Raw genomic sequence first — 42,544 nt, 5'->3', positions numbered from 1 at the left:
CTTCCCTCTGTATTAAGGACATCCTTGAACCCCAACTCCTGCATTGGGAGGATATCCACGAACATGTCAACGATCCGTGCCCAGGAATCCGGGCTCAGGCAGGATTCGAAATCCATCATTACCAATTGGTCCCTATTAAAACCTGTTATAAAATCCATATCATTAAGATAATCAATATCAGAACGTTATGGACTCCATGGGTTAAAGGTAATCAACAAAGTTATTAAGAAAAGTAAGGTTGTTGCGCAGTCTGACGGTTAGCATGATATATATGGTAAGGTTCAAGTGAGTATATAACAAGACTATTTTATGTCTTTGTAAATCCGTTCACGACTCCAGTCAATATTGCTTTTTACAATTTTTGCGGGAATTCCTGCAGCAATTGAATGGTCCGGGATGTCTCTGGTTACTAGAGAATTTGTTCCTATAATGCAGTTATTTCCTAATACCACACCTTTTAGTATAATGGAATGAGCTCCAATCCAAACATGATTACCAACCTTGATGTTTTGAGCATAATTAATGCGTTCTCTAGTGCTGTTATCCAATATACTGTGTGAATCTCCCGTTCTAAATTCAATGTAGCTAGAAAACATACAATCTTCCCCAATAACAATACTTTTATTAGGTTCAGTGATTGCAATATGAGCAGATTCTATAGTCGTGTTCTTTCCAATTTTAAGCGTTCCATGATGATCTTCAAACCAAATGGATCCACCATTGAACTGACAATTTTTGCCAATTTTTAGCTGGTGATTATCTCCTCTCATAAAAATAGTTATGCCAGACAATATAGCGCCATGTTCAATAAGTATACTATTATGATTTCCAATAATGTCAAATTTCACATTTAACAGGACCCCATTATTATCAATTTTGTTCCCTTTTCCTGAAACTGCTCTTTTGAATTTACTTGTAAATCTTTGAAATCTCAAGGCAAGATTTAATAAAATCATATTGTCTTTAACTAAAGATTTTATCTTGTTCCTCATAAATTTATAGGGGTTTGTTTGTGTTTATAAAATCTATAATTCTATTGGCTTGGATGTAATTGTTTTTATTGGAAAGGACGAATGTTTTTGCTTCTTGACCAAAGCGGTGTAATTCATCTTCTGATTTACTAAGAACCTCTTTTAATGTGTTTTTCATTCCAATTACACTTTCCGTTTCAAATAAATAAACGTAAGGATGATATTCTTTAGGCATTCCCGGTAGTAGTGTTGTAATCATAGGGGTCCCAGAAGCCATATATTCCATGTTTTTTGATGGAAAAGAAAACTTAGTAAATTCTTCGTTTGTTGGGCGAGGATTTAGTAAAAGGGTGGCAGTAAGTTGATCTTGAACTACTATTTTGTTGGGAACCATACCTTTAAATATAATTCTATGGTCTTTGTTGGTGTAGGTGTGCATTTCAGAAGTCAATTCTCCCGCACCGTATAAATGTAATTCTATCTCCTCATTATCTAATAACATAAACGCCTCTATTAAGCTTTTCACACCATATTTAGCATATAATCCACCAGCATAAATTAAGGTTTTATATCTGTTTTTATGAGTAAGTTTATTTTCCGTCTTTTCCATCTCAACATTTACTAGGCCTTCCATTATTATATAAGGTTTACCTTTTGGGTTAACTATGGGGTTCATTTGTTCTGTTAACAATATATACCTATCAAAACCCTGTATCATTCTTGTGAGGATTGTAGTGTAAACAGACTTTTTACTATTATCATTGGTCTTTTCTGTAACCATTAAGCCAGGAAGATCGGTTACTACAGCAATTGCAGTCACTCCAGTAATCTTAGATGCTAATAAAGAGGAAAATGAGACTGTAAAGTTTAATACATCACATATAATTGTTTTTTTTCCTTTGTTAAAGAATGATGTTAAATACAGTACTCTAAAAAAGGTATATATAAAAACACCTATATTTTTAATAAACGGAAGATTTATAAACGGAACGTAATTGTATTTTAAGGTATTAATTGTTTCATTAGGTAATCGCCAAAGTTTTCTGTTATGGTTGTTTGGGACTACAGGAGGAGAGCTTAATGTTTCAACTTCGCATTTTCTTCCGTGCATAGATAGACCTTGCGCTAATAACCTATGAAATTTTTGCGCAGCCTGTTCGGGTTTATTTATGGAGGTGTCATAAATATATTGGAGCGTATTCTCTGAACAAAGGGAGCTTATATAAAGTATTTTTAACATTGGCTAATAGAGCTATAGTGTTTATTAATGATCCCTTTATAAATGCAAAAAACAACGAATAAAGAAAATAGACCTTCAAATATTGGTTCCATCATAAAAAGTAGGAACATCGCTATGGCATAGATTATAATCTGAGTATTTAAATAGGTACTTTCTTTATTTATTAAAACTGTTCTTTTGATTTGAATAAATGACCTAATTGAGTACACAATTAAAATAATAAATGGAATAATTCCTGAAACTCGTAGGACATCAAGCCACAAATTATGAGAGTAACCAAATTCTTTTTGCTCCCATCCCAAGGGATAGGATACCATATATTCTAAAGATTTTATCCATCTTTCTGTTCTTCCACCTCCACTTGCCAATTCACCAGTTCCTCTACTCAATCTTCCCGCAAATGTAGTTAGCCAATCTGCATTTAAATCAAATGATACGTTGCGTATTAAAAAGACAATAACTACTGCGAGTAGTCCAAATAACCATACATTTTTTTTGATGGATTGTCTAGGTAACATGTATAGTATAGCAAAGACAGTGGTAATAAGAAAAATACCCAATTGTGTTCTGCTACCAAGTCTAAGCACGCAGATTAGTGACAAAATAAACAAAATTAATGTTCCAACATTAAAGACAATTCCTTTTTTTCCTTGTGTGCTTATTAAGAGAGCAGGTATACACATATTAAAGGTTAAAAACCCGCCCATTATGGTTGCAGAAACAGGACTTCCGTCCCAAAACATGGGAATAGATCTATCCAATTGAGCGAATCCTCCTTCTTGAAAGTTTAAGAAAACGGAGATTACCGCAGAGATAGAGAATATTGCAGTAATAAAAAATAAGATATAGAATATAGTATTTGTAGGTGGTTTTGTTCTAACTAAATATTTTCCTATTAAATAAAATGTAGGAGGGGATAAGGAGTAGATTAAAATAAACTGTTTGCCTTCTGCAGGATCGGCACTAAACGAGTAAAATAAAGCATAAAAAATAGAGAAGAGGAATAGTAATACAAAATCTAGATCTAAATTTTCCTTTATAAAATTACTTTTTAAAAATACAACAGGTATTAATAGGTACCCAAATAAAAACCCCATGTTAAAGGGATTTAAAAGATATAAAACCAATAGTATAATTATTAAAATACCTGTATCTACTATGTATTTAACAATTGAATTCATGCTCTTTCCTTATCTTATTTACACTAATTCTAGGTTTAAAAGCCATCAAAAAGTAGCATTATAATTCCCTAGTCTTAGCACTAATTATTTTCTATTTATAGCATTAAATAATTTCTTTTTGGTCATGCTTACAAAAAGGTAAAACGCATCCCTATAAGAGAGGTATTTAATATTATAGAAGATGTCTTGTGTCTTATCTAAAGATCTGTTATTTGTCATCACTTTGCTAGAATCATATAGGAAAATTTCCTTTCCTGGGATATTCGATATAATATTAGCTTCAATTGGCTTTAGGGACTTCCCATAAGTTCTAATAACTTCATAATTCAGTATTTGGGAGGTAAGAATATAGCGTTTATTAAATTCTGTTCTGTATCCATTTAAATCTACACATAGCTGGTGTTTATTTATTTCTAGGAACTTATGTAGTTTTAAATTTTCGAAGAAGGCATCATATGTACTATATGATTCTTCCAATTCACTAAAGTTAAACCTCCTAGATGCGTGTTGCAATAACGGCACCTGATAGGTATTGCTATCTTGAACAGCATGAGTACCTTGATCACTAAAGTTCGTAGATAATGAAACCTTTGGGTATAGAAAAAACTTATTCTTTTCAATTAGGTATACAATGTAGTACTTCAGCCATGATTTTTCTGACCAAGCGGTAACATTATTAGGAGTTTCTGTGTTGGCAGTTAGAACATCTTTGTTTTTATACCAGTTATAAAAATCTTCCCAATGAGTTCTAGACCATGCTTGTCCCCAGGAAGATGCAAACTGAAAATACCAATTATCAAAACCGTCCTCAATAGCAGTAAAAGGGACTACTTTATGTACATTAAATTGATGGTTGTATAAAGAAATTCCTCCAATATAAGATTTCTCTTCAGAAAATTCTAAAGCCTGCAAAGTATACTCATAGAAACAGGGGGAAACATATAGATCGTCTTCAAGTAGAATAACATTTCCATATTTAATAGCGTAATTTCCACATTGCAAAACATGTTGTCTTAAGCCAAGGTTAACCTCTGAGTAAACAACAGTTTTTGTTCCAAATTGCCAGTCAAATTCGTTGGCTATTTTTAGAACATCTTGATTGGTGTCTGAATGATCTATACTTATTATCAATGGCACCTTAGAATTGGGGTAATAAGCTTTTGAGAGCGAGTCTAATAAGCGCAATAAGGACCTTGGTCTGTTATAAGCTATAACCACTATGGGTAATGACTTACTTTTCATTTTTATATTTTTTATAAAATTTTGTAATATCTATAAATTGGGCTGCATTTGCTTTAATCCAACTTATATCTTTATCCCACCATTTAAATTCTAGTAAAAAGGCGATTTCATCGTTAGAAAATCGTTTTTTTATTGGTTTAGCAGGTACTCCTCCTACGATGGTGTATGGAGGTACATCTTTAACGACTAAGGCATTGGCTGCAACTATTGCACCATCACCAATACAAACTCCATCCAAGATTGAAACACCTTCCCCAATCCATACATCATTGCCTATAGAAATTGAATATTTACCATCTTCATCCACTGGCTTTTCAAACTCTTCAAATAATTGTTGGTTAACATAAGTAAAGCCAGCTTGCTTACTAGTAGAAAAGAAGGCGGGATGCGTACTCACAAAGGTATTTGATGGATGCTTGCCAAAAATGCAGCTTACTTTTGGTCCAATTGAAGTGAATCTTCCAATTTTAGTTTTGGTAATATTACAATTTGAACCTATGTAAGAACCATACCCAATCTTGGAACCTGACAGTAAACAATTATCATTTAGCTTATTGTTACCCTCATATTTGTTTGAAAGAGTAATGAATACATTTTTACCAAAACTAATATTCTTATTTCTTTTTAACTTACGTTGTATATAGAATTGGGAAATTCTAATAACAAATGTAGATTTTAGTAAGATTGATTTTAAGGCGGTCATTCTATATTGATTAGTCTTTAACGAACTAATGAGATTTTAGGTTTGCATTGTAATAGTGCTAGAGCGAGTTCATTAAGCTAGATTATCCTATATAGAAGTAATAAAATAGACTTCCATTCTATTAAATATTTTGAAGCACGGCAAGATGCTTCCCTATTTTGGATTTAGGTATATCGTCCACATAATGGAACTCCACTATAAATTTCTTGAATAATTCTACTGTATTTAATATTTCCAGCTCATCATCTTTAGAAAATTGTGTATCAGGGATAATTAAAATCTCTATTTTCCCTGGTACATTTTGTTTTATTTGCCATCTTTTTATTCTTTTAAATGCATCAATTTTATATCTATAAATAGTTGCAATTAAATTAATCTTTTCATTATTCTTATCAATTAAGTAATCTTGGGAGCGGCCCATTATTTCACTTAGGGTTACGACACCTCCATTCCTAGAGGACACTCTTCCCAAGTCGGCAGTGTCGTAACGTATGAAAGGCATGCCATAATTACAGAATCCAGTTGTAACTATTCTTCCTACTTGCCCAATAGGGGTTTCGGTACCATCGTCGTTTAAAACCTCTAAATAACAATAAAGAGGAGCAGAGAAGTATTTGTAACTCGTTGCTGTTGAGTGACAGAAAACACTAATTTCTTTATGTCCATACTCTAAGTATACTTTACATCCGAATGCTTGTTCTATGTTTTCTCGTTGAATATCGGAGCAAAGCTCAGCCGTAAGTACAACTCCCTTAATATTTAAAACTAACCTAATATTGTTAGATAGGATATATGTAGCCAACGAATTTAGAAATGAAGGGTATCCACGCAAAATAGTTGGCCTAAGTGCTATTATTTTTTCTACGTAGTATGGTGCTGTTTGATCGTTTAGATAAAATAAAGAAAAAACGTAATCGCCAAAGACATTATCACCTATGGTTTTGTTCCAATATATATTTTTGTCCGTGTATTTTTCAGAAACCTGACGGCCATAGAATCCAAGTATAATTTCACCTGGTTTATAACCAATTAAATGATATAGATACCAATGATGCGCATTATCCCTTAAACCTCCTCTTTTTTCTGTGTAAAACTCCATCGGTTGGCCGGTACTTCCCCCTGTAAATCTTTTACCTAAGAACTTTATGTCGTAATTGGAGCTGATAAGGTCTTTTCCGTGATCTTTTATTATTGATTTGTTAAGTACTGGAATTTCACGGTAATTACTCCAGTTAGTAGTATCTATATTGTACTTGTCAAATAAAGTTTTGTAATATGGTGTTGTTGTATAGGCGTGTCTTAGAATTTTTTTAAATTCTTTTTCATTAAGACTTTTTACCTGCTCTGTAGAAAGTTGCTCTAAAGCTAATATTTCCGATTTAATATTATCAGTTATTTTATTGTCCCTATTAGCTAATAGAAAGTTATGAAGTTTTAAAAATATAGGGTTTTCAGAAAAACCTTTTAATATTAATTGTTTTATATGGGGAATCATGACTTTATTTTTTTAAAAAGGGAAACAAAAAACAATGATTTTAGCATCATATAAGTACATATTCTTGTTTGTTTAAAGAAAAATGGGGCAAATAATACAGAAATAGATTGGGATGCCAAAGTAGCAATAGCAGCACCTATAACTCCATTAATAGGAATCAATATGTAATTTAATACTACATTGGCTATCATTCCTATACCTAAATATAAGCTAGAAAAACGCTGTAAGTTTTCATTAATAATCCATCCTCCTCGTGAGACCCCTAGAAACACAAATACTCCTGCCCAAATATGGATACTTAATACTGTTCCCGCTTGATAATATTCACTTCCATAAAGTAGATTTACAATCCAATTACTTAAAAAAGTCATAGGCAATGCAATGGCGACAGATAACCATACCATTAAATCATATAGGTTTTGAATTCTATCATAATAGAGGTCTTCATTAATTTTCTTGGCATTGACAATTGCTGGAAATAGCGAGCTTGAGATTATGGATGGGATAAAATACCAAGATTCACTTAACCTTGCAGCGGCAGCATATTGTCCAACGGCTTGGTTGTTTATCATTTCCTTAAGCATAACCTGATCTATCTTCATATAAATTGACACTATAATCGTGCTTAAAATCAATGGCCAACTATCACGTAATAATTGCTTTGCCTTAGATAGGGAGAAGCTCCATTTTAGAATTGACTCCTTATTTTTTTTGTAAAAATAAATTTGCCCTATAGCAAGTGTAATTGAATCTATTGCGGTAACATATACAAAATGGATTAGGGGGGCCTCTAATAGGATAAGAATTACTTTCAACAAAGAGGAAATTATTAGGGAAATTACCCCTACTAACACCATTGATTTACTTTTTACAATACTTTGAAAATAAACATCAATTACGCTGAAACTTTGAACAAACGTGACCGATCCTAGGATAATGATAATCTTATTTAAAAACTTATCGTCGCTTGTTAAAAAGAGAGTAGTCAATAATAAGGCCATTAGGATAATAGAGCCAATGGTCTGTAATATAAAACTTGTCCCCAACAATACATATTTATCATTTGGATCTTTAACGAGATCTCTAGCTAAAATACGTGTTAGTCCTAATGTGGAAAATGCAAGAAAAAGAGCGGTAAAGCTTTGAGCATAACTAAGAATCCCTAAGTTTTCAGGCCCTAAATATCTGGCTACCCAAACACCTACAAATAACGAAGCGAAGATGTTTACTAAATTTCCCCCGAAAAGCCATGATGTGTTTTTTAAATACTTTTTAAAACCTGCATTCTTCCTTAAGGTATCAAGTTTATCAATGATTTTCGTCATAAGGTTACGTACTATGATGCTAAGCCTTTTTTGATATTATGTTTTGTAATAAATCAAATATATACGAATAAATAGGAGGCAATAAATTATTACTTCTAAATAATGAAAACATCGACCAAGGGTCGATGTTTTGTCATTTTAGGAATAATAATTCAAAAATTATTGCTTACAATTTTAAAATATTGTCTTTGATAAAAAAGGTGAGCTGAAGCGTATTACCCTAATTGGAAATCTTTTTATTTTGTTCTACAAAGTGGCCTTTACTCCAATAGCATGCATGATAGTATCGAATAAACAACAACTTAATGCATTTAAATCAATGAATGCTGGTATCTTTTTATTTTGTGGGGTCAGGGAAATTAACATTTTTGAATGTTGGTGATTCAAAATTTGCAGTAAATATTCCGCCTTTATAACTGACTATTAATGATGTATTAGGTATATTTTCGAATATGCAGTCAGTAAAAGTTGTATTAGTCATATTCATATAGCTGAATATAGGAGAACCGGTAATATTTCTAAAAGTACAATCAACAAAAGTATTGTTCTTAGAAGTTGCTTTTGTTCCTACTACTGGTGAAGTAGCACCAATTATGTTTTGACCTTTGTTAACCTCTATATTAATGAACTTATTATTATGTCCACCAGCTAATTCATCCCTATCTCCGTCAGGCCCCACATAACCATCGTTAAAATCATGAAAGTTAAAGGCATAACGTGTATCCTCAATATAGATATCCTTAAACACATTATCATGAGCACCATTGATTATTCTGATACATGATGAAAATTGAAGTTTGTTGGTAGAGAAATTTCCATAAATATTAATGTTTTCAAAAGTATTTGAATGTACTCCCGAAAAATTAACTTCAATACCTGTATTATACGCTTTTGAGTTTCTTATGATATTGTTGGTTGCCATGTCTTTTAATACGTAACCATGTCCTTGATGTAGGTTAGCATCCTTATCTCGATATACAGTACAATTATCAATAATATTATTGCTTCCTCCATGAGTTATAGCAATATAATACCCACCAGGGTTGGCTATATTAACTGAATAAACTTGCGTGTGAGAAATTATACAATGGTTGGCACCTTTAATATTAATGCCTTCTCCATTAGAATTTAAAGAAAAACTATTCTTTATAGTGGTGTAATCTCCGTAAATGTGAAACCCTCTACCACCTTGAACAGAGTTATTTCTTTGTTCACCATTATTAGCTACAATTACGTTTTTTAAAACCGTATGTTTTCCTCTGGTATTAACACCTATTAGATAATCTGAGATTTGAAGGTTTTCGATTACTATATGACTTTGTCTAAGATCTAGCCCTGTACCCGATAAAAAGGATTTTCCTTTAATGAGTGGCATTTTACTAGAATCTATTTTATCACCATATTTAAACGATGATCCTTCATTGCTTACAAGATCCTTGGGCTTTGTAGTATATCCTATAAATTTTATAGGTTTATCGGCTGTTCCTGAATTAGATGCTGATAGGGTTAAGGCTCCGTAATTACCAGCTTTTATATAAATTATATCACCGGCTTGTGCTGTGGAAAAAGCATGTTGAATACTCCATCCATCTTCTTCTGTGGTTCCGGAATTAGAGTTTTTACCTTCGGTGGTAACATAATAAATATTAGCCTCAGTATCAGTTTCAGTAGGAGTGGGGGTTTTGTCTGCTTCAGCAACGTTCACTGTAATATTACCGGTTTCAGTTGAGACGGTCTTATCTGGTTTTGTAACGGTAGCTGAGTAATCAAAAGCGTCTGTACCGCTTTTGTTTTCATCCGGTGTATAGGTTATAGTGTTGTCGCTATTAACTATAGCGGTACCCATTTTTGGTGGGGTGACATGGGTTATAAGTATACTTTTAGGATCTTTAATAGATGCCTTGCTTAGAGGGTTTATTACTATAGGGCTGTTTAGTAATGTTACTACAACATCATTAGGAACTAGAGAATCTGTGTCATTCACGACATATTCTGCTAAGAGATCGGAATCCTTGTTACAGGAATAACCTAAGAGTATAACAAAACTAAATAGGACTAGTTTTGTAAGTAGGTGGGGGTGACGGGTCATAAGTAATTAAGATTTTGGGAAATTCTATAACGTTTAAATCGGTGCAATATTATCTGTTTTTTATAAATTATCTGATGAAATGCCAATTTTTTCGACGAAATGCACAAATTGACACTTAGAATGGTATATGGAGTTATATTGCTTCAACATTTAAGAGAATTGACAAAATAGATGATAAGAATTATTATAAAGATAGAATTAAACATTGCCTTTAACATACATAAGATTTGCAGATAGGTTTCCATAGCTTTTACATAATACCTAAGTGCGTTAGAGGATTCGTATAAATTAAAAGGTAGAAATACAATTTTTGATCCTTATATAATTAAGGTAGAGGTAATACACATTTTATTGCTAGGTTTTAGGAGTCACTTTATCCTTAACAAGCCTAGGAGTATAATATATAAGATATATGTCGTATACTTATTCTAAATATAAACTCTAAATTTCATGGCCTTTTTGGACAATTATAATAGTCTTCAATAACCAATGACACTACCACTTGTAAAGGCATCCTATTAAGCAGAAAATAGAATAATGTAATAATTAATAAATAGGTTGAAAAAGCTAGAAGGTGAAGAGTAAGACATCACCTTAATTAGGATTGGTAAAAATCAAAATTATAAGTCTGTAAACCTAAAAATAAAGGGCCAGATGCTTTTATTATGAAGTTTAATAGGGCAGAAGCTTTATTGATAAAATATTTAATAAGATTTCGGAATGTTCTAACAAGACTTGGCTTACAGGTAATTTTCCGCTATCAAAATCCCTATTAAAAAATAAAAATTTTCATATGCATATTTCAGTCGTGATATTGATACAAACTGAGTTTTTCGGTATTCCGCCTACTTATTTACCGGTAAAATTGGGCATGTATAAGGCAGAAATACCGAAAATCAGTACAATTTAATTAAATCTTAAACTTATTTGGGAGAGAATCCCACATTTAAATAAGTGGAGGAAAGAAATGATGATGAATTAAACCTACCTCCTTTATAAGTAACAATTAAATTCCTATTAGGAATATTTTGAAAAACACAGTTGCTAAATTTTGTGTTATTCATAGTCATATAGGTAAATATGGGAGAGCCCGTAATATTCTTAAACGTACAGTTAGTAAACGAGTTGTTATTAACAGTTGCTTTTGCTCCAACTACAGTTGACGTAGCACCTATAATGTTTTGAGCCTTATCAACTGTCAAATTTATGAATTTATTATTATGACCTCCAGCTTGTTGATCTCTATCTCCACCTGGTCCTACATAACCATCATTATAGTCTATAAAGTTTATGGCATACCTAGAATCGGTAATTTTGATATTCCTAAAGGTGTTATCATGTGCACCATTTGCAATTCTTATACATGAAGTATATTGATTCCTTTTAGTTGAAAAATTACCATAGATACTCATGTTTTCGAAAGTATTAGAATGAACACCTGAAAAGTTAACTTCTATACCAGTATTGTGAGCAACAGAATTTCGGATAATATTATTGGTAGCCAGATCTTTTAAAACATATCCATGTCCTTGATGTAAATCTGCGTTTATGTCTCTGTATACAACACAGTTTTCTATGATGTTCTCAGTGCCTCCGTGAGTTACTGCTATGTAATATCCGGTAGGGTTAAGTTGGTTTAATGAATATACACTGGTATATAGTACCTTAGAATTTTTACTTCCTTTAAGATTAATACCTTCTCCATTAGAATTTAGTGAAACACAATCTTCAATTACGTTATAGTCGCCATAAATTTGGAAACCTCTCCCACCTTGGATTCTATTATGATTTTGTTCTCCGTTGTTAGCTACAATAACATTTTTAAACAAAGCATTATGGCCTGTAGATAATACACCAATTTTATAATCGGTAATCTGAAAGTTAATGATATGAATATAGTTTCTCGCTCTTGTATCTAAGCCAATGCCTGAGGTTGTAGAGTAGCCTTTTATCATTGGCATTTCAAAAGGGTTTAACTTATCACCCTTTTTAAAAGTAGATCCTTGGTTGCTTGTTAGGTCTCCTGGGGTTCTAGTATAACCAATAAACTTAATAGGGTTACTCGCGGTTCCATTTCCATTCACTCTTAAATTTAGAGAACCATAATTCCCTGCCTTAACGTAAACAACATCTCCAGCTTTCGCTACTTTAAATGCATGCTCTAAGCTCCAGGCGTTGCTTTCGGATAATCCGTTGTTAGTAGCTTTTCCATTTACGGTTACATAGTACCCTTTGACAACAGGCGCAGCTGGTTTACTTGCTTCAGGTGCAGTAGTTGATGAGCTGCTATAAGTAACGGTTAATTTTGGAGATGAAGATGTAGTTCTAGAGGATAATGCTAAGTCGTTCCCATTTTTATGTTTAAGAATAAGGGATGTTTTTTTAGTGTCAATCGACTCTACTTTTAGAGAGATCTTTTCTTTGCTTCCTAAAGGATAGGATTTATTAATGCTCCCTAAAAAAACATCAGGATTAGGCTTATTTTGACTGGTAAGATTAGATTCTGTCCAATCTGTTGTATTACCCAGATAGACTTCGATAGTACCATAACCTGGGTCCGAACTAATAGTAAATTCCAAGTTGGCCGAGGTGATTTCTCCTTCAATTTTACTAAGATCGAACATTAGGTAGCCAGTGCGGTTATTTTCTTCTAGACGAATTATAGAAGAGTTATACCTACTACTGCCTTGCAAATAAACGTCTTGTATTGGAGTTAATGTGGTGGTTTGGGAGGTCTTTGCTTGATATTGTATAGCTTGTAGACTGTCCGTTTCATCTAGTAAGTCATTGCTACAAGAAAAAAATAGGAAAAGGAAAATACAGCTTAATGCAGCTCTTAAGGGGTGATTTTGAAATTTCATAGTAAGGCAATTTGAAGTAAAAAATAGTTAACGAATATATTATGAATTTGAATTGTTCTGTTTTAGTTATAACTAGGATCTACATAAGTGGATCGTTTTAAGGACTTAAAACCATAGAAGTCACTCTGGAAAATATATTTCCGCATACAAGTTTAATGTTGGTAGGGGATTATTATAATTTGGGTTGCAATGATATTTTAAAATCCAGTTACATCGATTAAATATGGTTTTGTTTCGATGAAATACCCTAAACTTTAGGTTTTGTTGTTTTTATTTAATAATTCAATAACAAGAAAAATCTTATACAGTAATATTTATCTTGTTTATATGTAGGTTTTTACTTAATTTTTTGTTATCCCTGGAACTTAAAAATAGTAGAAGCTTCATCAATAGTGAGCTTTATTACCATTTAGCAAAGGGTTAAGAAAGTTCTTCAGGAATCAATAAGAAGAAGACGCAGAAATGTTGTTGTATAGAATAGATGAGGAGAAGTCTGATTATTTTTTGATAAGATTAAGGAAAACAATTTTAAGATTACATGGCTATTAGTTTTGCCTTTTTTAAGAATAGAAACGCAAGGTAAATCCCCCGTAATTAATTGGATTTGCATTATTAGGGTTTAATATTAGCTAGGGAGGTTCTTTAAATTTGATTTTAGTTTGGGGTATTATCCTCTGCAACTGTTTTTAACAAGTCGTTGTATAGATCAAAGTACTCTTTATATTTTAAATTTTTATCAAACACTTTTTGTGCCCTTTGAATACAAGCATCGCTATAGTGTTCTTTGGTTAAATCCTTAATATGCCTTATTGCATTTAATAAGCCCTTAATATTTCCTTGCTCAACAACAATACCAGTTTCATCAGATATTGTTTCTGGACTTCCTCCTGTTTGGTAAGTTATAACTGGCGTTCCGCAAGAAAGGGATTCAATATTGACCAAGCCAAAACTATCCTGATAAGTGGGGTTGACAAAAACATCTGCTGCACAATAAAAATCACAAAGCTCACTCACACTTTCTGTTTGTTTGATTCCCAAAATATTATCAGGCAAACTTTTTATTTGATTATTATTTAAGCCTATTAAAACAATTATTTCGTCCTTATTGGTGTAATTGCTGAGTTTAATAAAATCATTTAATCCTTTCCCATTACCCCATATATTAGCTACCCCAAGAATAATAAATTTATCTTGAAGGTTATAGAGGTCAATAACTGATTTACTTTTAATATTATTAAATATCTTGGTGTCGACTCCGTTGTGTATGGTTTTTATGTTCTTTTTATTCAGAAATGATTTTTCCACTAAATTTTGTAGCCAATATGAGACAGGAACTATAGTTAAATTTTTCACCGAATTAAATAATTCCTTTTTCATTAGATAATTTATATTAGAATTATCATATAACAAGGATTTAGGATACGATTTTTTTTGTGGACATTTAGTACATAATACCTGCCATTTAAGACATTGAATATTTTCGAAATGAACACAGTGCCCTGTAAAAGACCAGCAGTCATGTAATGTCCAAATTACAGGGGTGGTTTTTGTAGACAGATAGTTAAATAGAACCTGTAAATTTATGTAGTAGCCATGAAGGTTATGAAGGTGGATGATGTCAGGATTTATAGTCTCAATTTTTTGAATTAAGTTTTGAGTTGCAGATTTAGAGCCAAAGCCATGTTTATCAAAAAGCCTTGTTAGCAATACATGATTATAATTACTACATTTTGAGCCAAATCTAATTAGTTTAGAATTACTTTTATTACCATATCTACCATATGCTATATAGCTTTCCCAACCCATGGACATAACATATTCACCAATATCTTCAGCTATTCTCCCTGTAGATCCTGTATTTACCACCGAATTAATTTGTAGTAATTTTATCATTTATGTTGGCTTTATAAAAATGGCTGTTTATCCTCTATTATATTTTCAATTACTTTTACTTGATAATTAGGATTGTAATAATTATCAATAATATTATAGCAGTTACTTCTTATTTCATCTCTAGTCAGTTTGTTATAGAATAACCAATTTATAAGTTGTGAAACCATGGAGGATATATCATTTTCTGAAAAGAAACACCCATTTTTCCCTTCTATTATTGCTTCCACTTCAGGCATTTGATTTATAAAATTGTTATGAGTTAAAACAGGGGTGCCATAGCTCATACTATGAATACCCGTTAGACCTACATTTCCGGGACTAACACATAAATCAGCTGTAGATATTAAACTTGATAAAATTTTCTCAGAATAACAGGGACCGTAAAAATGACATTGATTATCAATGCCGTACTCTTTCGCTAATCCTATTAATTTTTTCCGTTGACCACCTTCCCCAATTATTAATAAATTTACCAAGTATTTTTGAATATTTAATTGGTTAACGGCCTCTATCAAATAATTTAATTTTTTAACTTCTGTTAGTCTTCCAATAAAAATTATTGTTGGTAGTTCTGGGGTAGGAAAAAATGGGTAAATTTCAGTTTTTGAAAACTTCTCGGCTGCCTTTCGATACATTAGATTTGCCTCATAATTAAGGGAGTTGAAGATGACGTGTAACTTACATTCTTTAAATCCATTTATTACCATTTGTCGTTTACCTCTTCTCTCATACAGCAAATGTTCATGTGCTAGTTTGTAAAACAATATTCTAATCCATTTTTTTATTTTAGGTTCATTACCATATATACCATGACTCCAAAATATCACTTTCACTCCTTTTAATCTTAAGATTATGGCAATAATCCAATTTGAAATAATCCATGAATCTCCAAGAATTATAGCAGTATCTACTTGTGATGTTAAACACTTTTTTATTATGCCTTTTTGCCAAATAATTATTTTATCTTTAAAATAAACGTTTGTTAATTTATGGATTTGGCTCTGACGAAATTTGATGTTTTTATCATTAAAATTTATTTCTTTAATTCCAAACACCAAGTCTTTTCCGAAAAAAAAATTAAAATTATATTTTCTATTGTTCAATAACTTTTCCCATAATGAAGACCTATAATGTGAAGCTATATTTGTAATAATATAAATATTTTTCATTAATGAGATTTAAGGTTAAAGCTTAATAAGGTTATTGATTACTATATGAGCTATATGCCATACCTAAAGGTAAGAATACTAAAGTGGCTGTGGCGAAGCTACCTGAAAAAAAATGTTGTGTGAATCCCTGAATTAGAATTAGAACTAAAAACATATTTTCCTTATTTTCTTTTACTCTTCTGAATCCAATTATAAATCCTTTGAATATTATAGGGAGTATAATTAGAGATCCAATTATTCCAGTGGCCATAAGGATTTCTATTATTAAATTGTGTGGATAGATACCTCCAATCTCAATTCTACCCCCAAAAATGGGAGATTCTAAAAAATGTGATAAGGCATTTGTCCACAAGTAGTCTCTACCACCGCCACCATCTTTCGAGGTATTGGATACTCTGTCAAATATGTTACTACCACTTGCAGTGATTGCCCATATTATAAATGGAGTTAAAATAACCGAGATTAAAATTAATTTTAATTTAGTAGCACTTGGAGAATGAGCTATAAATAAAGGTAAGGTAAAGGCTAATGCTACTATCGAACCTCTTGACGAACCTAATAAAAATAGAGCAAAAGACAAACCAATTGTTATTATTAAAAATATTTTTTCAGCCTTCTTTAGATTCCCTACTATGACTAATTTATAAATGCATAATACAATGGTTAGTGCACCAGAATAGGATAAAGAAAGAGGATTAAGTACAGCTTCCCCAGTTTGATAAGTTATAAGGTTAATTCGTCCAATTCCTGAAGTTAGTAAAGAACCATATAAATAAACTCCTATTACTCCTAGAACAAATCCAGAAATGATAAACCCATTAACAATTGCTTTCCGAAACTTATCCAAAGATAAAAATGTGAATGTTATAAAAGGAAATATTACAAAAGACAATGAGTAGAAAATATATTCTGGCCAAGTCCTTCCAAGAGTAAAGTCTAAATCTATATTTTCAGTGTAGAGAATTTTTATAAAATAATAGCACCAAAATATAATAAATAGTGGGATAATCTTAGAGTATTTGTTAAATTTAATATTGTCAATATTATTTTTAATCAAATAGATCATCGCAAATAAAAGAAATAGTCTTAATGGTATAGAATAAAACCTCGACATTCCACCTAAACCTAGGGAGAACAATATTGCTAGTCCAGCATAATAACCGCTATAGGAGAAAAAGGAAATTATGAAAACAAGCTTCTTCATGATATTTTGGTTTTATTTTTAAGTTTTAATTCATAAACAAGCCCCATTAATAGTAAGAACAGAATATTAGCCCATAGCGCACTTTTAGCCAAGGATAATGCGCCGTTAACTCCATTGTTTTCTTTTAATAAAGTATATGTAATTATGAATATTAAACCGTCCCTAATAATTCTGAAAAATAACATAAGCCAGTTTTTGTTTTCTGACATATAAGCTTGAGCGTAAACATTACTCATACTCGTAAAAATAGTTGTGAAAACGGCTATATTAATAACATCTCTTAAACCAGAAAAGTTATTTCCATAAGTAGCAGCAATATAATCGGAGAGAAAGAATATTGTTAATGAGAGAAGTAAAGTTACGCCAAAATTAAACAATAGTATTAATCTTAATATTCTCAGACGAGCCTTATTATTATTTAAATTTGCCGAGAGATGGGATAAAATTACGTTTCTTAAGATTCCGGGTATATATAATATTAAAGCACTCCAATAAACAGCAGCAGAACTTAACCCTACTTCTCCATACGTAGATAATTGGACTAATAATAATCCGGTTGCATAGGTGATAATAGAGTAAAATGCTTCCTGTAATGCAATTGGGGTGGAAAATTGTAGAATTTCCTTTAAAGGTATTTTATTAGTTGGATGCGTTGGCACGGATGGAGTGGATCTAGATATATAGTATCTTAGAAGGGCAAAATATAGTGCTTTTATTAAAATTAATGCAATTAGGGCTCCATTAAGCTTGTAAAAATATGTTAGTATTATCCCAAAAATAAATGTGGCAAATCCGATTACAGTATTAACTTTTGCCAATTCCTTAAATTTACCGAAGCCCGCTAGAATACCTTCTTGGGTTCTGCAAACAGATCCTATGAGTATGCTAATAGCTACTAATCTCAGGGGAAAAGATAATTTTGGAGAATTAAGTAGGCTAACGGCAACATAATCTGCTGAAAAAAACAATGTAATTGTCGATATTCCGCTGAAAATCAGAGTTAAATTCTGGCAGGCTTTTATAATCTTAGTAAGTAATTCTGGTTTAGCTATTTGATGTTCTGCAATATATTTTGTGGAAGTATAGTTTAGACCAAAGTTTGAAAAAATTAATATAGTACCTATTGTACTTGTAATGATTCCAAACTCACCATATACATCCTTGCCTAAAATTCTAGCTATGATTATGGCAGATAATAATGACAGTCCCTTCCCAATAACATTCCCGAAAATTGCCCAAAAAGAATCATTTACTAGTTTACTTCTTATTAGACGTACTTTTAATTCTTGAATGCTCAACATAAGTGCTGATATTTTTTAATTTTTATTTAGGTATATATAAAGTAAGATGTTATTATTAGAAAAGGTATAACATATAGGGGAAGAAAAGTTGAAAAGCATCTTTTTCTCGATTAAATCCTTCTCTAGAGGTTGTCCTTACTCTGTTTATAAAAAGTTGGCGATATCACTTCTAGATTAATATAATATATAAATTATTTTTTATAGATGTAAAGGTTATGTAATCTAGAAGGGTTTAAAAGAAGATTAATATTGATTTTTGCTTGTTAGGATCAATTTGATATCATAATTTAAAATCCAACTATTTATTAGTTGAAGAATATATGCCCATTTCTTATTGGAGATGTCGACAATAAGGTAATGTAAATTAAAAAAGGTGTTGGATGTATTACCTCTTGAATAAGCTATCTTAAAACGGAATAATGATTTGGCAAGATATTAGAGAATTAGAAAGCTATAAATGGTATTACTTGGAGGAAAATATAAAAAAATAATACCGGGAAAGGATCATAATTTTTGGAGAGTAACTAAATAATTAAGGTTAAGAAAATATAAAATGTAAAAGGCCGTCTAATTATCTTTAGACGACCTTTATTTTTACAAATTTAACTAAGAATGTTCTATGTTTTCTATTGGCAATCTATCATTTGGTACTTGCTATCTGGTAGTTTTATAAAACCAGATGATCCATTATTGTTTTTACCTATCGAAATCATTCCAGTGTAACCCGTAGCATTATTAATGTTATAACCGTATATACTACTTTTGGAATTAAAGGTATTATTACAAATTTCTACATCACCAACTCTTGTTGTGAATGCTACACTAGCATTGATAAAGTTGGAGTTTTTAACAATAATACCATCTTGACGATTAATTACTAAGCGCCCATCATATCCTAAGGAGTTGTCAAAGGTACATCCATCGAAAATAGTTCCATGGGCATCTTCAGAATTTATAAAGTTCCCCATTGCAACCATCCCAGAAGATGGGACAGAACTTATTAGCCTTGGATTAGATTTACTAGGACTTATAAAAGTCACGTTTTTAAAGGTAACACCACCGCCAGTACCCTTAACAATCCTACGGCTAAAGTTCTTCATAACCGTGTTGTTAAAGATAAGTCTTGAGTTGTAAATGTTGCTAACAAGTTGCTCATGTTGGAATATATCTCCATCATCTCCCCATGCACCATCCCAAACACCACCGTTAAAGGTAACTGTAGGACTAGACCCACTATGCTTCCATCTAAATATCAAACATCTAGAAGGTCCAGGAGTATCTCCTATTACGCCATTGCTTTTACTTTCAACATCATAGCAATCACAATCGTTAAAGGTAGAATCACCTTGACTGTTGGGGATATCGGTCACCTCGTACCTGAATGCCCATGTTGTTTGTGTAGTGGAGTATAAATACTTAACATCAACGTTGTCAAAATCTGACACGGTTTTTATAAAAATACCGGCAGCCAATTTTTTAGCACCGTCAATGGTTAAGTCACTCATAGTTGTTCTCCCTGATGGCTTTTTTATTTCAATAGCTTGATAAAGTGTTGAAGTAACTGTTATAGTAGATCCGTTCCAATCTATGTTTTGGTCTCCTGATTTGTCTATATCTAGCCTGCCTGTTATTCTAAAAACAGCACCTTGATCCGCTACTAAAGACTCTTCTGAATCCAAAGCTGCTTGTAAGGCTTTGGTGTCATCTGCTTTACCGTCACCTATAGCGCCATATTTGCTGAAATTTACTCGATTTGAATCATCAACTTCTGGAGTTTTATCTTCCTCTGTAATATTTTCGGAGGCAGAATTTATATATGTAACCGTTAGCTTAGGGGCTGATGAGGTCTTGCTGGAGGCAAAAGCCAAATCGTTTCCATTTTTGTGGAAGAGAATAAGTGTTGTTTTGTCAGCACTAAACGACTCTGCTTTTAGGGATATTTTTTCTGTACTCCCTAATTTGTACGTTTTGTTAATACTACCTAAAAAAGTGGTAGGGTTTGGCTTGTTGTTGGAGGAAAGGTTGGTTTCCGTCCAATTTGAACCATTTCCAAGATGTGCCTCTATGGTACCATAACCAGGATCAGAACTTATAGTAAACTCTAGGTTAGCTGAGGTGATTTCTCCTTCAATTTTACTTAGGTCGAACATTAGGTAACCTGTACGCTTTGATTCTTCTAAACGTATAATTGAGGTGTTGTAGCTTCTGCTACCTTGTAAAAAAGCATCATTTATAGGTGTTAGAGTTACCGTCTGCGATGTTTTGGCCTGATACTCAATTGCGTTTAGATCTTCGGTTTCATCTACTAGATCATTACTACAGGAAAAAAATAAGAAAAGAACGATACAGCTTAAGGCTGCATTAAAGGGGGAGGGGAAATTAAATTTCATAGTAAGAAAAATTGTTGAATTGATTAATTAATAATTGAATTTGCACTCTATTTTATTGTGTTTATTTCTCAAGAATAAAAGCAGTTATAAGCAACTATTTTACCCTTAAGAAAATCATGACTAAAACATTGAAAATTGATATTCATTAGTAGTAAATAATTTGCTCTTCAGGGTTGTTTTATTTTCGAGGTGCAATGATATTTTAAAAAATCATAACATCGACGAAATGCACACTTCATTCGATGAACGACACGAAAGTTTAAGGTTTTTCAGTATTTTTTGGCAATATTATAACAAGAAACTTCTTTCTTTGTGTCTTTTACTTGTTTGATTTGTAGGTGTTTACGTGTTATGTTTGTTTTGTGTTTACGTAAAGTTTTTGAAAAGTGAGTTGTGGAGGCTTTTATTAGCTGTTTATTTTTACTTTTTCACATTAAAAATTGAAAAATAAACGGTGATCTTTTAGAAAAGGGAAGGTCTAAATTTTAAATAAATTAAAATATTTAGGCCTAGTATTAACCCCATCTTTAGGATAAAACTTATTTGACATTCACCCATTAAAGAAGATAACTCAGAGTATTCTAAGCGAATAAATTTTAAAAATAAAAAGATTGTATGCTTATCAAACATTCGAATTATTCGTAATTGCAAATCATATTTGCGATCAAAAAAGTTGATATGGAAACAGTTAACTTAGAAGTCTGTCGCAAGATGGGTTTCAGGGAGAGTAGATCTTATAATTAGAAATCAGGAGGCCTAGGTGTTTCGGATCTTTGAAGATTTACGAATTTGGAGGGGGAGAATTTGCAACTTAATAAATTGTTTGCAGGTCTAAGCATTGATTAGCAAATTCTAAAAGATGTACTTAAACTAAGTTTTTATATCAACCATAAAAACCTGCATCATCGATAATATTAGGATAGGTTAAAACATTTCTATTTAGTATTGCTGCATGCTTTATGAGTTGTAGAAGATCATTTTTTTGTTATTACGTGAAAGGGAACAACAATAAATCGCCGCCAAAATGAGACGATATGAATTTTGACGATTAATTATTTTTCTAAGAAGGAGAACTTTATGAATAACCATAAGTGGATTTATTGAGTCTTTTCCGAGGAATAGTTGTACTTCAAGGGCAAATGTCTATAAGTGAATTGTTCTGCTCTATAAATACAACCTGCCGACGGGAACAGTTCTGGTTTGGCCAATGGTATGGTGTAGATCTTTTTTTGCAACTAAAATATACATGCAATAGTTTTAATCTTAAGTATTTAGCCGTATTTGTATACGTTTGTCTGTCCATATGGAGACATCTCTTATGGCAAGAGATGTCTTTTAGTTCATATAAGCGGCTATTTTCTAGAAGGACTAGCTAAGAAAGTGTATTAAAGTCGAAAACAGAAGTGAGGTGATCAGCATAATATTATACAAATGGGCCTAAAAAAATAGTACTAAGCTTATCTTATCAGGACCAGGAAAACCTACCGACAACCCTTTTAAATAAATATTCTGGCGTCTCTTAGGGACGGAACCTTGAATTCAATTGGTTCTTTTCCTTGGCTGATACGTAATAAAAGATCGATGTTTGGAGGGTGGACTATAACTACTTTAAACTGCATAGTTCCCTTGTAATTATAACTCCAGAAGAATACATAGAAATGAATCCAAGTAGCTAAAATTCTTAAGTTATGACTGGTGCCTACAGAATGGGGATGCTCACATTAGTAAAGTTATGAAAATTAAAAGGTCGTCTAATTTTTTTAGACGACCTTTTTGTTCTTAACAAATTTTGTAAAGGATGTACTATGATTCTTATTGGCAGTCTGTCATTTTGTACTTGCCATCTGGTAGTCTTATAAAACCAGTTGATCCATTATTGTTATTGCCTATCGAAATCATTCCAGTGTATCCTGTGGCATCATTAATGTTATAACCATATATGCTGCTTTTGGAATCAAAGGTATTATTACAAATTTCTACATCACCAACTCTTGTTGTGAAAGCTACACTTGCATTGATAAAGTTGGAGTTTTTAACAATAATACCATCTTGACGGTTGATTACTAAGCGCCCATCATATCCTAAGGTGTTGTCAAAGGTACATCCATCAAAAATAGTTCCATGAGCATCTTCAGAATTTATAAAGTTCCCCATTGCAACCATTCCAGAAGAAGGAACAGTGCTTACTAACCTTGGATTTGATTTACTAGGACTAATAAATGTCACGTTTTTAAAGGTAACACCTCCTCCAGTACCCTTAACAATCCTACGGCTAAAGTTCTTCATAACCGTGTTGTTAAAGATAAGTCTTGAGTTGTAAATGTTGCTAACAAGTTGCTCATGTTGGAATATATCTCCATCATCTCCCCACGCACCATCCCAAACACCACCGTTAAAGGTAACTGTAGGACTAGATCCACTATGTTTCCATCTAAATATCAAACATCTAGAAGGTCCAGGAATATCTCCTATTACTCCGTTACTTTTGCTTTCAACATCATAGCAATCACAATCGTTAAAGGTAGAATCACCTTGACTGTTGGGTATATCGGTCACCTCGTATCTGAATGCCCATGTTGTTTGTGTAGTGGAGTATAAATACTTAACATCAACGTTGTCAAAATCTGACACGGTTTTTATAAAAATACCGGCAGCTAATTTTTTTGCACCGTCAATGGTTAAGTCACTCATAGTTGTTCTCCCTGAAGGCTTTTTTATTTCAATAGCTTGATAAAGAGTTGAAGTAACGGTTATAGTAGATCCGTTCCAATCTATGTTTTGGTCCCCTGATTTGTCTATATCTAATCTGGCTGTTATTCTAAAAACAGCTCCTTCATCTGCTACTAAAGACTCTTCTGCATCCAATGCGGCTTGTATAGCTTTGGTGTCATCTGTATTACCGTCACCTACAGCGCCATATTTGCTGAAATTCACCCGATTTGGATCATCAACTTCTGGAGTTTTGTCTTCCACTACATCTTCCTCCTCCTCTTCTTCAATATTTACAGTAACATTTCCAGTGGCAGTAGTAACTGAGTTATCGGGGTTAGTAACGGAAGCAGTATAATCAAATTTATCTGTTCCGCTCTTATCCTCGTCAGGGGTGTAGGTAATGGTATTGTCATTATTAACTATGGCAGTACCTAATGTTGGTGGGGTAACTTCGGTGATGATAACGTTTTCTGGTTTTTCAACGGTATCTTTACCTAATGGATCAATTATAATAGGACTGTTAGGTAAAGTCGCTACTATATCGTTCGGTAATAGGGCTTCTGGATTTTCTACTACATAATCCGTTAAGATATCGGAATCCTTATTGCAGGAGAAAGTAGACCATAAGACAAGACTAACAAGGGTTAGTTTAATGAGATTTGAGGGGCTAAAAGTCATAAGTAGTTAAGATTGTGGGTAATACTCAAACGTTTTAATCGGCCTAATATTATATAATTATTTGTTAGCAATGTTTTTATTGAAGTTTATTCCATAAAATACATCTTATAACCTAAACAATATTACTCGCAGATTTGTAAAGTATTACATTTTAATACTATTGTTAAATGAATTATTATTTGTTTTTGAGTCAATTCAATTTTTAAACCGGTTAATGAACGAACACAAACTTTATACGCAGGGAATTACAAGGTAGATGTTTACACTTGCTGTTTTAACTTTAATTTAAGAGTTTTATCGACGAAATGCACGGATATTTGTTCATCTACCTAAAAATAAACGTCTAATACGCTTTTTAATTCGTATCTATATTCAGGAATTATGTATATGGTTTTGGTAACTTAAGAGATTGTAATAATAGTTACCTTTCACATCAGATAGGGTACACGTATGATTTATATAGACGGTTCTCTTGTTACTCTTTTTATTCAAAAGTCTTCTTGACTTAAGATTACCCTCACTCTCTTTCTAATAATTTATGCTCTTTCAGAGGTAAGGTTGGTAGATCAATACAAATCTAGCTTGATATCTTAATCAAAAGAATAATAAAAACTTCAATCCTATTTATCCGTGGCGATGTTAACAGCAATCAGTTGTAATGTGATTAGTAGGTGCAGAAATTGAAAAAAATAATGGTGTAGTGGACCTCAAAGGTCAACGAGGTTTTCAGTGATGGATTCAAATTTTTCAGTATTCTTTATGTTGTAATTGTGATCACATAAAGATTAGCAATTAGCATAGAACTTTTGATACTTCTTTGTATGGAACTCCACCTTCCTTTATATCTTATAATACGACTTATACCATTCAACAAAAGATTTTACTCCATCAGAAATGTTGGTAGTAGGGGAGTATCCGTAATCCTGAATTAATTGATTAATATTAGCCCAAGTTTTTTGTACATCTCCTGGCTGCATAGGCAGCATTTCCATAATAGCCTTCTTACCTAAGTGTTTTTCTATTTCCATTATGAAATCTAGAAGCTTCTCAGACTTGTTATTTCCTATATTATATATTTTATAATATTCGTTTTTCTTGATGCGTTTCTCTTCCTTTTGCTCTATTACCTTAATTACCCCTTCGGTTATGTCGTCAATATAGGTGAAATCCCTTTGCATATCACCTTTATTAAATACCTTAATAGGCTGCTTTTTGGAAATGGCATCAGTAAATAGGAAAAGTGCCATATCTGGTCTTCCCCATGGTCCATATACGGTGAAAAACCGAAGTCCAGTAGAGGGAATTTTATACAGATGGCTATAGCTATGTGCCATTAGTTCATTACTCTTTTTTGTTGCAGCATATAAACTAATAGGTTGGTCTACCTGATCCTCTTCTTGGAAAGGTACTTTTTTGTTTAAACCATAAACACTGGAACTACTAGCATAAACCAAGTGTTGAATAGCGTGGTTCCTACAGCATTCTAAAATGTTGGCAAACCCTACTAGGTTAGAATCTATGTAGGCGCTAGGGTTTTCTAAACTGTAGCGGACCCCTGCCTGTGCCGCCAAATGACAAACCTTATCAAATTTTTGAGTTTCAAAAACAGAGGAAAGATTTTCTTTTTCTTCTATTCCTAAACGTATAAACTTAAATTGTTCCCCGTAAATACTACTTTGGCTAATATTGTTGTGCGCAGATGCTTGTTCTTTGTTAATGCCTAGTTCGTGCAGGCGGGCAAATTTAAGGGAGGGGTCGTAGTACAAGTTGATATTGTCTATACCAACCACTTCATGTCCTCTTTTTAATAAAGATTGCGATACATGAAACCCTATAAATCCTGCACTTCCAGTAACCAGTATTTTCAAAAGATGAAATTTTTAACAAAAGTCGGAAAATTTTCAAACAGAAGCATAACCTTTCCCTAAATTAATTCTTATTAGAAGGGAAGGGCTCTATGCCGTCAGCATCTAGAAAATCTGGTATATGTTTTAATTGGGGAATCTTAAGATTCCCCAATTTTATAATATTTAAAGCCCATTTCGGTAAGCTTCTCCTTGTTTAATAGTCTTCTCCCATCAAAAATAAAGGCGGGTTTCAACATGTTTTCATGGATTAGAGACCAATCATAAGTTTTAAACTCGTCCCACTCCGTTAAAATAGCAATGGCATGCGCATCTTTTGTTATAGAAATAGGGTCGTTACTAACTTTAAGCAACCTTCTATTATCTTCTGGGGACCTAGTATTTAAATAATCTAGATCGGCATAGATTTGTTCTTTAGAGACTTTGGGATCGTAAACGGTAATTTCTGCTCTCTCGTCTAATAATGCGTCTGCAACATAAATAGCAGCGGATTCCCGGGTATCATTTGTATCTTTTTTAAAAGCCCATCCATAAAAGATGATTTTTTTCCCGGATACAGTGTTGTATAATGAAGAGATAATGGTATTGGCAAACCGCTTTTTTTGATAGTCGTTCATTATAATTACCTGCTCCCAATAATCTGCCACTTCTTGCAGACCATAACTTCTAGCGATATAAACTAGGTTTAAGATATCCTTTTGGAAACAACTACCACCAAATCCTACTGAAGATTTAAGGAATTTTGGTCCTATTCTGCTATCGTATCCAATGGCGCGAGAAACTTCAGCTATATTAGCGTCTGTTTTTTCACAAAGTGCAGAAATAGAATTAATAGAGGATACCCGTTGGGCTAAGAAGGCATTAGCTACTAGCTTAGAGAGTTCTGAAGACCAGACGTTGGTCTGAAGAATACGATCTTTGGGAATCCATTTTTCATAAATTGCGCTTAGGATATTTTTTGCTTCTTTTCCAGAAGGTGTCTCATCACCTCCTATAAGTACTCTATCGGCATTTAATAAATCTTCAATGGCCGTTCCTTCCGCCAAGAATTCAGGATTAGATAGAATTTCAAATTCAACTCCATTTCCGGTGTTTTCCAATATACTTTTTATAGCACTTGCGGTTCGTACGGGAAGAGTAGACTTTTCTACTACAATTTTATCGTCTTTTGCTACGCGTGCAATATTCCGCGCGCATAGTTCAATGAACTTTAGATCTGCAGCCTGCCCTTTACCTTTTCCATAGGTTTTAGTAGGTGTATTCACGGAGATAAAGATCATTTCGGCTTCATCAATGGCCTTATCTACCTCAGTAGAGAAGAATAGGTTTTTTCCTCTTGTAGCACCTACAATCTCTGCCAATCCAGGTTCGTAGATTGGTAAGTTGTCTAAATTAGAATCGTTCCATTGCGCTATTCTTGCTTCGTTTATATCTACAACCGTTACCTGGATATCAGGACATTGTTTGGCAATTACGGACATCGTAGGACCGCCTACATACCCAGCGCCAATACAACAGATTTTGGTGATTTTTCTCATTTTCTTTACCTATATGTTTCCCACAAAGATTGTAAATTAATTTAAATTACTTGGGAATTTAAGGACATCTAGTGTATATTTATAGGTGAAGTGCTCAATTTTTTAGATAAAGATTATAAAACTTAATGGGAGGAGTATTTAATCGATAATATTCAATCTTAAACGAAAGATTCTAGCATAATTCCTTCCCGATAAAAAGTATATGTAGTTTTATAATCTCTAACTATAACGATAAACGCATTGAGTACTAATACAAAAATTTGGCTTTCCTCCCCTCATATGGGCGGCAATGAACAAACGTATGTTAATGAGGCGTTTCAATCTAATTGGATTGCACCATTGGGTCCCAATGTAGATGCCTTTGAAAAGTCTATTGAGAATTTCTTAGGTAATGATCTAAAGGTAGCCGTTCTAAGTTCGGGTACTGCAGCAATACATTTGGCTTTAGAGTTAGTAGGTGTTGTTGCTGGGGATGATGTAATCTGTCAGAGTTTTACATTTGCTGCCTCGGCTAATCCTATTACTTATTTGGGTGCGAGGCCCGTTTTTGTGGATAGTGAAAGAGAAACTTGGAACATCTCCCCTAAATTATTGGAAGAAGCAATCGTTGCTGGACTGGCAAAGGGAAAAAAACCTAAGGCTATAATTGCAGTGCATTTATATGGTATGCCTTATAAGGTATCTGAAATAACAGCAATTGCCGCAAAATTTAATATTCCAATTATAGAAGATAGTGCAGAAGCTTTGGGTAGCACTTATAAGGAAAAGCCTTGTGGAGGACTTGGCGATTTGGGGATTCTGTCATTTAATGGGAATAAGATTATTACCACCTCTGGTGGGGGAGCATTGGTAACAAAGAATATAGAATTAAAAAAGAAGGCGGTTTTCTTGGCAACACAGGCAAGGGATGAAGCTCCACATTACCAACATACCCATGTTGGTTACAATTATAGGATGAGTAATGTGTTAGCTGGTATTGGAAGAGGGCAGATGGAAGTAGTGAATGAACGTGTTAAGGCGCGAAGAGGCAATTTTGACTATTATGTTGAAAAATTGGGGAGGCTAACAGAGATCATATTCTTGGAGGAGCCAATTGGCTTCTATTCCAATAGATGGTTAAGCTGCATTTTGCTTCCTTCCTACGAGATTAGAGAAAAAATAAGAATAGCGCTCTTAGAAGAGAATATAGAATCCAGGCCTTTATGGAAACCGATGCATTTGCAGCCGGTCTTTATGGGCTGCTCTCAATTTGTGGATGGAACTTCGGAGGATCTATTTAATAGGGGACTTTGTCTGCCTAGTGGTTCAAACTTGATAAAGAATGATCTAGATCGAGTTATTGAAGTAATCTTAAAAACATTGGTCGTATGATACAGAACTACCTAACCAATAGAACACCTAAATATTGCTCAAAATGGATTGTTTTGGCAATTGACCTCATACTGACAGGATTAACTTTCGTCTTATCATATCTTGTAAGGTTTAACCTTACTTTAGATTTTGATTTCGAAAAGTTGAAGTTGCAGTTACCTGTAATAGTGACTTTTACACTAGTTGCGTTTTTAATAACTGGTTCTTATAAAGGGGTGGTGAGACATACGGGAGTTAGGGATGTCTATAATATATTTAATGCTATCTGTCTTGCTAGTATTATTACCATCTTTATGATTATTGTAAATAGGGAAGTGGATTTTATGACCAATTTTACTGTTCCTATTTCTATAATCATTATTCATAGCTTGCTTAATTTTATAGCCCTTACAGCTTCTAGATACGTTTTTAAAACCGCTTACTATAACCTGATGAAGGAAATGAAATCTACCAAAAACGTTTTGATATACGGAGCTGGTGAATCTGGTATTCTTACTCAAAATGCATTAAGCAGTCATTATGCAAGTGTCTCTAGGGTAGTAGGTTATATAGATAATGATAGAGAAAAGGCGGGGAAAAATATTAATGGGGTAAGGGTTTATGGACCTGATGTGTTAACAGCAAACTTTATTAAGACCCATAAGATTACAGAGATTATATTTTCTATACAAAATATAGATCACAATCGGCTTCGGAATTTAGTAGGAGATTTAGTAGATCTGCCAGTACAAGTGAAAATAGTGCCCCCAATTGAAAAATGGATTAATGGGGAGCTAAAGGTCTCTCAGATAAAACAAGTCCAAATTGAAGACTTATTAGATAGGGTGCCTATCAATATTGTAAACGAGAGAATTTCTAAGGAATTAAAAAACCAAGTGATTTTAGTTACTGGAGGGGCCGGTTCCATTGGAAGTGAGCTAGTAAGACAGATTGCCAATTATGAATATAAGTCACTAATTATTGTAGATCAGGCAGAATCTGCGCTTTATGACTTACAACAGGAGTTGATCCAAAATGGTTTTCATAATTTTATACATATCGTAGGGGATATAAGAGATAAGAATAGGATGTCTGCCTTGTTCCAGGAATACCGTCCAGATATGGTATTTCATGCCGCCGCCTATAAGCACGTCCCTTTGATGGAATACAATGCTTATGAAGCTATAAAAATAAATGTTGCGGGTACCAAGGTGGTAGTAGACCTTTCATTGGATAATGATGTAAAAAAGTTTATTTTTATTTCTACTGATAAGGCGGTAAACCCTACCAATGTTATGGGGGCTACCAAGAGAATTTCTGAAATGTATATCAGTTGTGCGCAACAAAAAAACAAAACCAAATTTATAACTACTCGTTTTGGAAATGTTTTAGGTTCTAACGGCTCTGTAATCCCCTTGTTTAAGAGACAAATAGAAAAAGGAGGTCCATTAACTGTAACCCATAAAGATATTACTCGTTATTTTATGACTATACCAGAGGCAGCCCAATTGGTATTGGAAGCAGGCGGTATGGGAGAAGGAGGGGAGATCTTTATCTTTGATATGGGAGACTCTGTTAAGATCTTTAATTTGGCTAAAAACATGATTAAACTGTCTGGACTGCGCTACCCCGAAGATATTGATATTAAAATAACAGGGCTAAGACCAGGTGAAAAACTCTACGAGGAGTTGTTAGCTAATGGGGAGAATACCATGCCTACTTATCATAAGAAAATTATGATAAGTAAATCTAGAGTATTTGATTATGAGGAGATAAGAGCTAAAATAAATGAGCTTTGTGTTGCCAATATGTTCTATAATGAGAATATTGTAGTACTTATGAAAGAGATTGTTCCTGAGTACATATCCAGTAATTCCGAACTATGTAAATTGGATAGGAAGAAAAAAGACGGAAAAGAAAATAAATCACCTTCAACCAAGCTATTACATTCCTAAAATTAACTAACGAGAATACCTTTTATTTTAAAATAATTACCAATTAAAATACACTTATATGAAAAAAAGATCTTTTGGTACAATATTCTGCGTACTATGTCTATCCGTTGTTTTTTTATCTTCCTGTTCCTCCAAGAAGAAAGTAGTTTACTTTCAAGATGCAAGTAATTTTGAAACGCTAGTAAATAAACATAGCTTCACTCCAAAATTCAAGGTAGACGACCTTGTTAGGATTAATGTTTCCACTTTGGATCCAGAGGCAAGTACACCTTTTAATTTATTTAGAGGAGCCTCTGAAGGAGGTATTAGAGCAGAGCAAATAGATTACCTAATTGATCAGGACGGGAACATAAATTTCCCTGTATTAGGAAAAGTGAAAATTGCCGGACTTTCTCCAGAAGAGTTAAGAATGCTATTAGCGGACAAATTAACCGACTATTTAAAAGATCCAATAATTAACATCCGTTTAGTGAACTTTAAAGTTACCGTATTAGGAGAAGTGTCAAGACCAGGCACTTATCCTGTGAATGGAGAGCGTATCTCTGTTCTAGAAGCTATTGGTTTGGCCGGAGACCTTACCATTAAAGGAATGAGAGAAAACGTAATGGTGATTCGTGATTTTGATGGTACTAAAGTATATACACGGATAGATTTAACTCAAAAAGAAGCCATGAATTCTCCTGTTTATTACCTTACCCAAAATGATGTGGTGTATATAGAGCCCAATAAATCTGCTATAGCATCCTCAAGTTTAGATATGAGGACCAATATAGCGGTGTCTCTTGCTTCGCTATTAATTACTTCTACCATTCTTTTAATTAGAAATTAAATATTTTAATAATACTATATTCCTGTTGTTTAAATGAGTTCTAACACTGAAATAAATATTCCGGACGCTCCGGATTTAAAAGAGATAGTTAATCAGTATACCAAACATTGGAAATGGTTTGTGATAGCTGTAATTATTGCTCTGGGCATGGCCTTTGTTTATCTTAGATATACCAAGCCTGAGTATGTGGCAGAAGCTAAGATTCAAATTTTAGATGAGAAAAATTCTGGCGCAGGTTTAGGGTTGTTTCAAGATTTGGAGTTGCTATCCGGGTCTAATACTGCTGTAGTAGATGAGATAGAAATAATTAATTCTAGATCTAATTTTATAGAAGTTGTAAAGAAACTAGGACTTAATACAAGGGTAATAGCTCAAGGTAAAATAGTAGAAACGGAATTATATTCTAATCCTCCGGTAAAAGTGAATTTTATTGCGGCAGACTCCATTATTAATAAGGCTAGCTTTGCATTTTATCTAGAATTTTCATCCTCTACTGTTTTTGGGTATAGTCAAGAAGAAAATGAACCAGCCCAACCGATAGCTTTCGGTAAAAACTTTTCGACGCCAATAGGGGATTTAGTAGTTACCCCCAATACTGAAGATTTTGAACGTTTTAAAAACATCAAATTAAAGGTGGTGGTTAACCCTGTGGATGAGGTGGCGCAGTCTTACAGGAATAGGATTAATATTTCTACACATGAGAAGATGTCTAATGTGTTAAATATCTCCTTAAAAGATCCTATCAAGGAAAAAGCGGTTCACATTATTGATGAGCTTATTAAAATTTATAATAAAAATGCCATAGATGATAAACGAGAAATTGCAGATAGAACATCAAACTTTATAGATGACCGAATTGCAGAAATTTATGGGAGTCTATCCTCTGTTGATCAGTCTGCACAAGACTTTAAAACAGATAGAGGCTTAACAGATATAGGAGCAGAAACTAACATAAATTTAAATGTTGGGGTGGCTAACCAACAGGAGCTTTCTGCGATGAGAACGCAACTTAATATTGCCGCTTCTATGAAGGATGTTGTTGAGCAACAAGACAACTTTGAGGTGCTCCCTGGAAATATTGGCTTAAATGATCCTACTATCAACAGCATAACTTCTAAGTATAATGAACTGGTTTTAGAACGAAACAGATTGTTAAAAAGTTCTAATGAAAAAAACCCTGTTATTGTAAATTTAGACCAACAGATAATGGGTTTAAAAAGCAATATGCAGGCTAGTTTAAATAGTACGGTAGATAATTTAGGAATGCGTGTTAGTTCATTAAGTGGACAGCAGGCTGCTTTTAATAGGAAAATTTATTCTTCACCTAAAAATGAGAGGGCTTTAAGGGATATAACAAGACAACAGCAAACTACAGAGCAATTGTACCTCTACTTGCTGCAGAAAAGGGAAGAAGCTCAGATAGCAGTAGCTTCAACCGCACCTAGATCCAAAGTTATAGATTTTGCCCATAACCCTAGTCCATTTCCAATTTCACCTAAGAGAAATATTGTTTATTTAGCATTTCTTATTCTTGGCGGACTTATACCATTTTCTATTATTTATGGGGCTAACCTATTGGATAATAAGGTACATAATATGCATAGCCTGGAAAAGGTTGCTAGGAACGTTCCGATATTGGGAGAATTACCTCGACTTACAAATAAAGATGAAAAAGTTATTGTTAAGGAGGATCGCTCTGTACTAGCCGAATCGTTGCGGATTATTAGGACTAATTTAGATTACCTTATTAAAACCAATCGTCCTTCCGGAGGGAAAAATAATGTGGTCTTTGTTACCTCTAGTGTACCAGGGGAAGGGAAATCTTTTCTTTCTACTAATTTAGCCATGACTATTGCGAGCACAGATAAAAAAGTTCTTTTGTTAGGGGCAGATGTGCGTAACCCTAAATTATTTGAATATTTTACGGGCAGTAGTGCAAATAAAATAGCTCAAAAGAATGCAAAAAATGGTTTGGGACTTACAGACTATTTATATGATGATTCCGTGGAATTAAAGGATATACTTAGTACATTGGAAATATTTAAGGATTCTATGGATGTCATTTATTCTGGTAGAATACCACCTAACCCAGCAGAATTATTGCTAAGTAAACGGATAAAAGAACTTTTTGATTATGTTTCCGAACAATATGATTATGTAATAGTAGACACAGCTCCACTAATGGTGGTAACAGATACCCTATTGATCAGTGGTTACGCCGATCACTTAATTTATGTTTCTAGAGCAGGAACTACTGAGAAAAAGGCAATTCAGTTCCCAATTAAATTACAACAAGATGGTAAGATTAAAGGATTAGCATTTGTAGTTAACTATGTTAAAGAAGCAAATTTAGGCTACGGAGGTAAATATGGGTATGGATATGGAAAACATCATAAGAAATGGTGGAGATTCTAAAGTAGCACTAGCTTAAATCTATTTGTAATTCTCCTAATTTGGTGTCTAGTTGCGTTTGTAAACCTTACAAGTTTGCTTAATAGCGTGCATTAGAAATTAAATTAGGAGATTTTTTTTACTTGCCTTTTAAGTGACATGAGAATGATTTCAGACCTATTTTTAATTTGGTTCTAGTGCTTCTTACTTAGTTGATTAAGGTTTTCATGAGTTGTTTTAATCCATTTTTTTACCACAGCGATGGTTTCTCCTTAAGAAACTTATTGTATTTCGCAACTACGCTAGACACACTTTACCCTTCGCTAGAATGGCTTTAAATGGGCCTTGTGGTTCTCATTTGTGGCTATGTTTGATCTGAATTTCTTATTCGTGTTTTAGTTTTATGAAGTCATAATTATAGGGAGTATTAGTAAGATAAAAACCATTTATGTGTAGGATATGTCCTAGCTCTAATCATACTTGATACGTACATGTATAGGATGTTATTTCACTCTTTTTTTAATGTATAATTAAGAGAAATTAGAACACCATATCCGGTTTATTCTCTTCAATTTTAAGTGCTACTTTTCACCATTAAGAACTCCTGCAGATAAGCTTAAAGGATATAAGTTGAGCAAGGACAAACAAATACTACCTACAATATACGCGAGTGGTAGCTATTATTTTATATCATAAAGAATTAAAAATACTCCTACATGAAGAAGGTTCTTAAGTCCTACAATTCCTTCTTAATTTCATTCATCTATGATTTTTGAACTTGAGCGATTTCATCGATAATTAGGGGTGAAGGTATCTCTCTAGGAATGGTTTCAATTTTGTATTTGGTCGATGAACAATCGAGTTTAAACGAATAAGATTCCGTATTCTTTCTAACGAGTAAGATTGGGGTATTTTTGTTAGAGACCATACCTTGATAAAGGTTTATCACAGGTATAATATCTTACCTAATTATCGGATTACAAATTACACTTTATATAATTGCGCGAACATGAAACATTATTACTCCAAGTCCCTTTCATTTTTAACGTTCTTTTCACTCCTATGGTTGTTTACCATGGGCTTAAACCCGGTTAATGCACAAACGCCAGAGGTCAATTTTATACAGAGTGATCTAGATTTCAATGGAAATGGAAATGCAATGGTAACCACTTCATTAACGTGGGGTCCAGACGGTAGATTGTATTTTGCAGAATATTCTGGAACAATTAAAGTGTTGACTATTGACCGTAACGGCCCTGGTGATTATAAAGTGTTAGATACCGAGGTGATTACTGGTATTAACGGAATTCAAAATCATAATGATGACGGTACCGAACATTCTTCTACTCTCAGGCAAACCACGGGGATAGAGGTTGCTGGGACTGCTGCTAATCCCATTATTTATGTTTCTTCTAGTGACTTTAGGATTGGTGGTGGTTTTAATGGTGGGGCTGGAGATACTGGTCTAGATACTAATTCTGGGGTTATTACAAGGTTTACATGGAATGGGACTTCTTGGGATGTGGTAGATATAGTAAGAGGTTTACCGCGGTCAGAAGAAAATCATGCTACTAACGGGTTAGAATTTGTAACAATAAACGGTTCTGACTTCTTGATAGTTGCACAAGGTGGACATACCAATGCTGGAAGTCCCTCAATTAATTTTAACTATTTAACAGAATATGCGCTTTCTGCTGCTATCTTATCTATAGATCTTACTGCTTTGGAAGCCATGCCCATTTTTAATGACAACGGGCGTAATTATATTTATGATATACCTACTTTGGACGATCCAACTCGTCCTAATGTAAATGGGATTGAAGATCCAGACCATCCAGATTATGATGGTATAGATATCAATGATCCCTTTGGGGGTAATGACGGACTTAACCAGGCTATGATAGTTCCTGGAGGTCCTGTTCAAATATTTTCACCTGGTTATAGAAACTCTTATGATTTAGTAATCACGGAAAGTGGAGCCGTTTATGTAACGGAAAATGGCGCCAATGGTGGATGGGGTGGATTTCCCGAAAACGAGGGGATATTGGGCGACGTAACCAATAACTATGTGCCAGGAGAGCCAGGAAGTAGTACGCCCTCTGGAGGTGAATTGATTAATAACGAGGATCATCTGCATTTAATTACTACAGATATTCAAACTTATGTATTTGGTAGCTATTACGGTGGTCATCCCAACCCTGTGAGGGCTAACCCTGCAGGTGCGGGATTATATACGACACCAAATCCCACTAGTAACGATGATGCAGTTTTTAGGACATTAATTTATGATCCCGATATGTCTAGGCCAGGATCAACAGACGATCCCAGTATTGCACTACCCGCTAACTGGCCTCCTGTGCCTGTCTCTATGGCTAATCCTGTAGAGGGGGATTGGAGAGGGCCTGGGATAGATAATCCTGACGGACCGGACGATGATATAGTTACCATATGGGGGACCAATACCAATGGTATTACAGAATATACAGCGAGTAATTTTGGAGGCGCAATGCAGGGTGATTTATTGGCAGGTACCAATTTTCAACAGTTACGTAGATTGGAACTAAACCCTGATGGAAGTAAGTTGGCCTTAAATCCAAGTTTTGCTTCTAATTTAGGAGGGAATGCATTAGGAGTGGCTGCTAATGGAGATAATGATCCTTTTCCTGGAACTATTTGGGTAGGACTATTTAAGGGTAATGGAGGAAATGAGAATGTAACCTCTAAAATAGTGGTGTTAGAACCTGCAGATCTGGTGAATTGTATTCAGCCAGGACAGCCAGGATACGATCCTCTTGCCGACTATGACGACGATGGATATACTAACCAAGATGAGGTAGATAATGGTACCGATCCATGTAATGGGGGATCGCAACCTAGTGATTTTGATAAAGCTGCTGGACCGCCATATGTTTCAGATCTTAATGATCCCGATGACGATAGTGATGGAATTCCAGATGCAGAGGATCCTTTTCAATTAGGGGACCCCCTTACAACTGGTAGCGATGCTTTTGTAATTCCAATTATCAATGAACTTTTCTCTGATACCGATCTAGGAGGGTATATGGGGCTTGGTTTTACAGGATTAATGAACAACGGGGATCCTAATCCCAATTGGTTAAATTGGATAGATCGTAAAGATGATCCTAATGATCCTAATCCTAATGATATTATGGGTGGAGCGATTGGGGCAATTACCGTTAACATGACTTCAGGGACGGCATATGGCACGTCTAATAATCAAGAAAAAGGATTTCAGTATGGTGTTCAAGTAAATCAGACTACGCCTAAGTTTACTGTAGTTAGTGGGTTTGGGAATTTTAATGATCCCTTACAGTTATATGGGCATACAGGTGCTCCAAATGGTGAACTTGGAATTTTTATCGGAGATGGTTTTCAGAGCGACTATATTAAGATGGTTATCACCAAAAATGGAATTACGGCACTGCAAGAAATTAACGATGTGCCCCAAACTCCTATAAACTTCCCTATTCCTGAAGAAATGCGTCCAAACGGAGTTGTATTCTATTTTGTTGTAGATCCTTCCAATGGCGAGGTGGAATGCCAGTATACTTTAGTAGGTAAACAATCGCGTACCACATTGGGAACTATCACTGCATCAGGCAAAGTGTTAAACGCTATACAAGATCCTTCTATAGATTTAGCTGTAGGTATTACGGGAACGTCTAATGCACAAGGGGTAGAACTACAAGGAACTTGGGATTTTCTAAATGTTTTAGATGCTAATCCATTTGTAGTTAAAGATATTCCAGATTTAAGCAGGATGATAGATACAAACGATGAAATTATAGCATTAGATTCATTTTTCAATGATGATAATGACGCAATTAATCTATCGTATTCTGTAACTAATAATACAAACCCTAACGTAGGTGCAACTATCAACGGGCATGAATTAAACTTGTCTTATCCAAGTACCCCAACGGTAGCCGATATTACTATAAGGGCAACAGATACGGAAGGTAATTTTGTAGAACAGACGTTTACTGTTACCGTTACAGATGCTCCTATAGCCTTGTATAGGGTAAATACAGGTGGTCCAGAAATAGCTGCAGTAGATGGAGGTATTGTTTGGGAAGCCGATACACCTTCTAACCAATCACAATATCTTGTGGAGGCGGGTACTAATAATTCATATTCGTTCCCTGTAAATAGTGGGCCAGACGTGCCATCCACAGTACCAGGGGCAATATTTAATACCGAACGAGCGGATGGTACTCCTGGAACACCAAATATGACCTATTCCTTTCCTGTAAATGATCCAGGGAACTATGAAGTTAGACTTTATATGGGTAATGGTTGGCAAGGAACCTCCGAACCAGGAGAGCGGATTTTTGATGTTTCTATCAATGGGCTTACTTATCCTGCATTGAAAAATATTGATCTATCAGGGACTTATGGTCATCAAATAGGGACTACTATTAGTCACATTGTTCCCGTTAATAACGGTGTTATAGATATCTCATTTATACACGGTATTGAAGAAAACCCTATGGTGAATGGAATTGAAATATTATATGCTTCAAATTCGGAAACACCAATATACGTACATCCGTTAGCAGATCAACAGTCTATTGAAGGAGAGCAAATGATGGCTGATGTTGGCATTACCGCTTATGGAGGTGATGGCAATAAATCTTATTCTGCAGAAGGACTTCCCCCAGGTTTGGTGATAGAACCTTCCAATGGCCAGATCGGTGGTACCGTTGCCTTGGGTGCAGAAGAAAATAGTCCTTATACTGTGACGATAACGGTAGATGATAGTGATGGTTTAACCAATGATGCAGTAACTATATCTTTTCAATGGTTTATCGTTAAAGAAACTATTTACAGAGTTAATGTTGGAGGTGATGAAGTAAATGCAACAGATAGCATGACAGATTGGAAATTTAACAATCAAAATGGAGCCTTTACCTCAGGAACATACTCTGTAAACGCCGGTTTTGCAATAAATTCTAATTTAAATTTTGATAAAAGGGATAGTTCAGTACCGGCTTATATTGATAGCGCAATCTTTAATGAGATTTATAAAAGGGAACGCTATGATGCACCTTCAGCTCCAGAAATGGAATTTAAGTTTCCTTTAGAAAATGGAGATTATGTGGTTAATCTTTATATGGGGAACAGTTATGAAGGGACTAAAGAGGTTGGAGAAAGAGTATTTGATGTCTTGTTGGAAGGGGTAGTGGTAAAAGAAAATCTAGATTTAATAACAGAATTTGGACATTTAACCGCAGGGATGCTTACTTTCCCAGTTACGCTTACCGATGGGGAATTGAATATTCTATTTAATCATAAAGTTGAAAACCCAACATTAAATGCTATAGAGATATTTAAGGTAGATACCAGTAATCCAACCTTAAATTTATCAACTATTACTAACCAATCTACGGATATTAATGAGGTGGTTAACTTCACAGCTTCTGCAACAGGGGGTAACCCAAGTGAAAACAATACGTTTTTTATCTCAGGTCAACCAGACGGTATTAGCATAGATTCTGCAACTGGAGAAATTAGTGGTACCACTACAGCGGCAGCTGCAAGTGGAGGGCCAAATAATAATGGTATTCACCAGGTGGTTGTTACTGTTGCTAAACCAGGTTCTGCACCAGTTAGTCAAGTATTCTCATGGGCTATTGCTTCTACTTGGATTAACAAGAATGAAGACGAGAACTACACAGCAAGACACGAGAGTTCCTTTGTACAAGCAGGAGATAAATTTTATTTAATGGGTGGAAGGGAAAATGCTAAAACAATTGATAGTTATGACTACACCTCAAACACATGGACCTCATTAGTAAATTCTGCTCCGTTTGAATTTAACCACTTCCAAGCTACAGAATACCAAGGGTTAATTTGGGTAATAGGAGCATTTAAAGATAATGCCTTCCCAGCAGAAGCCCCTGCAGAGTATGTTTGGGCATTTGATCCTGCTAAGGAAGAATGGATAGAAGGTCCGCAGATTCCAACAAATAGGAGACGTGGATCAGCAGGACTTGTTATGTACAATAATAAGTTTTATGTAGTGGCAGGTAATACACAAGGACACGACGGTGGCTATGTGCCCTACTTTGATGAGTTTGATCCAGCAACAGGTATATGGACACCTTTGGCTGATGCTCCTAGAGCTAGGGATCACTTTGCTGCGGTAACGATCGGAGATAAAATGTATGTTTCTGGTGGACGTTTATCTGGTGGAGCAGGAGGAGTTTTTGCACCAACAATAGCTGAGGTTGATGTTTATGATTTTGCGAATCAAACTTGGAGCACCCTACCTGCAGGTCAAAATATACCTACTCCAAGAGGAGGCTCTTCTGCCGTTAACTATAATAATAAATTAATGGTAATAGGAGGAGAAAGTGAGACCGCTGGACCTGCACTGACTACTGTGGAAGAATATGACCCAGTTTCTCAGTCATGGAGTGCTCTTCCTGGATTAAACTCACCTAGACATGGTACACAGGCCATTGTATCTGGAAATGGAGTATTTATTTTAGGAGGTTCTCCGGTGCAAGGTGGTGGAAATCAAAAGAATATGGAGTATTATGGGGAAGATGCCCCAGTAGGTGCTCCAAGTGTGGCTAGTGATGTAAACGCTTTAAGTAATTTGATGGTTGCTGATGGAACTACAGAATCTATGGACCTTAGTATTCAGAATGGGAATGTAGGGGTTATAGTAACTTCAATGGAGATAACTGGGCCTAACGCTGCAGATTTCAGTATCGTGTCAGGGAATTTAACCAATCAATTACTGCAGCCAAACAGTAGTCACCCAATAGAGATTTCGCTCTCTGGGACTGGTACTAATAGAAGTGCTGTACTAACCATTAACTATGGTAAAGAATCGTCCTTGATAGTTAATTTAACAAATACACTAATTGCTCCGGAAATTACGGATCCAGGTACCCAAAACAATTTGGAGGGAGATATTGTTTCCTTACAAATAGAGGCTATAGGTGGTTGTACGGAGTTAACCTATAGTGCAACGGGATTACCTGAAGGTTTATCTATAGATCCTAATACCGGGCTTATTTCCGGAACTATTTCCACTAGCGGTTTAGGAGGTGGAATCTATCAAGAAAATAACGGATTAGTTGTCATGGAAATGGAAAACCTAATCTTTGGAGCTAATTGGTCAGAAGAAACTTCCGAGACAGGATTTACGGGGAATGGATATCTAAATAATCAAGTAGATAATTTTAACACTCCTGGTAATGGAACTATCACGACTAAAGTAAATATAACAACACCAGGTGTGTATAGATTCCAATGGCATAATAAGATAGGTACAATAGCACCTTCTAACCCTAATACAGAACATAATGATGCCTGGCTACGCTTCCCCGATGCGGATGACTTTTTTAGTTCAGGAGCTACTACAGGAGTTGAGCCTAAAAAATATCCGGGAGGAAGTGGTAAAACGCCAGTAGTTAATGGTGCTACTTCAGGGGGCTGGTTTAAGGTATATACCAATACAATAGCTTGGAATTGGGATACGCAAACCAGTGATAATGAATTGCAATATGTTTTTGTTCAATTCGATAACCCTGGGGAATATACTATGGAAATATCCTCAAGGTCTGAAGGGCATTTAATTGATCGAGCGACCTTGCATAAGGTAGATCAAAATTATACCACTGCTCAATTGATGGCCGCTCCAGAATCAGTACAGGAATCTAATGGGGCAGCAGATAATAGTCCTTATAACGTTGAGGTTACTGTGTCCGATAATTGTGAACCGTCTGAGTCTACTACTGCGCAATTTGTGTGGAATATTGGCGAAATTGGAAATCAGGCTCCTGTTGCTGTAGCAGAAGCAAATGTTATTTCGGGTGATGCACCTTTAACTGTAGACTTTACAGGAAGTAATTCTACCGATGATGGTGGTATAACTGGATATGAATGGGATTTTAAAGACGGTACAGCTTTAAATACAACCGCAGATCCTACACATATTTTTGAAACAGCTGGAATTTATGAGGTAGAGTTAACAGTTACCGATGGGAACCTTACTAATACAGCTACAATTACCATCACTGTCAATGCTCCAGCTAATCAGGCCCCTGTGGTTACTAGTCCAGGTGTACAAAATAATTCTGAGGGTGATGTAGTTTCCTTACAGATAACTGCTACTGATCCAGATG

At 34.4% G+C, this 42,544-nt stretch carries 22 protein-coding genes; 5 read left to right on the top strand and 17 right to left on the bottom strand.

The window, feature by feature from the left end; translation table 11 throughout:
* Positions 1–302: 302 nt before the first annotated feature.
* The 17 genes from H344_RS20275 to H344_RS0113185 all read right to left on the bottom strand — a co-directional run bounded on the left by H344_RS20275 (position 303) and on the right by H344_RS0113185 (position 27,857).
* Positions 303–992 carry an acyltransferase gene (locus H344_RS20275; RefSeq protein ID WP_051254315.1) on the bottom strand — a complete coding sequence of 230 codons (690 nt, stop codon included), beginning with the start codon at positions 990–992 and terminating at the stop codon, positions 303–305.
* Between the two features lie 4 nt (positions 993–996).
* Complete coding sequence (locus H344_RS0113265) at positions 997–2,211, bottom strand: glycosyltransferase (protein ID WP_026810770.1); 1,215 nt, start codon at positions 2,209–2,211, stop codon at positions 997–999.
* The gene (locus tag H344_RS0113260) at positions 2,205–3,308 is read right to left on the bottom strand and encodes an O-antigen ligase family protein (protein ID WP_157378278.1); all 1,104 of its coding nucleotides are present in this window, start codon (positions 3,306–3,308) and stop codon (positions 2,205–2,207) included. Before H344_RS0113260 ends, H344_RS0113265 begins: the two co-directional genes overlap by 7 nt.
* Before the next feature lie 168 nt (positions 3,309–3,476).
* Complete coding sequence (locus H344_RS20270) at positions 3,477–4,634, bottom strand: glycosyltransferase (RefSeq protein ID WP_051254314.1); 1,158 nt, start codon at positions 4,632–4,634, stop codon at positions 3,477–3,479.
* Positions 4,624–5,337 (bottom strand): CatB-related O-acetyltransferase, encoded by a 714-nt coding sequence (locus H344_RS20265; protein ID WP_169514969.1) that lies wholly within the window; start codon positions 5,335–5,337, stop codon positions 4,624–4,626. Before H344_RS20265 ends, H344_RS20270 begins: the two co-directional genes overlap by 11 nt.
* Before the next feature lie 121 nt (positions 5,338–5,458).
* Complete coding sequence (locus tag H344_RS0113245) at positions 5,459–6,832, bottom strand: phenylacetate--CoA ligase family protein (RefSeq protein ID WP_026810768.1); 1,374 nt, start codon at positions 6,830–6,832, stop codon at positions 5,459–5,461.
* Positions 6,829–8,157, bottom strand: coding sequence for a flippase (locus tag H344_RS0113240; protein WP_034256620.1), 1,329 nt, complete (start codon positions 8,155–8,157; stop codon positions 6,829–6,831). The genes H344_RS0113245 and H344_RS0113240 overlap by 4 nt, the downstream gene beginning before the upstream one ends.
* Before the next feature lie 337 nt (positions 8,158–8,494).
* On the bottom strand, positions 8,495–10,246 hold the full coding sequence (locus tag H344_RS0113235) for an Ig-like domain-containing protein (protein ID WP_026810766.1): 1,752 nt from the start codon (positions 10,244–10,246) through the stop codon (positions 8,495–8,497).
* 923 nt (positions 10,247–11,169) lie between these two features.
* Positions 11,170–13,107: a CBM96 family carbohydrate-binding protein gene (locus H344_RS0113230; RefSeq protein WP_026810765.1), complete on the bottom strand. Its 1,938-nt coding sequence runs from the start codon at positions 13,105–13,107 to the stop codon at positions 11,170–11,172.
* Positions 13,108–13,761: 654 nt separating this feature from the next.
* Positions 13,762–15,000, bottom strand: a complete 1,239-nt coding sequence (locus H344_RS0113225) for a glycosyltransferase (RefSeq protein WP_026810764.1) — start codon at positions 14,998–15,000, stop codon at positions 13,762–13,764.
* Between the two features lie 11 nt (positions 15,001–15,011).
* Positions 15,012–16,169 (bottom strand): glycosyltransferase, encoded by a 1,158-nt coding sequence (locus tag H344_RS0113220; RefSeq protein ID WP_026810763.1) that lies wholly within the window; start codon positions 16,167–16,169, stop codon positions 15,012–15,014.
* 31 nt (positions 16,170–16,200) lie between these two features.
* Complete coding sequence (locus tag H344_RS0113215; protein ID WP_026810762.1) at positions 16,201–17,373, bottom strand: O-antigen ligase family protein; 1,173 nt, start codon at positions 17,371–17,373, stop codon at positions 16,201–16,203.
* Positions 17,370–18,674 carry an oligosaccharide flippase family protein gene (locus H344_RS0113210; RefSeq protein WP_026810761.1) on the bottom strand — a complete coding sequence of 435 codons (1,305 nt, stop codon included), beginning with the start codon at positions 18,672–18,674 and terminating at the stop codon, positions 17,370–17,372. The genes H344_RS0113215 and H344_RS0113210 overlap by 4 nt, the downstream gene beginning before the upstream one ends.
* Before the next feature lie 626 nt (positions 18,675–19,300).
* Positions 19,301–21,064: a CBM96 family carbohydrate-binding protein gene (locus H344_RS0113205; RefSeq protein ID WP_026810760.1), complete on the bottom strand. Its 1,764-nt coding sequence runs from the start codon at positions 21,062–21,064 to the stop codon at positions 19,301–19,303.
* Between the two features lie 1,812 nt (positions 21,065–22,876).
* On the bottom strand, positions 22,877–24,454 hold the full coding sequence (locus tag H344_RS0113195; protein ID WP_026810759.1) for an Ig-like domain-containing protein: 1,578 nt from the start codon (positions 24,452–24,454) through the stop codon (positions 22,877–22,879).
* 839 nt (positions 24,455–25,293) lie between these two features.
* Positions 25,294–26,322, bottom strand: coding sequence for an NAD-dependent epimerase (locus H344_RS0113190; RefSeq protein ID WP_026810758.1), 1,029 nt, complete (start codon positions 26,320–26,322; stop codon positions 25,294–25,296).
* Between the two features lie 137 nt (positions 26,323–26,459).
* Complete coding sequence (locus tag H344_RS0113185; RefSeq protein ID WP_026810757.1) at positions 26,460–27,857, bottom strand: nucleotide sugar dehydrogenase; 1,398 nt, start codon at positions 27,855–27,857, stop codon at positions 26,460–26,462.
* 279 nt (positions 27,858–28,136) lie between these two features.
* Between H344_RS0113185 and H344_RS0113180 the strand changes: the two genes are divergently transcribed.
* The 5 genes from H344_RS0113180 to H344_RS0113160 all read left to right on the top strand — a co-directional run.
* Positions 28,137–29,228 (top strand): DegT/DnrJ/EryC1/StrS family aminotransferase, encoded by a 1,092-nt coding sequence (locus H344_RS0113180; RefSeq protein ID WP_034256618.1) that lies wholly within the window; start codon positions 28,137–28,139, stop codon positions 29,226–29,228.
* Positions 29,225–31,162 (top strand): polysaccharide biosynthesis protein, encoded by a 1,938-nt coding sequence (locus tag H344_RS0113175; RefSeq protein ID WP_026810755.1) that lies wholly within the window; start codon positions 29,225–29,227, stop codon positions 31,160–31,162. The genes H344_RS0113180 and H344_RS0113175 overlap by 4 nt, the downstream gene beginning before the upstream one ends.
* A gap of 58 nt (positions 31,163–31,220) precedes the next feature.
* Positions 31,221–31,991, top strand: coding sequence for a polysaccharide biosynthesis/export family protein (locus H344_RS0113170; protein ID WP_026810754.1), 771 nt, complete (start codon positions 31,221–31,223; stop codon positions 31,989–31,991).
* Positions 31,992–32,024: 33 nt separating this feature from the next.
* The gene (locus tag H344_RS0113165; RefSeq protein ID WP_051254313.1) at positions 32,025–34,406 is read left to right on the top strand and encodes a GumC family protein; all 2,382 of its coding nucleotides are present in this window, start codon (positions 32,025–32,027) and stop codon (positions 34,404–34,406) included.
* A gap of 985 nt (positions 34,407–35,391) precedes the next feature.
* Positions 35,392–42,544: malectin domain-containing carbohydrate-binding protein (locus H344_RS0113160; protein ID WP_026810752.1), on the top strand; the 7,153-nt coding region annotated here is incomplete at its 3' end.

The organism is Arenibacter latericius DSM 15913 (genome assembly GCF_000424985.1).
Taxonomy (GTDB): domain Bacteria; phylum Bacteroidota; class Bacteroidia; order Flavobacteriales; family Flavobacteriaceae; genus Arenibacter; species Arenibacter latericius.
Note: the sequence above shows the minus strand (reverse complement) of the source record. Positions and strands in the feature narration are given on the sequence as shown.

Coding starts and splice junctions, on each gene's coding strand:
- H344_RS0113225 (WP_026810764.1), bottom strand. CDS start 15,000: ATGATAAAATTACTACAAATTAATTCGGTGGTAAATACAGGATCTACA.
- H344_RS0113180 (WP_034256618.1), top strand. CDS start 28,137: ATGGGCGGCAATGAACAAACGTATGTTAATGAGGCGTTTCAATCTAAT.
- H344_RS20265 (WP_169514969.1), bottom strand. CDS start 5,337: ATGACCGCCTTAAAATCAATCTTACTAAAATCTACATTTGTTATTAGA.
- H344_RS0113170 (WP_026810754.1), top strand. CDS start 31,221: ATGAAAAAAAGATCTTTTGGTACAATATTCTGCGTACTATGTCTATCC.
- H344_RS0113205 (WP_026810760.1), bottom strand. CDS start 21,064: ATGAAATTTAATTTCCCCTCCCCCTTTAATGCAGCCTTAAGCTGTATC.
- H344_RS0113210 (WP_026810761.1), bottom strand. CDS start 18,674: ATGTTGAGCATTCAAGAATTAAAAGTACGTCTAATAAGAAGTAAACTA.
- H344_RS0113185 (WP_026810757.1), bottom strand. CDS start 27,857: ATGAGAAAAATCACCAAAATCTGTTGTATTGGCGCTGGGTATGTAGGC.
- H344_RS0113235 (WP_026810766.1), bottom strand. CDS start 10,246: ATGACCCGTCACCCCCACCTACTTACAAAACTAGTCCTATTTAGTTTT.
- H344_RS0113195 (WP_026810759.1), bottom strand. CDS start 24,454: ATGACTTTTAGCCCCTCAAATCTCATTAAACTAACCCTTGTTAGTCTT.
- H344_RS0113230 (WP_026810765.1), bottom strand. CDS start 13,107: ATGAAATTTCAAAATCACCCCTTAAGAGCTGCATTAAGCTGTATTTTC.
- H344_RS0113240 (WP_034256620.1), bottom strand. CDS start 8,157: ATGACGAAAATCATTGATAAACTTGATACCTTAAGGAAGAATGCAGGT.
- H344_RS0113260 (WP_157378278.1), bottom strand. CDS start 3,308: ATGGGGTTTTTATTTGGGTACCTATTAATACCTGTTGTATTTTTAAAA.
- H344_RS0113215 (WP_026810762.1), bottom strand. CDS start 17,373: ATGAAGAAGCTTGTTTTCATAATTTCCTTTTTCTCCTATAGCGGTTAT.
- H344_RS0113165 (WP_051254313.1), top strand. CDS start 32,025: ATGAGTTCTAACACTGAAATAAATATTCCGGACGCTCCGGATTTAAAA.
- H344_RS20275 (WP_051254315.1), bottom strand. CDS start 992: ATGAGGAACAAGATAAAATCTTTAGTTAAAGACAATATGATTTTATTA.
- H344_RS0113245 (WP_026810768.1), bottom strand. CDS start 6,832: ATGATTCCCCATATAAAACAATTAATATTAAAAGGTTTTTCTGAAAAC.
- H344_RS0113220 (WP_026810763.1), bottom strand. CDS start 16,169: ATGAAAAATATTTATATTATTACAAATATAGCTTCACATTATAGGTCT.
- H344_RS0113265 (WP_026810770.1), bottom strand. CDS start 2,211: ATGTTAAAAATACTTTATATAAGCTCCCTTTGTTCAGAGAATACGCTC.
- H344_RS0113175 (WP_026810755.1), top strand. CDS start 29,225: ATGATACAGAACTACCTAACCAATAGAACACCTAAATATTGCTCAAAA.
- H344_RS20270 (WP_051254314.1), bottom strand. CDS start 4,634: ATGAAAAGTAAGTCATTACCCATAGTGGTTATAGCTTATAACAGACCA.